Origin of the sequence: Seonamhaeicola maritimus, assembly GCF_008056315.1 — a bacterium.
GTDB classification, from domain to species: domain Bacteria; phylum Bacteroidota; class Bacteroidia; order Flavobacteriales; family Flavobacteriaceae; genus Seonamhaeicola; species Seonamhaeicola maritimus.
The window spans coordinates 302-57,972 of sequence record NZ_VRKQ01000012.1 but is presented as its reverse complement, the minus strand read 5'-3'; the positions used below and the strand labels follow the sequence as shown (position 1 = coordinate 57,972).

At 34.3% G+C, this 57,671-nt stretch carries 33 protein-coding genes (1 of these 33 cut by a window edge); 32 read left to right on the top strand and 1 reads right to left on the bottom strand.

The genetic code is table 11. The features are described from left to right. Positions 1-826: the 3' portion of a glycoside hydrolase family 28 protein gene (locus FUA22_RS13455; RefSeq protein WP_241664828.1), read on the top strand. The gene continues 599 nt to the left of window position 1, outside the view; only the last 826 of its 1,425 coding nucleotides appear in the window; its start codon lies beyond the left edge, outside the window; its stop codon occupies positions 824-826. Between the two features lies 1 nt (position 827). Here FUA22_RS13455 and FUA22_RS13450 read toward each other — a convergent pair whose 3' ends face one another. Then, a complete protein-coding gene (locus FUA22_RS13450) occupies positions 828-1,982 on the bottom strand; it encodes a hypothetical protein (protein WP_147769120.1) in 1,155 nt (384 codons plus the stop codon). A gap of 135 nt (positions 1,983-2,117) precedes the next feature. Here FUA22_RS13450 and uxaC point away from each other — a divergent pair, with 135 nt between their 5' ends. The 31 genes from uxaC to FUA22_RS13295 all read left to right on the top strand — a co-directional run bounded on the left by uxaC (position 2,118) and on the right by FUA22_RS13295 (position 56,792). Next, the gene (uxaC, locus tag FUA22_RS13445) at positions 2,118-3,521 is read left to right on the top strand and encodes a glucuronate isomerase (RefSeq protein ID WP_147769119.1); all 1,404 of its coding nucleotides are present in this window, start codon (positions 2,118-2,120) and stop codon (positions 3,519-3,521) included. 9 nt (positions 3,522-3,530) lie between these two features. Then, the gene (locus tag FUA22_RS13440) at positions 3,531-6,362 is read left to right on the top strand and encodes a glycoside hydrolase family 2 protein (RefSeq protein WP_147769118.1); all 2,832 of its coding nucleotides are present in this window, start codon (positions 3,531-3,533) and stop codon (positions 6,360-6,362) included. Between the two features lie 20 nt (positions 6,363-6,382). Next, positions 6,383-9,205: a glycoside hydrolase family 2 protein gene (locus FUA22_RS13435; RefSeq protein WP_147769117.1), complete on the top strand. Its 2,823-nt coding sequence runs from the start codon at positions 6,383-6,385 to the stop codon at positions 9,203-9,205. Between the two features lie 23 nt (positions 9,206-9,228). After that, the gene (locus FUA22_RS13430; protein WP_147769116.1) at positions 9,229-10,524 is read left to right on the top strand and encodes a glycoside hydrolase family 117 protein; all 1,296 of its coding nucleotides are present in this window, start codon (positions 9,229-9,231) and stop codon (positions 10,522-10,524) included. A 3-nt stretch (positions 10,525-10,527) separates the two neighbouring features. Then, complete coding sequence (locus tag FUA22_RS13425; protein ID WP_147769115.1) at positions 10,528-13,044, top strand: glycoside hydrolase family 2 protein; 2,517 nt, start codon at positions 10,528-10,530, stop codon at positions 13,042-13,044. Between the two features lie 65 nt (positions 13,045-13,109). Then, a complete protein-coding gene (locus FUA22_RS13420; protein ID WP_206667109.1) occupies positions 13,110-15,041 on the top strand; it encodes a hypothetical protein in 1,932 nt (643 codons plus the stop codon). A 29-nt stretch (positions 15,042-15,070) separates the two neighbouring features. Beyond that, positions 15,071-16,594: an alpha-L-fucosidase gene (locus tag FUA22_RS13415; protein WP_147769113.1), complete on the top strand. Its 1,524-nt coding sequence runs from the start codon at positions 15,071-15,073 to the stop codon at positions 16,592-16,594. Positions 16,595-16,703: 109 nt separating this feature from the next. Continuing rightward, complete coding sequence (locus FUA22_RS13410) at positions 16,704-17,615, top strand: nucleotidyltransferase family protein (RefSeq protein ID WP_147769112.1); 912 nt, start codon at positions 16,704-16,706, stop codon at positions 17,613-17,615. Then, positions 17,615-18,682: a phosphotransferase enzyme family protein gene (locus tag FUA22_RS13405; protein WP_147769111.1), complete on the top strand. Its 1,068-nt coding sequence runs from the start codon at positions 17,615-17,617 to the stop codon at positions 18,680-18,682. The genes FUA22_RS13410 and FUA22_RS13405 overlap by 1 nt, the downstream gene beginning before the upstream one ends. A 180-nt stretch (positions 18,683-18,862) precedes the next feature. Next, positions 18,863-19,564, top strand: a complete 702-nt coding sequence (locus FUA22_RS13400) for a hypothetical protein (RefSeq protein ID WP_147769110.1) — start codon at positions 18,863-18,865, stop codon at positions 19,562-19,564. A 27-nt stretch (positions 19,565-19,591) separates the two neighbouring features. Beyond that, entirely contained in the window at positions 19,592-20,464 is an 873-nt protein-coding gene (locus FUA22_RS13395) for a family 16 glycosylhydrolase (protein WP_147769109.1), read from the top strand. 463 nt (positions 20,465-20,927) lie between these two features. Continuing rightward, the gene (locus FUA22_RS13390) at positions 20,928-24,839 is read left to right on the top strand and encodes a two-component regulator propeller domain-containing protein (protein WP_147769108.1); all 3,912 of its coding nucleotides are present in this window, start codon (positions 20,928-20,930) and stop codon (positions 24,837-24,839) included. A gap of 156 nt (positions 24,840-24,995) precedes the next feature. Beyond that, on the top strand, positions 24,996-28,163 hold the full coding sequence (locus FUA22_RS13385; RefSeq protein ID WP_147769107.1) for a SusC/RagA family TonB-linked outer membrane protein: 3,168 nt from the start codon (positions 24,996-24,998) through the stop codon (positions 28,161-28,163). A gap of 11 nt (positions 28,164-28,174) precedes the next feature. Continuing rightward, positions 28,175-29,851, top strand: a complete 1,677-nt coding sequence (locus tag FUA22_RS13380; RefSeq protein WP_147769106.1) for a RagB/SusD family nutrient uptake outer membrane protein — start codon at positions 28,175-28,177, stop codon at positions 29,849-29,851. Between the two features lie 13 nt (positions 29,852-29,864). Beyond that, entirely contained in the window at positions 29,865-32,231 is a 2,367-nt protein-coding gene (locus FUA22_RS13375) for a glycoside hydrolase family 3 N-terminal domain-containing protein (RefSeq protein WP_147769105.1), read from the top strand. A gap of 1 nt (position 32,232) precedes the next feature. Beyond that, the gene (locus FUA22_RS13370) at positions 32,233-33,864 is read left to right on the top strand and encodes a sulfatase family protein (RefSeq protein ID WP_147769104.1); all 1,632 of its coding nucleotides are present in this window, start codon (positions 32,233-32,235) and stop codon (positions 33,862-33,864) included. Positions 33,865-33,872: 8 nt separating this feature from the next. After that, the gene (locus FUA22_RS13365) at positions 33,873-35,450 is read left to right on the top strand and encodes a sulfatase (RefSeq protein ID WP_170309920.1); all 1,578 of its coding nucleotides are present in this window, start codon (positions 33,873-33,875) and stop codon (positions 35,448-35,450) included. Next, the gene (locus FUA22_RS13360) at positions 35,451-36,884 is read left to right on the top strand and encodes a sulfatase (protein WP_147769102.1); all 1,434 of its coding nucleotides are present in this window, start codon (positions 35,451-35,453) and stop codon (positions 36,882-36,884) included. Between the two features lie 50 nt (positions 36,885-36,934). Beyond that, on the top strand, positions 36,935-38,002 hold the full coding sequence (locus FUA22_RS13355) for an endo-1,4-beta-xylanase (protein ID WP_147769101.1): 1,068 nt from the start codon (positions 36,935-36,937) through the stop codon (positions 38,000-38,002). 10 nt (positions 38,003-38,012) lie between these two features. Next, positions 38,013-39,416, top strand: coding sequence for a sulfatase (locus tag FUA22_RS13350; protein ID WP_170309919.1), 1,404 nt, complete (start codon positions 38,013-38,015; stop codon positions 39,414-39,416). A 10-nt stretch (positions 39,417-39,426) separates the two neighbouring features. Continuing rightward, positions 39,427-40,269 carry an alpha/beta hydrolase gene (locus FUA22_RS13345; RefSeq protein WP_147769099.1) on the top strand — a complete coding sequence of 281 codons (843 nt, stop codon included), beginning with the start codon at positions 39,427-39,429 and terminating at the stop codon, positions 40,267-40,269. A 3-nt stretch (positions 40,270-40,272) separates the two neighbouring features. After that, positions 40,273-41,931 (top strand): sulfatase family protein, encoded by a 1,659-nt coding sequence (locus FUA22_RS13340; RefSeq protein ID WP_147769098.1) that lies wholly within the window; start codon positions 40,273-40,275, stop codon positions 41,929-41,931. Continuing rightward, positions 41,931-43,199, top strand: coding sequence for a metallophosphoesterase family protein (locus FUA22_RS13335; RefSeq protein ID WP_147769097.1), 1,269 nt, complete (start codon positions 41,931-41,933; stop codon positions 43,197-43,199). The genes FUA22_RS13340 and FUA22_RS13335 overlap by 1 nt, the downstream gene beginning before the upstream one ends. Before the next feature lie 150 nt (positions 43,200-43,349). Next, complete coding sequence (locus FUA22_RS13330) at positions 43,350-44,813, top strand: sulfatase (RefSeq protein WP_147769096.1); 1,464 nt, start codon at positions 43,350-43,352, stop codon at positions 44,811-44,813. 96 nt (positions 44,814-44,909) lie between these two features. Then, positions 44,910-48,290 (top strand): T9SS type A sorting domain-containing protein, encoded by a 3,381-nt coding sequence (locus tag FUA22_RS13325; RefSeq protein ID WP_147769095.1) that lies wholly within the window; start codon positions 44,910-44,912, stop codon positions 48,288-48,290. Next, complete coding sequence (locus FUA22_RS13320; RefSeq protein ID WP_147769094.1) at positions 48,287-49,159, top strand: sugar phosphate isomerase/epimerase family protein; 873 nt, start codon at positions 48,287-48,289, stop codon at positions 49,157-49,159. Before FUA22_RS13325 ends, FUA22_RS13320 begins: the two co-directional genes overlap by 4 nt. Before the next feature lie 202 nt (positions 49,160-49,361). Beyond that, positions 49,362-49,706, top strand: coding sequence for a hypothetical protein (locus FUA22_RS13315; protein ID WP_147769093.1), 345 nt, complete (start codon positions 49,362-49,364; stop codon positions 49,704-49,706). Positions 49,707-49,725: 19 nt separating this feature from the next. Next, positions 49,726-51,156: a cellulase family glycosylhydrolase gene (locus tag FUA22_RS13310; protein ID WP_147769092.1), complete on the top strand. Its 1,431-nt coding sequence runs from the start codon at positions 49,726-49,728 to the stop codon at positions 51,154-51,156. Positions 51,157-51,167: 11 nt separating this feature from the next. Beyond that, entirely contained in the window at positions 51,168-52,616 is a 1,449-nt protein-coding gene (locus FUA22_RS13305) for a T9SS type A sorting domain-containing protein (RefSeq protein WP_147769091.1), read from the top strand. 598 nt (positions 52,617-53,214) lie between these two features. Further along, positions 53,215-54,456 (top strand): T9SS type A sorting domain-containing protein, encoded by a 1,242-nt coding sequence (locus tag FUA22_RS13300; RefSeq protein ID WP_147769090.1) that lies wholly within the window; start codon positions 53,215-53,217, stop codon positions 54,454-54,456. Positions 54,457-54,956: 500 nt separating this feature from the next. Beyond that, on the top strand, positions 54,957-56,792 hold the full coding sequence (locus FUA22_RS13295; protein WP_147769089.1) for a T9SS type B sorting domain-containing protein: 1,836 nt from the start codon (positions 54,957-54,959) through the stop codon (positions 56,790-56,792). The last annotated feature ends 879 nt before the right edge of the window (positions 56,793-57,671 follow it).

Genomic DNA, 57,671 nt, shown 5'->3' with positions numbered 1-57,671 from the left:
TCAACCTGCAGCTTGGACATTGCATTTTTTTCAATGTAATAACTTTGAAGTAGATGGTGTAGATATTCACAGTCATGCAAACAGAAATAACGATGCTATAGATATTGACTCAAGTACCAATGGAGTTATTAAAAATGTAACCATTGACTCTGGCGATGATGCCATTTGTTTCAAATCCACCAGCCCAAAACCTTCTTCCGATGTTGAGGTTTATGATTGTAAATTAAAAAGCCATTGGGGAGCTATTAAATTTGGAACCGAATCAATGGGTGATTTTAAAAATATAACCATTAGAGATTGTTTTATTCATGACACCAGAGGTGGTGGCATTAAAATTTTAAGTGTTGATGGTGCTAATATTGACAATGTATTGATAGAAAACATAACTATGGAAAACGTAGAAATGCCCATTTTTATAAGGCTAGGGGAGCGTGGTTTGACTTATAGAGGTGTGCCTAAAAAACCAGTAGGCTCTATTAACAATGTGACCATTAAAAATATTAAAGCTACAGTTTCTAGTCTTGATAAATTAAGGTTAAAACCAACAACAGGGTTTTTCTTTACAGGTACCCCTAATCATAAAATTGGTCGCATTACTTTTGAAAATATTGATGTAACACTACCAGGTGGAGGAACAGACGATGATGGAAAAATAGAAGTGCCTGAGAATGAAACGCAATATCCAGAATTCATTCATTTGGGTGCAACTCCGGCTTATGGGGTTTATGCAAGACATGTTGAGCAGCTAGAAACCAATAATGTTGTATTCCATTTAAATACTGAAGATAAGCGTCAAGAGACTGTGTTAATTGATGTAAATAAATAGACTAAAACCCTATAGCCTCTATCAGTTTTAAGCTAGTATTGGTTCTATCTTGTCCTTTTACTTCAAAAATAGCGGTAAAGTGATTATTGTTTTTTAGGTACGTATCCTGAAACTTTTGGATGCTGTCTATATTTGTGAAGTACTCAACTGTAGCACTTACACCAATATCATGTTGCGAAAAAAACACAAAGTGTTCCGTGTCTCCACTTTTATATTTGGAAACCACGGCGTATTCATGAGAAACATCTCCTGAGTTTAAGTTAAAGATTGTATCCTTTTGTATGGGGTGATTAAACAAGCTAATTTGAGTGTCAGATATTTCAAAATACGGGTTGGATTCATTAAAAAAATATAAAAACTGGTTGTTGTTTTTACTTGGTCCAGCATATAAAGCGTGTCCTTCTTTTATTTCTGATGTGGAGGTTTGCGTTGAGAATCTAATTGAAAATTTTTTGTCAAAATTTTGAAAAAATGATTGAAATTTTTGTGTTGACAATGCAGCCATTCTTGTGGAGTAGGAGTAATTAGATGGTTTAATGCTATCTTTTAAGTTTGGGTTACTATCAATAAAATTATAGAATTCATCTGCACTGTTAATTGAAAAATCTCTAGTCCAGCCATTATTTCTAGTAATCGTTTTTCCTGTAATTCCAAAATGATCACCAATATAAAGGTTTGTTGAGGTGTCTTTAGATAGAATTGTTTTCCATAAACTGGGTTTAGGTTGTGGGATACTAATTTTAACTATGATTAAAACAGCGGCAAGAAAAAACATATAAGGCAACAATGAGGACCATTTAAGTTTTTTAAGGATGTAATGAGCTTGTTCATTTTTGTGAAAACTAACTTGATATTGACCTTTATAAATGTTTAATCGCCAGACATCATCTTTACCTTCGGTTTCATAAAACTGTACAATTTTCTTTCTGAGATTATGAACATTTACTCGTACTCTTGGGTTGTTTCTATCTCCAGCATTTTGATTTTTAAAGAATTCAATATCAATGATACTTTCTTTAAGATGCGTTCCTTTTTTCGTTTTATTATATAAATACTGCAAAAGGGCAATACTTGTTGGTGCATTTTTGAAAGTATTACTGTCGATAAGCTTTGATGCTATCTTATCTCTTTGTTTTTCAGTTAGTTTAGCTTGCATTGTTTTCTGGAATCAGAATAAGCTTTAACCGTTATAGCTACCGTTAAAGCTGCGTTAAAGTTATGAAAACAAAGTATTGTAATTACATTTGAAAGAGTATTTTTTATTTAAATAATTTAGTAGCATAATATATAAATGAAATCTTTTTTAGATCACGACTTTATTTTAGAAACAAAAACGGCTAGTGAGCTATTTCATGGTTCGGCAAGTAGAATGCCAATTTTAGATTACCATTGTCATTTAAGTCCAAAGGAAATAGTTGAAAACAAAAATTTCGAAAATCTAACCACCCTCTGGCTCTATGGAGATCATTATAAATGGCGAGCAATGAGAACCAATGGTGTAGATGAAAGATATTGCACAGGTGATGCATCAGATTGGGAAAAATTTGAAAAGTGGGCGGAAACGGTACCTTTTACTATTAGAAATCCATTATATCATTGGACGCATATGGAGTTGAAATTGTTCTTTGGATTTGATGGTATATTAAATATAAATACAGCCAAAGAAGTTTGGGACTTGGCCAATGAAAAGCTTAAAACAGATGAGTATAAGCCCCAGGGATTAATGGAAATGATGAATGTAAAAGTAGTCTGTACAACCGATGACCCAACAGATTCTTTGGATTATCATATGCAAGCGGCTCAAAGCGATTGCCAAATTAAAGTGTATCCTACTTGGAGACCAGACAAAGCTATGGCAGTAGAGGATGTCGAAGCTTTTAATGATTATATAGTAAAACTATCTGAGGTTTCAGGCATATATGTGAATTCATTCGATGATTTAATAAAGGCTTTAAGAAATCGTCATGATTTTTTTGCTGAAATTGGTTGTAGACTTTCAGATCATGGTATTGAAGAGTTTTATGCTGCGGATTATACGTCTGAAGAGGTTAGAACTATTTTCTTTAAAGTACGCTCTGGAATTGAATTAAACTCGGAAGAAATTTTGAAATTCAAATCTGCTATGATGTATGAATTTGGCGTTATGGACCATGAAAAAGGTTGGGTACAACAGTTTCACTACGGAGCAATAAGAAATAACAATACCAGATTGTTATCCAGGTTGGGACCAGATACAGGGTTTGATTCAATTCATGATGTAACCTGTGCTTCGGCAATGTCAAAATTTCTAAATGGTTTGGATACCCAAGATAAGTTAGCCAAAACTATTATTTATAATTTGAATCCCTCACATAATGATGTTGTTGCAACCATGATAGGGAATTTCCAGGATGGTAGTGTGCCAGGGAAAATGCAATTTGGATCGGGATGGTGGTTTTTAGATCAGAAAACCGGAATGGAAAGCCAAATGAATACTTTATCCAATATGGGATTGTTAAGCAGGTTTATTGGAATGTTAACAGATTCGCGTTGTTTCCTGTCTTATTCGCGTCATGAATATTTTAGACGCATTTTATGTAACTTACTCGGTAATGACGTAGAAAGCGGTCTCATAAATAAAGACATGGACCTATTGGGTAAAATGGTCGAAGACATTTGTTATAACAACGCCAAAAATTATTTCAACTTTAATTAAAGCATATTTATGAAGATTTTAAAATTTGTGCTCTTTGCTCTTTTAATTTTATCAAATCAACTAATTGATGCCCAAGAGAAAACGGAGGTTGTATACCTATCAGGAACGGATAAGGATAATTTGGTTGACTGGGATTTCTACTGTTCAGACGGCAGGCAAAGTGGAGAATGGACTAAAATAGGGGTCCCATCATGTTGGGAACAAAAAGGATTTGGAACTTATAATTATGGTTCAGGTATGGGCGTAGTAGATATGGCTTCTGAACACGGGTTGTATAAGTATAAATTTAAGGTGCCAAAAAATTGGAAAGACAAAGACATTAAAATAGTATTTGAAGGCGTGATGACCGATGCTGAAGTGAAAATAAATGGCAAATTAGCAGGTCCTATTCATCAAGGGGCATTTTATGAATTTAAATACGGAATTACCAAGTTACTAAAATATGGTGTAGAGAATTTACTGGAGGTTAAAGTAAATAAAATGTCTTCTAATGAATCCATCAATCATGCAGAAAGAGGCGCAGATTTCTGGGTTTTTGGTGGTATATATCGCCCCGTTTATTTGAGTGTTTCTCCAAAAGAGAATATTAGCAGAGTAGCTATTGATGCTCAGGCTAATGGTCAAATTATAGTAGACCTATTTATAGATTCCAAAAAAGCTAATGATGTTTCCATAGGCCTTTTGGACTTACAAGGAAATATAGTTCAAAACATTAAAAATGATAACATTACTAAGGAAAATGGTAAATGGCGCGTAAAAGGGAAAGCCAATGATGTAAAGACTTGGAATCAAGAGTTTCCAAATTTGTATAAACTTCAAATTTCCTTATTAGATAAAAACAGAAAAACACTGCATCAAATAGAAGAACGTATTGGTTTTAGGACAATAGAGGTTTTAGAAGGAGATGGTATTTACGTTAATGGTGAGCGTATTAAGTTTAAAGGTGTGAATAGGCACGCATTTCACCCTACATCTGGTAGAACTACTTCTAAAGCTATTAGTATTGAACATGTGAAACTGATGAAGGATATGAACATGAACGCAGTACGTATGTCTCATTATCCGCCGGATGTTCATTTTTTAGATGTTTGTGATTCCTTGGGTTTATTTGTTCTTGATGAAATTTGTACCTGGCATAACCCTATGTTAGATACCAAAGTAGCTAGAAAAATTGTTAAGGAGACCGTGGTACGCGATGTCAATCACCCATCCATTCTCATGTGGGGTAACGGTAATGAACAAGGATGGAATCCTGAAGTAGATGACGATTATGCAAAATGGGATATTCAAAACCGCGAGGTGATTCACCCATGGAGTATCTATAAAAAGACAAATACAATTCATTATAGTCACTATCATTCTTTGGTTAACGATTCCTATTCTAAAGAGAAAATTTTATTCCCTACGGAATTTTTACACGGTGTTTATGATGGCGGGCATGGAGCTGGGTTGGATGATTACTGGTTAAGAATGTGGAATTTACCATTGAGTGCAGGCGGTTTTCTATGGGATTTTGCTGATGAGGGTATTGAAAGAACCGACAGGAATAATGCCATCGATTTACAAGGAAACAAAGCAAATGACGGTATAGTTGGGCCAAATATGGAAAAAGAAGCGAGTTACTTCACCATTAAAGAAATATGGTCGCCAATTTATATAGAGGATAGATTTATTAAGGATGATTTTAACGGCATTTTTAGATTAGAAAATCGCTATCACTACACCAATTTGAATCAATGTTCCATGACGGCAAAGTGGATAAAGTTTGATGGTCCAGAGGGAAGTAAAAAACACAAATTACTTTCTAAAAGTAAAGTAGATTTACCGAATCTTTCTCCTGGCGGAAAAGGAAAATTTAATGTTGAAAAACCATCAAATTGGAAATCGGCAGATGCCTTGCACCTTACTGCAATAGATGTGTATGGAAATGAAATTTTCACATGGTCTTATCCTGTTTCTGCTCCAAGTAAGTTGAGTGTCCCCTTAGTGGTATATACTGGTGAGGGTGCAATTAAGACAGAAACCAAAGACCAAAAAATTAGGGTTGAAGCAAATGGTATTACCTACCAGATTTCTAAAGAATCCGGTATGCTTTTAGAGGTGAAAAAAGGCAATCAAATTATTCCGCTTAAAAATGGACCAATAATTCTAAATCAGAAAGCAAAAATTGAGAGTATTACTGTAACTTCTAAAGAAGATAAGGTTGAAATACTAGCCGTATTTGAAAAAACAGATAAATCACCTGGGTGGTCTACCGTAAAGGAATATGCTTCAGATATTATCAAGTGGACTATTCATCTAAATGGCTTGTTAGATTTGAGAGTAGAATTTAAAGGCTATAGAAACTTAAAAGGTTATAGGGGTATCACATTTTCATTCCCTGAAGAGGAAGTGGCAGGCATGAAATGGTTAGGAGATGGCCCTTATCGCGTATGGAGAAATAGATTGAAAGGTACACGTTTTCAAGTTTGGGAAAACGACTATAACAATACGGTAACAGGTGAAGCTGGAGAAGATGAATTTGTTTATCCAGAGTTTAAAGGTTTCTTTTCAAGCTTATATTGGTCTAAAGTAAAAGGAAATAACAATAACGGATTTACGGTGTATTGTAGAACGCCACATACGTATTTAAGAATGTTGACGCCTCAAGAGCCTAAGGAAAATAAAGTAGGGAAAACACATCCTAAATTTCCTGAAGGAGACATTTCTTTTGTGATGAATGTCCCGGGGATTGGTACAAAATTTCAAAAATCAGAAAGTATGGGGCCTCAAGGAAACCAAGAACATTATTTTGGAAATGATGATGAACCAATAGTGTTGGATTTAACTTTTGAATTTTAATTAAAGTATTACAAATTATTATGAAACGACTTTTTTCATTGGCACTAATAATATTCTTCATTTTTAGTTCGGGTTTAATAGCCCAGAATCAAACCGAAATAAAATATCTGTCCGGAACAGATAAAGATAATACTGCCGAATGGGATTTCTACTGTTCTGATGGCATGCAAAGCGGAAAGTGGGCTAAAATTGGTGTCCCTTCCTGTTGGGAATTACAGGGCTTTGGTTATTATAACTACGGACGAGATTTTAAAATTTCTAAACCCTATCATAAGGAATATGGGCTTTACAAGCATACATTTCAGGTGCCTAAAGATTGGAAAAATAGAGAAGTAAAGATTGTTTTTGAAGGCGTGATGACGGATGCCGAAGTGAAAATAAATGGAAAGTTGGCAGGTGCAATACATCAAGGTGCCTTTTACGAATTTAAATATGCCATTTCGAAGCTTCTAAAATATGGTACTGAAAATCTTCTTGAAGTAAAAGTTAATAAGTGGTCAGCAAACGAATCCATAAATTTTGCCGAACGTAATACCGACTTTTGGATTTTTGGTGGCATTTATCGCCCTGTATATTTAGAAGTGATGCCTAAAGAACATATAGAGCGTGTTGCTATTGATGCCCAAGCTGATGGAAAGATTACCGCAGAGGTTTATACTGATTCAAAAAAAGCTGCTTCTGCAAACGTTGAGCTTCAAGATTTAAAAGGCAATAAGGTGCAAGATTTGGATGCTACTGTAAATAAACAAGAGGATAAATTGACTCTTATAGCTAAAGCTTCTAACATAAAAACATGGAATGCAGAAAAACCCAATCTATATCAATTGCAAATTGATCTGCTGGATAAAAAAGGAAATAAACTGCACTCAATTTCAAAGCGTATCGGTTTTAGAACGGTTGAAATCAGGGAAAGTGACGGTATTTATGTTAACGGCAAACAAATAAAGTTTAAAGGGGTTAATAGACATAGTTTTTACCCAGAATCTGGACGTACTACTTCCAAAGCATTGAGTATTGAACATGTGAAAATGATAAAGGACATGAATATGAATGCTGTGAGAATGTCTCATTATCCGCCAGATGTTCACTTTTTAGACGTTTGTGATTCCCTCGGATTATTTGTTTTAGATGAACTTTGTACATGGCATACACCATATCTTGATACTAAGGTAGGGAAGAAACTAATAAAAGAACTTGTTGTACGTGATGTAAATCACCCATCAATCCTCATTTGGGATAATGGAAATGAAACAGGATGGAATCTTGAGCTGGATGACGAGTTTGCTAAATGGGATATCCAAAAACGTGAAGTTATTCACCCATGGAACTCATTTAACAAGATAAATACCATGCATTATCCGGATTATTATATGTTCGCTTTTGATGCTCCGGTAAAAGATAAAATCTATTTCCCAACAGAATTTTTACATGGTTTATATGACGGTGGACATGGGGCAGGTCTTGACGACTATTGGAAGCAAATATGGAACATGCCTTTAGCAACTGGAGGATTTTTATGGGGTTTTGCAGATGAAGGCGTTGTCCGTACAGACAAGGGAGGTATCATTGATGTTGATGGGAACCATGCACCAGATGGTATTGTGGGGCCTTACGGTGAAAAAGAAGGAAGTTATTTTACCATTAAAGAAGTTTGGTCGCCTATTTATATTGCAGACCGCTATATAAGGGAAGATTTTTCGGGGATATTTAATGTTGAAAATAGGTATCACTTTACCAATTTGAATGAATGCACAATGACTGCCCAGTGGGTTAATTTCAATGGGCCTGAAGGTAATACTGATGTTAAAATATTATCAGAAAGTCAAGTGGAATTGCCAGCACTGTCACCGGGAGCTCAGGGGAATTTTAGTGTAAACAAACCTACTAACTGGAAATCGGCCGATGCCCTGTTTTTAAAGGCAATAGATATGCATGGTATGGAAATATTTACTTGGACATACCCAGTTAAAACACCAAAGCAAATTAATAGTGATAAGGTAAGCTATAGTAAAGATGGGACTATTGAAACGGTTTCATCTGAAGAACTGATAACTGTAAGCACTGGCGACAGCGAATTTAAGTTCTCGGCGAAAACTGGATTATTAAAGGAAGTGAAAAAAAATGGTAGGCTTATTCCTTTAAAAGATGGCCCTATTATGTTAGGCAGCAAGTCGAAATTTGAAACGGTTAAAGTAAATACTTTAGACGATATGGTTGAAATCATCGGGTTATTCAACAAAAGAAAGAAGTATTACGATTGGAAAGATAACAATGAAATGACTCAGGATTTCTTTATTTGGACGGTCTATCCTAATGGCATATTAGATTTGAAGGTAGAACTTAGAAATCAGAAAATTGTAGAAGACTATATGGGCATTACGTTTTCATTTCCTGAAGAAGAAGTTAAAGGTATGAAGTGGTTGGGAGATGGCCCATATCGCGTGTGGCGTAATCGTATGAAGGGTAACCAGTTTAAAGTTTGGGAAAACGATTATAACAACACCATTACGGGAGAATCTGGTTGGGTTTACCCTGAATTTAAGGGCTTCTTTTCAAGCATTAATTGGGTGAAATTACTTGGTAAAAAGAAAAATGGCTTTACGGTGTATTGTCATTCAGATTTAACTTTTTTGCGTATGTTAACACCAGAACAGCCAGCAGAACCAATGAGAGGCGCTACCGTAGCAGAATTTCCTAAAGGAGATATTTCCTTTGTAAAAAACATACCAGCCATGGGAACCAAGTTCATGCCGGCTACAGCATCGGGCCCTCAAGGAAGTGCTAAAAACTATTTTGGAAACGTGGATGAACCATTAGTTTTTGAGTTAACATTTGAATTTTAAAAATATCAACTAAACATATAAACATGAAACATATTGTATATCTACTGGTAATTGGCATATTAGGAATTTCCTGCCTACAAAAAGTAAAAGATGAACAAAAAGAAAGTACAGAAGAAACTTCAAGTGAAGATTTTCCATTTTTTATACCTGCTGAAAAACCAGACCGAGCCTTAAGTGCTGCGGTAGAGCGTAATTACGATGCCTATGATAATATTCGCCTAGAGCAAACTGAGTTATACACACAATTTAAATACACTAAACTAAAAGGGTTTGATTATAATGGGGGAGATGGGACTATTACTCGCCGAGACCCTTCAAAAGTAATTTTTGAAAACGGAAAATATTACGTTTACTATACAGGAAGAAAGAGTTCGGTTAAGCCCGTTGGAATGTCCCGTGCTAAAGAGTCAACTGATGTTATTCCTTCGGCAGATTGGGATTTAGCAGATATTTGGTATGCCACTTCTGAAGATGGTTTTACTTGGGAGGAACAAGGTATTGCACTGCCACGTCCGCCCAAGCCACAACCTGGGTGGCGCTCGGTAACTACAACAGATATTTTAAAGTTTAAGGGAAAATACTATTTATACTTCCAGGCATTTATGGAAGCTAGCGGATTACGTGGTGATTTCTGTCCAGTATCCGTAGCTTATGCAGATTCTCCTGACGGTCCTTGGACACACTCAGGTGAAATTGTAATTCCGAATGGACCAGAAGGTTCTTGGGACCAATACTCCATCCATGACCCATATCCGTTGGTACACGATGGTAAAATCTATTTGTATTATAAAGGGGACTTTGACAAGCGTCCTGAGCTAAAACCATCAAAAATTAGAATGCAAGGATTAGCTATTGCTGAAGACCCATTGGGGCCATTTGTAAAACATCCTTTAAATCCAGTGATAAATTCAGGGCATGAAACTACCTTGTTTCCATTTAAAGAAGGAGTTGCCGCTATTATTCAGCGTGATGGACAGGAGCACAATACCATTCAATATGCTAAAGATTGGGTGAATTTTGAAATTGCCGCAATCACCGAATTACTTCCTGTAGCAGCTGGCCCTTATGTGCCCGATGCATTTACAGATACTAAAGACGGACGCGGTATTACATGGGGAATATCACATTTTATTAATGCCGGAGGAAATTGGAATCATACCATCCTTACCAGATTTGATTGTGATTTGAGTTTAGATGTAGATGATCAAGGTATGAAAGGGCATTATTATCAACATAGCCCGGAGTTTCATTATTCGCATGGTTTAAGTGCGAAACAAAAGGAGCGTATTAAAAAACAAACTGAAGAATTAAAGAAATAAACAATGAAACATCTCCTGTCTAATTATCTTTTTACATTAATAGCATTCCTGACTCTAGGAAGTATTTCTAATGCACAACAGTCAAAACGTTTAGTTCATGATTTAAGTGGATATCATTGGAAAGTTCAAGGTACTTTACCGGGAAGAGGTTTAGAAGAAAAATTCCCAGAAATAAGTTATGACCATATGGGAGACGCCCTAAACTGGGCGCCTGCTCAAGTACCTGGAGATGTGTTTACAGACTTATGGCGTGTTGGGAGAATAGAAGACCCGCATTATGGACGTAATAGCGTAAAAGCTAAATGGGTAAATGAATATGAATGGTGGTACCTAAATATTTTTAATGTACCAGAAGAAATGAAAGGTAAAACTATCGAATTAACTTTTGATGGTGTAGATTATGCTTGTGATGTTTTTGTTAACGGAAAAATGTTAGGCACGCATGAGGGTATGTTTACTTCTTTTTCTTTTGATATCACTGATTTAGTGAGTTTTGAACAAAAACGTAGAGGCAGAAATACATTAGCGGTTCGTTTGCATCCTGCTCCCCGCCGATATAGCCAGGTGGCAGGAAGGAAACCTGCGTGGCATGGTGATTATTGGGTAGATTTAGTTCCTACTGGTATATGGAAGCCGGTGCGTTTAGAGGCATTCGAAACTACAAAAATCAAAGACATTTATGTTCAGTCAGATATCAATCTAAAAAAGAAATCGGCAGACTTAACGGTACAAGTTGAAGTAGAAAACTACGAATCAACAAATAAAAGTGTTGAGATTGAAATTGAGGTGCAAGGAGAAAACTTTAAATCAAAATCATATAAATCAACTATTACAAAAAGTTTATCTCCGGGTAGAAATGAATTTACAATTCCTGTTAAGGTTCCAGATGCAAAACTATGGTATCCTTGGGATTTAGGTGACCAAAACCTTTACATAGCCAACGTGACTATAAAAAGCAATAAAAAGGTATTAGATGTAGATGATAAACTGTTTGGTGTTCGTGAACTAAAAATGGAGATGAACCCTGGTTACACTAAGGATGAGGTTGAAAATCCTTGGACCGTCATGATTAATGGGAAACGTCATTTTATTCGTTCTGGTACTTGGGGAGGACCTCCTGATATTTTCTTTGGGCGTGCATCCAATGAAAAATATGAAGAATTCGTTCGTCTAGCCAAGGAAGGAAATATGAACAATCTTCGCATTTTTGGTTGGCATCCTACAGAAATTCCATATTTCTATGAATTATGTAACCGTGAAGGAATTACTGTTTGGCAAGACATACTTCCAATTGCAAGTTTATCATTACCAAAAACTGAAGAATTTAAACAAGCCATTTTCTCTGAAGCAATTTCAGTTGTTAAAGACTTAAGGAATCACCCTTGTATGGTTATTATTGAAGGAGGTGAAGAAATTCTAATGACTGCTTCTGATCCTGAATATAACTTAAATTTAATGAAAGAATTGGGAGATGTTGTTGAACCATATACTAATTTACATTATGTTCCAGTATCACCCCTGAGCGACCATGTAGGTATAGAATTAGGTTTTAAACCTAAAGAAAGTGTTCATGCAAATGGATTGTTTTATAGTGAAGGAAGAATCAATACCGAAAAATTCTTTCAAAGTAAAGATTTTGCCGCGGTGCCTGAATTAGCTATTTCTTCATGTCCAAATGTTGAGAGTATTAAAAAGTTTATCCCGGAAGATGAACTATGGCCGCCAGGACCAAGTTGGGGGCATCATTGGACTGATTTTGATGTGTTCAGAACTCTGAATTTTGACGTTTTAGACAATCAGTCTACTGGAAGTTTACAGGAGTTTGTTGATGCAACACAAATTTCCCAAGGTGTAATCTTTCAATACGGTTTAGAATATTTCCGCAGAAGAAAACCAAAGTCAAGTGCTATTTGTATTTGTCACTACATAACTTTTGCACCAGATATGAAATGGGGTATAGTAGATTATTATCAACAGCCAAAAATTTCATATGACTATGTGAAAATGGCTTATCAGCCTGTTTTAATCAGTTTAGAGCATAAACGAAGAAGATGGCTCCCAGATGAACAATTTGAGGGCAAAATATGGGTAGTAAATGATTTATATAAAGATTTTAAAGATTGTAAAGCTGAAATTACATTTTTAGATCATAACAAAAAAGAAGTAAAACAAGACGTTATCAAAATTCCAAACATTAAAGGAGATAGCTCCAAAGAGTTTGCCGCTATATCTTGTAAAGTTCCAGGGGAACTAGGAAATCAATTCCATGTAAAGTTAAAACTCACGGATAAATCTGGGGAAGTAATTTCAGAAAACAAATACTTACTTTTAGTTGGTGATGAAAGGGTTGATTTACCACGTTTACGTGAAATTGGTCAGGAGGCCAGAGATAAAAAAGAGAAGTATGGCTCACATAATTATTTACGCTATTTTGAAGGCCTAAGCGGAGAAAGAGGTGTTAAACAGGCTGATGAGGAGATACCCACGGTTAAAGAGTTTAATTTGAAGAAAACTAAGTAAAAAGGGTGGTTGTTATCAGCAAAATACAACTTAAACTATCGCTATTATTTGTGTTTGCCCAATTAATGGGGTTTGCGCAAGACATAGAAGTTGAAGTAAACCTAAATACGAAACACAGTGTTAATGGTATTGATGCCTTTGACCGTGAGAAATATATAACCATTCATGCAAATTTAACGAACGACTGGTCTGGAAACCATTTACATTCTGATATAAGAAGTGATTTTTTGGATGGCTATGATGTGTATCTAGGCAGGGAAACCGGTGGGCTAACAGGGGTTTTAAGAACAGTTAAAGAGGACCCAAAAAGACCGGGGTTTGCAGATGTGTCACATATTAAAAGTTTGGGAGAAAGAGCAACTCAGTCTTACCAGAGACATACCGAATTGCATGGATATGAGCGTAGAATGAATAATATGGTTATAGGTGGGCAATTCCATCCTTTCTGGCCAGATGGCAATACCAATAGGAAAGGTTGGGCCTTATCACAAACCAGTAATGATAAAGAACCATTTGGGACTGCAACCGGACAATTTATGGCTCATTATATCAAGTCGTTTTTTCCTAAAGGTGTTAGAAAGAAGCCAAAATATATAGAAGTCATCAATGAACCCATGTGGGATTTGGTGCCGAGGGAAAACAGAGGGGTTGCCTTAAAAGAAAAAGCGGCCGTTCAAAAAATGGCTGAATTTCATTCTACTGTCGCTAAAGAAATAAAAAAGTTAAACCCCGATGTTTTGGTGGGTGGGTACACCTGTGCTTTTCCGGATTTTGAGTTGTATGATTTTAAAAGATGGGAATATCGCTGGAAACAGTTTATTGATTTAACGGGAGATGATATGGATTTTTGGTCTTTACATTTTTATGATTTTCCGTGTAAACAGAACTATAACAGCGGGAAGTTAAGTTATATTAAAAAATATCGAAAAGGCAGTAATCTAAAGGCGTCTTTAGATATGCTGGAGCAATATAGCATGATGACTTTTGGGAAAATAAAACCTATGGTTATTTCAGAATATTCGGTTCAAGCCCATAGATATAGGGATATAGCGTGGACCCCTTGGCGTGATTATCTGTATGTAAAAAGTGCCAATGCCATGTTGATGACCTTTATGGACCATCCGCAGTCTATTGCTATGGCCATACCATTTTTTATGCTTAAAAGCGAATGGGGGAGAACAAAGGAAGGGCATCCCTACAGGAGCCGATTATTTAGGCAACAATTTGAAAAAGAAGGGGAAACCGGAGATCAATGGGTGTATTCGGATTTAGTGAAGTTTTATCAATTATGGTCTGATGTCAAAGGGAAGCGCGTGGATATTAAATCCAATACTGTGGATATTCAAACAGAAGCTTATATAAATCGAAAAAAAGCCTACGTTATTCTGAACAATTTAACCGAGAAAAAAGTGCCCATGCATTTAAATGTACTGAACCCGACGGGCAACCCTTTAAAGCAAATAAAAATTAAACATCACTATGCGCCCTATAAACCTATTGAGATTGAAAGGGAAGGTATCATTGATGAAAAAGTACTGAAAGCCAATTTAGAGCTTATAGAGTTGGAAGCTGAAGGCACTATGATCTTGGAATACACTTTTAAAAAGCCTATAGATATTCTAGCTACAAAGGAAGAAGTAAAATACTATGCAGATTCATATTACCAGCCCATAGAAGCTGGGAAAGAAATAGTTTTCAAAATTAATAAGGTTGTAATTGGAAAAAAAGTGGAGGCTGTGCTTAGAATTGGTATAGGTAGAGATCATGGTAAATCCTTGAGACCAGAAGTTCGGTTTAATGGTACAAAAATTACGGTACCCGATAATTATTCGGGAGAACCACAAACCGATAGAGAACGCTTTTATGGTGTCATTGAAATACCAATTGATGCTGACTTTCTAAAACCCAATAATGAGATAAGTATAAAGTTCCCGGATTCAGGTGGTCATGTGGCCACGGGGACCATGCGGGTTTTTAATTTAATTGATAAAAACTAATAGATAAAATTGATAAAAAAATATTCAATATGAACCTGAGTAAATTGCTTGTAATTATACTGTTGTTAGTTTTTTCTGCTTGTAAAGAGGAAAAGAAAAAAAACACAGAAGAGGTTGTTAAATATGAACCAAATTTTGAATCCCTTTCAAAAAAAGAAGCCGCACCAGAATGGTTTGCCGATGCTAAATTGGGCATGTATTTCCATTGGGGACCCTATAGTGTGCCAGCTTATGGCAGCGCCTGGTACCCTTGTAATATGTACATGAAAGGAAGCGATGTCAACAAGTTTCATGAAAAGAACTTCGGACCCATTGAAGAATTTGGATACGAAGATTTTATTCCCATGTTTAGCGCAGAACATTTTAATGCCGAAGATTGGGCGGATCTCTTTGAAATGACCGGCGCTAAATTTGCTGGACCTGTAGCCCAACATCACGACGGATTTGCTATGTGGGACAGTGAAGTAAACCCATGGAATGCGGCCGATATGGGACCAAAAAAAGATATTGTAGGGGAGTTATTTGAATCCCTTAAAAAAAGAAACATCAAAACATTAGCAACCTTTCATCATGCACGTAACGGGCAGCGTAATGCCAATGCCCCCGAACGCTGGGGTAGAAATGGTTTCAATAGCCATTACCCATATCATCCCGAATTACCCACAGCAACTAAAGACCCTAAACTTAGAAAGTTATTTGGTAACTGGGAGAAAATAGAAGATTTCAATCAATATTGGTACGATCAGGTTGTTGAGGTTGTTGATAAATACAATCCAGATATCTTGTGGTATGACTCCTGGCTAAACATGATTCCGGAAGAAAAGATAAACGAAATGATTGCCTACCATTTTAATAATGGAATTAAGAATGATAAAGAGGTGGTTGTCTGTAGTAAGCACCAAGATATCCCGCTAGAATACGGTATTGATGATTTGGAGCAAGGTGGACGTAGGGACATTTACCCATTACCTTGGATGACCGATATCACTCTAAGTGATAAGCGTTGGATGTACGTGGAAGGTGAAAAATACAAGAATGCGGCTCTAGTAGTGAGAAATATGATTGATGTTTGGAGCAAAAATGGCACTGTTTTGTTAAATATATCACCACGAGCCGATGGGGTAATAAATAAAGAACAAAGAGATATTTTAAAAGATATTGGTGCTTGGATGAAAGTGCACGGTGAAGCCGTTTACGGCACACGCCCGTTTAAAATATTTGGATACGGTACAGCCAATGCTTCTGATGCCTCTCATGATGGGCAATCGGCTAAAGTTAAATATAGTGCGTCAGATGTTCGTTATACCGTTGCCAAAGACAAGAAAACTATGTATGTTTTCTTTTTAGGAGTTCCTGAAGCTGGAAAACAAATAAAAATGAGAGCCATTGGTGGTTTACACAGAAATTTGCCACCATCACCTATAAAAGACATTAAGTTAATGGGCTCTAGCGCTAAGATAGACTGGAAGCTTACCACCCAAACATTGCTTATTAAATTTCCAGAAGTAGAGTATAATCCTATAGCAACTGTTTTAAAACTGGAATTAGAATAATTTCATAAATACTTTATGAGCTGATATTATATCAATTTACAAACTTTGATGTAATGAATACATTTAGGTGACTTTGACTTAAATAATTATTGTAATTTGAACTTTCATTATGGAACTTACAAAACCTACATTAGTAATTATGGCCGCTGGAATGGGCAACAGATATGGTTCACTAAAGCAGCTTGACACATTTAATAAAGAAGGAGATACTTTAATAGACTTTTCTGTTTATGATGCCTTACGTGCTGGATTTGGTAAAATTGTTTTTATTATTAGAAAAAGTTTTGAAAAGGACTTTGAGCAAAGATTTGATAACAAACTATTTGGCAAAATAAAAGTGAACTATGTTTATCAAGAATTAAACACAGTTCCTACTGAATTCTATAATCAGGAAAGGGTTAAGCCATGGGGAACTGGTCACGCACTTTTGATGGCAAAAGATGTGGTAAAGGAGAATTTTGCCATTATTAATTCTGATGATTTTTATGGTTTCGAATCATTTAAGATTATGGCTGAAGCGTTACAAAAGAATGATCTTAACTCTTTTGATGCTATTTTGATAGCATACCCCTTAAAAAATACGATATCTGAACATGGATATGTTTCTAGGGGACAATGTGAACTAGATTCAAAAGGATTCTTAAGGAGCATTATAGAGCGTACTCATATTTTGAAGGATGGTGGAGTTTTAAATTATAAGAATGAAGACGGAAGTCTTACGCAAATAGATGGAGATACCCTGGTTTCAATGAATTTTTGGGGTTTTACACCCAAATTATTTGAATTTGCAGAAACACTATTTTTAAATTTCATGAAATTGCATCAACTTAATCTGAATGCAGAATTCTATATTCCATTTATTGTAAATGAAATAATCAAAACTAATTTGGGCAAGATTGATGTTTTAAAAACAAATTCAAAATGGTTTGGAGTGACCTATAAAAAAGATAAAGAAGTTGTTGAATTAGAAATTTCAAAGTTAAAAAATAAAAATGTTTATCCTGTAAATCTGTGGAGTTGATGAATCATAATCAGTTAGAATATATTTTTAATCAATTCAAACATGACTCCGTTTTTGAGAGTGTTCAAGAGTTGGTTTCAGGACATATTAATGATACCTATTTAATACAAACAACAAAAAAACCTTATTATATTCTTCAAAAGATAAATCATACGGTATTTAAAGATGTTCCTGGGTTAGTTAGTAATAAAGTGTTAATAAGTCAACATCTTCAACACAAGCTGAAACACTTACCGAAAAGAGAGTTACATAGGAATGTGTTAAGTTTTGTCCCATTAAAATCTGGAAAGTTTTATTTCAAGAGTGAAACAAATGACTATTGGAACCTAATGATATACATTGAGGACAGTATAACTTTTGAAACTGTAGATAACTCTGAAATAGCCTATGAAGCCGGAAAGCTTTTTGGTAAATTCTTGACATTGACCAACGATTTTGATTCTTTAAAATTGGTTGCGGTAATACCTAAATTTCATGATATGTCTTTTAGGTATGAGCAGTTTGAAGACTCATTAAGAGAGGCTGCTCCAGAAAGATTGGTGGCAGCAAAAAAGAATATTTTAAAAGTTAAGGAACTTAAAGAAGAGATGCATATTCTTCAAAAGTTAAAAGAAACGGGGCAATTGCCTCTAAGAGTTACCCATAATGACACCAAGGTTTCAAATGCATTGTTTTCACAAGATAATAAAGGGCTCTGTGTTATTGATACAGATACGGTTATGCCCGGTATAATCCATTATGATTTTGGTGATGCTATTAGAACTATCTGTAATACAGCCAAAGAAGATGAAACCAATTTAGACCTTGTTGGTTTTAACGTTTCTTATTATAAATCATATACTAAAGGATTTTTAGAGGAGATAGGTGATTCACTTTCGGAAAATGAGGCTAAACATTTACTGCTTGGGGCTAAATCCATGATTTTTATTATGGCCATCAGGTTTTTAACAGATTATTTGAATAATGATATTTATTATAAGACCAAATACCCCGAACACAATTTGAACAGATCTAAAAATCAATTAAAGTTATTGCAAAGTTTGGTTGATCAAGAAAAGGTGCTTTGAACTAGAATGTCCCAAGAATTTTAACATTTAACCTAAATCTACCAAATCTTGAGACGGTCTTTTAATAAAAAATACATTTCTTCTTTCAAGAAAAACATATGTCGCATTGTTTGTTTTGACTAAGGCCTAAATTTGGCTACTAGTAATCGCAATTCAATTGCCGACAAACAAAATATGTTTATGTTTTCAAAACTAAATTTTATTTGTGTTTTTTTCATGATTGGTCTTTGTTATGGACAATCACCTATTAAACCTCTTAATGTAGAAAAAGGTGCATTGATTTTTTTTGATGATTTTGAAAGAGAGGAAATGGTTTCTAAATGGACCGTAAAAGAAAAGTTTAGCGGTGCCTTTCAAATTAAAGACGGCGTATTGGTTGGGAAAGAACTGGAAGGTGCAGGACATGGATCTGTTGCTCGGGCACATTTTGCATTTTCGGATGTTGTAATTGAGTTCGATTTAAAATTTAAAAGCGGTAAACGGTTGAATATTGTTATGGATGACAGCCTTTGTAAAACGGTTTGGGCCGGCCATATTTCAAGAGTTGCGTTTTCACGTAACGATTTTAGGGTTCAAGATGATAAAACGGGGAGTATGGATCTTAATATTAGAAATCGGCGCCTAAAGCATCCTGAGAAGGCGGATGATATTAAATCGTTTTTAAAATCGAAAATGGACAATGCTAAATTTAAATTTGAGGATGGTAAATGGTATCACGTTGTTATTACTAAAATTGGTGATGTTTTAGAGTGTAAAATTGGCCATACCATTGTTCAGATTAAATCTGATGGTATAGCACATCCCAATTTGAATAAGTTTGGGCCAACTATTACGGGAGGAGAAATACACTTTGATAATTTTAAAATTTGGTCAATCAATTAACTTTAATAAACAACATAAACTAGTACAATGAAAATATTAAAACAACTTTCAATTTTAACATTGATTTTAATGGTCAGCGTTTCATTCGGACAGGATGCACCGTATTTTACTAAAGGCCAAGATCCAAAACCAGAGGGAGCAACTTGGAAGAAGATAAAAAAAATGTCCGATGAATTTAACGGGAAAAAAGTAGACGAAGGAAAATGGCAGATTTCGGGTCAAGGTTGGATAGGTAGAGCACCGGGTTTATTTTTGGCGGACAATATTAAAGTGGGTGATGGCAACTTGCAAGTAACCTCCACCAAATTACCAAAACCAGTTGTGAAACAAGGTAAAACCTTTACGCATGGGGGCGGTTATGTAGGCTCATGGAAAGGTATGACCTACGGTTATTATGAATGTAGGATGAAAGCCAATAAAACCTTTATGTCGTCTACCTTTTGGTTAATTAATGACAGAAATGAAACAACGGGTTGTGATAAGAGAACTACAGAATTGGATATTCAAGAATGTGTAGGACAGATGACAGGTGATCAGGAGTTTATAAAAAAAATGCTAAATCATATGAATTCAAATACACATAGTCGTGGTATAAAAGAAGGTTGTGATATTCCTTCAGGGTCAATAGGAGCCAAAGCACCATTAAATGAATTAGCTTCTGATGACTACCATGTTTATGGTGTATGGTGGAAAAATAAAAATGAGGTATTATTCTTTTTAGATGGCAAGTTTCAATCTAAAGTGAAACCAGAAGCAGATTTTAGCATCCCCATGCATTTAAGAATGGTTGTTGAAACATATAATTGGAATCCTGTCCCAGCTGATGGCGGAATGACCGGTTCTAAAGAAGATAGAACAACACTTTATGATTGGGTACGTTCTTGGAAGCTAGTGGATTAAATGCTCTAATGTTTATGGTATAAAAAAACGGTTTAGATTTATCTAAACCGTTTTTTCTTTGTAGCGAGATCGAGATTTGAACTCGAGACCTCCGGGTTATGAACTCACTGTGCTGTACTTTTACAACACATTTACTGGGATCACAGCCTATAATTTTATAAAATCGTATGCAAAAACGTATGCAGTTTTAACCTTTAGAATTAAATTAATTTAGCTGCAATTTAAGAATATATAAGTTGTATAACCAAATTATGGGGATTTTTAAATGTTGTTTTAGGTTTTGTTGATACATTTCATATAACTCGAATATAGGAATCTCAAGTTTCAGTTTATGATAAGGCATTATTAAATAGTATAATAACCATCAAAATTGGTTTTATAACCGTCACTCCCGATATTCTTTTCTAAAATAATGGTAACTTTATTAAATTGATGATTCTTTTTACAATAATGATTGCCTTATATGAGATCTATATTTAGTACCTTTTTTATCATCTTATTATTTCCCCCATTTGCCTATTCTCAAAGTCAAATAGAATTTGAAAAGCTAGTAGGTGAAAATGTGGCTACTCAAAGTATTACCTATGCTATAAAGCAAGACAGCATTGGTAATATTTGGATTGGATCCGAAGAGGGGGTTTTAAAGCATAACTCTAAATTTTATCAAATATATAATACGTATAATGGACTACCCGAATCTGTTAGTAATAGGGTTACTGAAGTATTTATAGATTCCAAACAGCGTATTTGGATTGGTTTGGAAAAGGGGGTATGTCTATATAATGAAGCACTGGACAGGTTTGAATTGGTTGGAGATAAAGCAGAGATTAATCCCACCCTGGTCGAAGCTATTTTTGAGGATTCAGAAGGCAATATTTGGATTGGAGGATTCAATGGCCTTTGGAAATATAATGTTGATAATCCGGACCGCACACTATCCAGGTTGGTTACCAATCAATCCATACAGGCTATTAATATTTTTGAAGGTAACTTAATTCTTGGAGCTAAAAAGGGGTTGTTTGTTTATGATATGTCCATAGACAAGCTTAGAAAAGTTAAACTGCCCCAAAATAAAAGAAATATAAGTTCTATCAATTTTTTTGATGATTTTGCGCTTATTGGTACAAAAACTGGCGATATTTTTAGAACCTCCTATAAGTTTAAAAACCTTCAATTGGTTAGTTTTGAGCGCGCATTGTCAATCCCTATTAACGACATCGTATTAGATAAAGAGGGGCACTATTACATTGCCACAGATGGGGATGGACTGTATTATGCCCAAAATGATTTTTCGATCATTAATCATTTTAAAGAAGATTCCAATAATCAGAAATCTATTTCAAGTAATGGGATCTATGATCTTGAACTCGGTAAAGAGAACATTCTTTGGGTGGCCACCTACGGAGGTGGTGTGAACTATTTCGATTCCAATCATTTGCCCTTTCAAAAAATACAGCATGAAATAAATGAAAGCAATAGTCTTGCCGTAAACTTTACCAGGGCAATAGCAAAAGATAAAAATGGAAACCTATGGTTTGGAACTAAATCAGGTATAAGTATTTGCGATAAACATTATACCAAATGGAAGCATTTTGAGAATCTCTCAAAAAATAAAAATGGAACCAAAGACATTGTATTGGCCTTGGAGCAAGATGACGATTTTATATGGGCGGGTACCTATAATAATGGCCTGTTTAAAATAGATATTAATAGCCTTAAAATAACCCATTATAATGAGGTGTATCCAGAAAAGAATATACTTCAAAAGGTTTATGCCATTCATAAAGACTCCAAGGAAAATTTATGGGTGGGTGGTATTCAAAGTGACCTGAAAGTAATAAGGCCAAATAATAAAGTGGACTCCTATCCCATACGGGATGTTAAATCGATTTCAGAATCAAAATCTGGTGATATTTTTATTACGGGGAGACGCGGTTTTTATAGAATTGATGATGCCACCAAAGCATTTGAGCTTGTAGAAAACTTAAAACCAAATAAAACAACTTTGGCCTATTCTACCCTTAATGCGGTTTTTGAAACCTCCGAAGGGAACTTGATTTTGGCAACTAATGGTGAAGGCCTGATTTTTTACAATGCTGAAACTAATAAAATCAGTAAACTAAGAGTAAGTTCCGGTATTCCTTCTGATATCGTTCAAAGTGTATTGGGTGAGAATGACAACAATATTTGGATAAGCACAACAAAAGGATTGGCTAATATTAAGTTGAGTAAGAAAGATACAGTTATAAATGTATTTGATAAAAGAGATGGACTGGCAAGTACAGAGTATAACTACGGAAGTTATGCCAAGCTTAATAATAATTTATTCGCTTTCGGTGGGCCGGATGGTGTGACTGTTTTTAACCCTAACCAAATAAAAGGACATGATGATAAACCCATAATCGCCTTTAATGAATTTAAATTATTTAATAAAGCTATTGAGCCGGGAGAGCAACCTCTGGAAAAGCATATCAATGAAACCAAGGACATTGTTTTAAAAAGTAATGAAAATTCGGTTGAAATAAGATACACCGGAGTGCTTCACAGTTCCGCTTCAAAAATTAAATATACCTGGAAATTGGATGGCTATAATGAGGAATGGTCTACGCCCAGTTATACAAGTTTTGTAACATTTACCAATTTAAAATCAGGTGATTATATATTTAGGGTTAAGGCATCTAATAAATATGGCGATTTTGGTGATGAGCGTAAAATAAAAATAAGTGTTTTAGCGCCTTGGTGGGCTACTAAAAAAGCATATGCCCTTTACTTTTTGGCGACCCTTATCATGATTTATTTGATCATTCATTTTACGAGTGCAATTATTAAAAAGAAGCATGCCGATGAACAAATTGACTTCTTAAATAATATCACCCATGAGATTAAGACGCCCTTAACCATATTATTGTCATCACTGGATGGTATTACCGAAGATAAAGAGGCCAACCCAGATTCTAAAAAAAGAATTAAAACCACAGTAAAAAGGATTAATTCATTGTTTGAGCAAATGCTTAATTTTCACAAGGTTACTTCTCAAGATGATGTTGTTCAGCATATTTCTGAAATAGAATTAGGAAGTCATTTTCAGAAAAAAATCAACAATTTTGAGCCGCTAACAAAAGAGAGGAATATTGAAATTGTTTTTAATAATAATTGGAACAATTCCTTATTTCATTTTGATGTAGACCTACTGGATAAGATTATACTGAACCTATTTTCCAATGCCATTAAATACTCTCAGGAAAATGGAAGTATTGTAATCGATCTTAAAAAAACTAAAAATGGGGATTTACGAGTCGATTTTAAAGATGATGGCTTGGGCATACCTAAGGATCAGCAAAAGTTTATACTGAAACGGTATTACAGAGCAAGAAACGCTATTAACAGTCAGAGACCTGGAACCGGATTGGGTTTGATAATGGTTAAAAAGCTAATTGAAAGAACCGGAGGTGATATTCATTTTGTTAGTGAGGAAAACAAGGGAACTACTTTTACCATTATATTAAAAGATAAAAAAACAGAATATAGGCAACACCTAATTTCAAAGAATATGCTTATTAGCCAGCAAGCCAATGAAACCGATAATCAATTGGAACTCGAGGAATTTAGCGATAGTAAAATTTTGGTAGTTGAAGATAATAATGAATTACGAGCCATACTGGTAAATACCTTAGGAGTCTATTTTCAGGTTTATGAAGCAGAAAATGGGGTAGAAGGCCTTGAAATTGCACATCAAATTTTTCCGGATATTATCCTAACAGATTTGATCATGCCCGAAATGGATGGTATGCAGATGGCAAGGGCGCTAAAGGAGGATATAAACTTAAACCATATTCCTGTGTTTATGCTCACCGTTTTACAGAGCTCTAAACAAAAGCTGGATAGTATAGAAAGTGGTATTTCAGAATATCTTGAAAAGCCAGTAAACATTAAGCTTTTATTGGCAAAAATTGCAAATACCCTTAAATGGCAACAAAAATTAAGAAAAATATACATTCATGAAAATGAATTGGATAGTGCCTCTTTATATAGAAATAAGCATGATAAAACCTTTATAGAGGATCTTGAAAATACCATTTTAAACAATCTTGACAATAACTCCTTTTCCGTACATGATCTGTCAAAAAGTGTTGGTATGAGCAGAACCTCATTGTACATGAAGCTTAAAACACTTGTAGATCTTTCCCCCCAAGATTTTATTATTCATGCCAAATTAAAGCACGCAAAGAACCTTTTGATTAAAGGGGAATTTAGTATTAAAGAAATTGCCTATAGTTCCGGGTTTTCCAACCCCAAATATTTTAGTACCTCTTTTAAGAAATTTTATGGTATGACTCCAAGTGGGTTTTTGGAAAGTCTGCAAAAAAACAACTAATTACCTGAGGCTTTTCTCTATTAAAAACGTTCGCTGTAGCTTGTTTTAGCCCTTGTTATTACTGAGATTGACAATTATTAAACCTTTTGTGATGACTTTTAGGGCATCTTAAAAAATCTAAAAACATAATTTCGTTCAAACTAAATTAATCTAAATATGAGAAAATATTTTTGTCTGATTATTTTTATTCTGCCATTTACCGTATTGGCACAACAGACAGTTAAGGGAACTATTAAAGACAACAATGCGCTACCGCTTCCAGGGGCCTCCATTTTAATTAAGGGAACAAATACAGGAGCGGTTTCAGATTTTGACGGTAATTTTGCTATTGATTTAAATACCGTGCCAATCACATTGGTTATAAGTTATTTGGGTTATGTTACCCAAGAAGTCCTTATAACCTCTCAAACAAATATAGCCATCGTACTTGAAAACGATCAAGAAAGCTTGGATGAAGTTGTTGTGATTGGGTATGGATCCGTGAATAAAAAAGACCTTACGGGTTCGGTGGTTTCAATTAAACCCACAGAAGACATTGTGGAACAATCAAGAGGCGTTGAGGACGTGCTTAGAGGTCGTTCTGCAGGGGTTCAAGTGAGTGCCAATAGCCCAGAGCCAGGAGGTTCGGTTTCTGTGAAAATTAGAGGTTTAAGTAGTCTTTCCGGAAATTCAGAACCCCTTTATGTTATTGATGGGATTATTATGGATTCAGCAACAGAAGATGTACAAAACCCTATTTCGGGATATACACCACCACAAGGTGGGGGTATTTCCGGTTTAAATCCAGCCGATATACAAAGTATTGAAGTTTTGAAAGATGCCTCGGCAACTGCAATTTATGGGTCAAGAGCTGCTAATGGAGTGATTATTATTACTACCAAAAAGGGTAAAGTTGGTAAGGCAAAATATAATTTGATTACCTCTTTGAGCACGGGAAGTGTTGTTAGAAATATTGATGTTTTAGATACCCAAAGCTATGCTAGATACCAAAATGAAATGCGTGAAGTTTTAGGACAGGAAATTCCGTATACCATAAACCCAGATGGTAACATTTTTACCACGGCCTCAGAGCCAGAGCAAATAGAAGGTATTAATTGGGCCGACGATACCTACCGTAATTCTTTAGTTAAAAGGTCTAGACTGTCCATTTCAGGTGGTGGTGAAGAAGGAGATTATTATTTTTCCGGAGGTTTTATAAGTAACCAAGGCACATTTCCAAATGCATTGGCCAAATCAACGGATTTTAACTTAAAGCTAAATCAAAATTTATCAGATAAAGTTAAAATATCAGCCAAAATTGCGGCTACTTACACTGAATTGAACGCTTCAAAAGGACCCGATGAAAATGGTGGGGCCAATAATAGTATGGTGAGACAAGTCATTTTGGCAGCGCCAATTTTAAACTTTTCAGAAAATAGTGACTTAGATGATCCAGATGAAAACTTGGACGGCCCAAGGGCATGGGCTACGGATTTTGACGATAATGCAGAGGAAATTCGGTTGCTGGGTTCTTTAAATTTAGATTATAAATTGTCGGATGTCTTCACTTATAGAATTCGTTTGGGTGCAGATTATAGAAAAAAAGACAGAAGTTTTTGGTATGGAGTTGGTTTAAGAAAAGGTAATGACCCAAATGGATTGGCAGGCGTATCTTCATTGAGTAGATTTAGATACAATTTGGATAATACACTTATGTTTAGAAAACGATTTAATAGAAATCATAGAATTAATGGTACTGTTGGGGTTCTGTTAGATAAGAGATCCATTGAAACATCTCGTTATTCAGCCTCAGACTTTGCAGATAAATCATTACGAGCAGATGGTATTTCTTTTGGAGGGGCCTTTACACCTTTGGTTTTAGGTAGTGAAGATGGAACAATTCTGTCATTTATTGGAAGGTTAAATTATACACTTGCTAATAAATATTTGTTTACCGGAACCTTAAGAGCAGATGGTAGTAGTAATTTTCCAAGTGGTAATCAATGGGGGTATTTCCCTGCGGCTTCTTTTGCATGGAAGGTTAATGAAGAAGCTTTTTTGAAGGATAGTAAAACCATATCAGATTTAAAAATAAGATTAGGATATGGAGAAGTTGGAAATCAAAATATACCAGCTTATAGGTATTTAAGTATTTTTGATAAAACCGAAGCGCTTCTATCGGACGCCACGGGTGGTAATTTAATTCCAGTGGTTCCACAATTTTTAAGCAATCCAGATTTAATATGGGAAACATCAAGCCAATATAATGCCGGTTTAGACTTTGGCTTTTTTGATAATAGGTTTAGAGGAACAGTAGAAGCCTATCATAAATCAAGTTCAGATTTACTGCTTAATGTAAGTATTCCGCCAAGTACCGGATTTGCAACATTAATAGCAAATCAAGGGGATATTGAAAATAGGGGGATTGAGATTTCTTTAAGCGGAGATATTATAAGTAACGACAAAGTAAATTGGAATGTTTTTGGGAATGTTTCTATTAATAAAAATGAAATAACAGATTTAGGAGGCATAGACCCTAGTAATCAGTTTGGAAATATAGGAGAAGTGGTGGGTTATTTAGGAACCCAAATAGCCGGAGGTCTTTATTTTAAACAGCCAGCAAATATTTTTATAGTAGGAAGAGAGGCCGGATTATTCTTTGGTCTAGAAACTGATGGCATTATAAGAACGGATGAACAATTAAACAATACTGAAACAGGAGATCCCTTAAAGTATAAAGGTACAGATATGCGCGTGGGTGATGTTTTATTTGTTGACCAAAATGGTGATGGTGATATTACAGATGCAGATAAAACAATTATAGGGAATCCTAATCCAGATTTTTCTTTCGGTTTTGGAACCTCTTTTGAGTATAAGAATTTCTCAATAAGTGCACTTTTTAATGGAGTTTATGGTAATGACATAGCCAATGGAAACTTATTAGAAACAGCTTATGCAAATAATACCACTCGAAATGTTCGTACAGCTGCTTATTTAGATGCGTTTGACGCCGTAAATAATCCAAATGGGGCATATCCCAGTGTAGGTGTTGGAGGTATTGGTACAGATTACACAAGAGAATTTAACGATAGAGCGGTAGAAGATGGAAGTTTTTTGAGGTTAAGTAACGTTACTCTTGGATACAATGTGCCAGTAGATCAAATAGATTTTATTGATAGTATGAAATTATCCTTAACAGGTCAAAATTTATGGCTTTTAACAGATTATACAGGTTTTGATCCAGAGGTTGATAGCTTTGCTTATGACCCTACCCGTATGGGAATAGACTGGGGAACATTTCCTAATCAACGCACATTTACTTTTAGTGTTAACGTCACATTTTAAAAAAAACAAAAATGAAAAACATATATAAAATTATAGGGTTATTCACTGTCATTAGTTTCGGTTCAATAAGTTGCAGTGATGTTTTAGAAGTAGATATACCCAAAAATCAATTTTCGGAAGTTCAAGTATTTTCTTCAGAAGAAGGTTTAGAAACTGCAGTAAACGGTATTTATATCAATTTACAAGGTTATGACTATTACGGATCAAGAATGCGTCTACTATTATGGCCTCATTCAGGTAAATATCAGTCTAAGCAAGGGGCTAATCTTGATGCTAATAAATTAGATATAACAAACACCAATATCAATTTAGACAAATTATGGCTTGGTATGTACCAAACCATTAATCAAATAAATGTAGTAATTAAGAATACAGAGGGTAGTGGGCTAAGTAATGAAGAAAGTACACTAGGACAAGCGCACTTTTTACGTGCTGTAGTTTATTTTGATTTGGTTAGAATGTTTGGAGAAGTGCCTTTAAGGACTCAACCTGCTACAAAAGATGATTTGCATATTGCTAAAAGTTCTAGAGAACTTTTATATAATCAAATTATACAGGATCTTAAGGAAGCAGCTCAAATACTTCCAGATAGAGGTGAGTATATTGATGGTAGACCTTTGAAATTTGCAGCCAATGCCCTTTTGGCAAAAGTATATATAACATTGGCAGGAGAAAATGATGCTACAGTTCAACCATCAGGGTTTAATGCTGTTACAGAATCTGAAATTACGGTTACCACTATAACTGATTTTTGGGAAGCGGCCAAAACAGAATTGGATTTTGTTATTAATAACGGAGGTTATAGTTTAACTAATACGTTTGCTGACTTATGGACAGAAGAAAGTAGAAATACTTCAGAGTCTATTTTTGAATTGCAATACGGTAGAACGGGAGCTGTAAGAACAAATGATGTAATAAGAGATGTGGTTCTAAAAAACAGTTCTATCGTACCAATAGGAGCTAATACTTTTGGGAGAATAAGGCCTAATAAAGAAATGTTAAGTGATCATATTATTCAATACTCAGGGATAGATTATACAGGTGTTGATTTTATATCGGCCGGAAAAGCATCTGATATGGTACAATTGGATGAAAATGTAGCGGATCCTCGCATAAATGAAACTTATATGTTCAACTTAATTGTTAGAACAGATAATGGAAAAAATTTCAATTTATTTCCTAGGTTAAATAAAGGGAATAATGCTTATCCACAACTTAACAAATATAAGGATACCGGTTATGATGGGGTAACAACTATCAAAAACCATATTGTATTAAGATACGCAGATATTTTATTGTTAAGAGCCGAAGTAGAAAATGAGCTGAATGGACCGGGGTCGGCTTATGGTTATGTTAATCAGGTTTTAGCCAGAGCACGTAATACAAGTTCAGGAGCAACGTTGCAGCCTGCTAATTGGGATGCTTCTAACGTGCCTGATAAAGACACCTTCAGAGAGCGCATTATGAAAGAAAGAGAGTATGAGTTAAACGGTGAAGGGCATGAATGGTTTGATTTGAGACGACGTGGGTTAGGTCGTTTTCAAGAGCAGATAGACCACCATAATGCTGGGGTTGTATTCTATAAATCAGATGGCAATAGAGACTTTATTTTTGAAAATATAGAAACAGAAATGACCATACCTATTCCTCTTTCTGAAGTTTCCACTAATAATTTAATAACTGAATAATAGAGTGAATAACATGAGGTGTATTTTATATTCATTACTAATTCTTACAATAGTTCTTTCATGTAAGGAAAATAAAGAGGTGGTTACAGAAACAGATGTCGCGGTATATTTAAATGCTTCAGCTTCTGTAAATGATAGGGTAGATGATTTAATGACACGAATGACATTAGAAGAAAAGGTCTATCAAATGTGTCAGTATGTTGGTTTAGAACATATGAAACATGCAGAGAACAATATAACAGCCGCCGATTTAGAGAAGAACGACGCATTAGGTTTCTATCCAGGAATGTTAAGTAAAGATGTGGCTAAATTAGCTGCCGAAGGAAAGATAGGTTCATTTCTACATGTGGTAACACCAGAAGAAGCTAATGCATTACAGGAATTGGCTCAAAAATCTCGTTTAAAAATCCCATTATTAATTGGAATAGATGCTATTCATGGAAATGGATTGGTTAGTGGATCGACTATTTATCCTTCACCTATAAGTCAAGCGGCAACATTTGCGGATGATTTAATAGAAGAAAGCAGTAGGCAAACGGCTTTAGAAATGAGAGCCAATGGTATGCATTGGTCCTTCACTCCAAACATTGATGTGCTAAGGGACCCTCGCTGGGGTCGGACCGGTGAGACCTTTGGAGAAGATCCTTATTTAGTTGGTAATATGGGCGTAGCTACAATTAAAGGAATGCAGTCTGATGATTTTTTAGGCGAAGACCATGTTATAGCATGTGCAAAACATTTAATTGCGGGTAGCCAGTCAGTAAATGGTTTAAATGCATCCCCAACTGATGTGTCTAAACGTACCTTATTTGAGGTGTTTCTTCCTCCTTATAGAAGAGCAGTTCAGGAAGCTGATTTATATTCAATCATGGCAGCTCATAATGAAGTGGCAGGTATGCCTGGGCATATGGATAAATTTATGATGAATGATTTAATGAGAGATCGTTGGGGATTTGATGGGTTTTATGTGAGTGATTGGAACGATATATCTAGAATAGCTCTATGGCATCATGTGGCAGAAGACTTTAAACAATCAATTGAATTTTCGGTAAATGCAGGAATGGATATGAATATGCATGGTCCAGTTTTCGATACCCATTTAATAGAATTGGTTAACGAAGGAAAAGTAGATGTGTCACGCGTGAATTATGCATGTAGTAAAATACTAGAAGCTAAATTCAAATTGGGTCTATTTGAAAATCCATTTGTTGATTTAGAAAAAGCTAAAGCCGTTAATTTTTCAGAGGCTCATAAAAAAAATGCTTTAGAGCAAGCAAGAAGGTCAATAGTTTTGCAAAAGAACAAGAATAACTATTTACCATTATCTGCAAAAGGTAACGAAAAAACCATCTTCATAACAGGTCCAAATGCCAATAACCAAACAACTCTTGGTGATTGGGTGTCACCGCAACCAGAGGAAAACATTGTTACTATGGTTGAAGGCATCAAATCTATTGGTGAAACCAATGGATACAGAATAAATTACTACGATTCTGGTGATCGATCTAAAGAAATCACTGAAGAGAATATCAACAAAGCAGCATACCTTGCTAGTCATTCAGATATTGTTGTTTTGGTTTTAGGTGAAAATTCTTTTCGTCATGACTGGAAACGCAAGACTACAGGAGAAAATATAGATAGAGCTACCTTGAAATTATCTGGTAATCAAATGAAGTTGGCTGATAAGATGTTCGCTATAGGAAAGCCAGTAATTGTAGTTTATGTTAGCGGAAGCCCAATTGCGGAACCTTGGTTAGAGCAACGTGCGTCGGCAGTTTTAAACACTTGGGAAAGTGGTGCATTTGCGGGTCAAGCAACTGCCGAAATTTTATTTGGTCAAGTAAATCCTTCTGGTAAATTACCTTTAACATTACCAAGAAGCGTAGGGCAACTACAAATGATTTATAATCATAAACCTACCGCTTTCATTCATAAGTACAATACCGAAAAGAAAGTACCATTACATCCATTTGGTTTTGGTTTGAGTTATTCAAAATTTCAGTTGAGTGAACCAAAAGTTTCTAAAACAATTTTTTCCGGATTGGAAGATGAAATTAGTGTAACTATAGAAGTGAGTAATGAAAGTAATGTAGATGGTGAAGAGGTCGTTCAACTCTACATTAGAGACAATATAAGTTCTTATACTAGACCCGTAAAAGAATTAAAAGGATATAAACGTGTGCTCGTAAAAGCCGGAGAAACCCAAACGGTTACAATTTCCATTGATGCAGAAAGTTTAGCTATGTATGATGCAGACTTCAACTTTGTAGTTGAGCCAGGGGATTTCACCATTATGACTGGAAATTCTTCAGCAGATAGGGCACTTAAAAAGACTACTATTTCGGTTAACGAAAAACTAGTTTTAGATAAAAACAATTAATATGTTTAAAATACTAAAATACAGTTTTGCCTTGGCATTACTTGCCTTATCTTGTAAGGAAGCGAATAAAAAACAAGCTTTAAATACTACAAATACTGTTGCAAATCAAAGACCTAATATCATCTATATTATGGCTGATGATTTAACTACACAGGCCATTAGTGCTTATGGAGGTATTTATAAAGATATTGCACCTACACCAAATATTGATAAGATTGCCAAAGAGGGGATGCTATTTCAGGATGTATTATGTACCAATGCTATTTGTGGTCCTTCACGAGCTGCCATATTAACAGGTAATTATAGTAATAGAAATGGTTATTATAAAAATGAAAGTGGCGGTAAATTTGATGATTCCCAATGGACGTTTCCACAAGAGTTTCAAAAAAATGGATATCAAACCAGTTTATTTGGAAAATGGCACTTAGGAACAGAACCTAAAGGATTTGATGTGTTTAAATACCATAATTCTGCTGGACAACAAGGTCATTATTGGAATCCAACCTTCAATGAAAATGGTAAAGATGTAAAAGAAGAAGGATACGCCACTAACTTAAGTACTGATTTTGCAATAAACTGGTTAGAGGCAGAGCGTGATAAAGAGAACCCCTTCTTAATGGTGTTACAATATAAAGCACCTCACAGGCCATGGCAGCCCGATACTAAATACGAAAAACTATGGGAGGACATTGAAATGCCTTATCCATCTACCTTTAATGATGACTATAAAGGTCGTGAATTGACTGCAGGAGATACAGAAATGACCATGGAATATTTCTCTCGTAGAGATATGAAATATGAAGAGCCTGCAAATTTAAAAGGCAAAGAAAAAATCCAATGGGCTTTTTATGGAGCCAAAAGAGGTGAAATTGTGCAGCCAGAAGGAATGACAGCAGAAGAAGGACGCAAATGGCGATATCAAACATATATTAAAGATTATTTGGCTTGCGTAAAGTCTGTTGACGATAACGTTGGTAGGGTGTTAGATTATCTAGATGAGAACGGATTAACAGATAATACCATTATTGTTTTAACATCAGATCAAGGGTTTTATCTTGGTGATCATGGCTTTTTTGACAAGCGTTTTATTTACGAAGAATCCCTTAGAATGCCATTTATGGTAAAATATCCAAAATTGGTAAAAGCGGGAACCGTAAATGAAGATATTATTACCAATATTGATTTTGCACCTACTTTTTTAGATTTAGCTAATATATCCACTAAGCAGAAAATGCATGGAAAGAGTTTTAAATCTATTTTGGATGGTCAAGCGCCTTCAGATTGGCAAAAAGGTATGTATTATCATTATTATGAATTTCCATATTGGCATCATGTACAACCGCATTACGGAATAAGAACTCAAAAATACACTTTGGCTCATTTCTATTACAACATTGATGTTTGGGAATTGTATGATTTAGAGAAAGATCCCGAGCAGTTGAAGAATGTTATTGAAGACCTAGAATATTCAAATATTGTAGCAGGTCTTAAAGAGGAATTAAAAGATTTAATGCGCAAGTATGAAAATGATAAGTCATTAGCTGATTTTAGAAATATAACAGATAAGGACTTTGGCTCGATTGTAGATGTTAAGGATGATGAGACATCTGTTAAAGATGTAATAACAAATTAATGATAAGTATGAAAAAAATATTGCTTTTGATTGTTAGTTTATTCACCTTATGTGGGTGTAATGCACAAAAATCAACTAAAGAAATAGAGAACAATAAAGTTGGAGTTTCAGTAAAACAAAAAAATATTTTATTCATTGCTGTTGATGATTTAAAACCATTACTCTCCAATTATGGTGAAACACAAATGCATACCCCAAATTTTGACCGTTTAGCAGAAATGGGAATGACATTTACAAATGCACATGTGCAATTTGCAGTTTGTGGACCTTCTAGAGCAAGTGTTATGACAGGTACAAAACCAGACAGAACTAAGGTTTGGGACTTGCATACTAATTTCAGAGAGTCTGCTCCAGACTTAATCTCTATGCCAGAGTATCTAATAACTCAAGGATATGAAACAACTGGTGTAGGCAAAATATATCATAAAGGGTCTTCTTCTCCTGGGCATGATGGGAAAAGTTGGAGTCAACCACATCAATTGCCTAAGAATTTTGATGGAATATACGGCGAACCGATTTTTGCGCATTATCAAAACCCAAAAACAAAAAAGCAAATGTTGACCTTAAAAGAAGAAGCCTTGTCCAAAGGAAAGAAAAAGTATGGGGCTCAAAGTAAGTATGTATTTAGTAAAATTAAACCAAGTACAGAATGTGTTGACCTTCCAGATGAAGCTTACCAAGATGGGTTGTATACTCATACTGCTTTGAATCAATTGTCTGAATTAGAAAGTTCAGATAAACCTTGGTTTCTAGCGGTAGGTTACCAAAAACCACATTTACCATTTGTAGCTCCTAAAAAGTATTGGGATTTATATGATAGAGATAAAATTGAGTTAGCTGAATTTCAGGAATTAGCAAAAGGTACACCTCAATATGCCTACCATTCTTTTGGGGAAATAAGGTCTTATAGTGATATAGATAGCAATTTAGGTGTTGGAGATAGATTTCCAGAATCTAAACAACGTGAATTGATACATGGATACATGGCTTGTATTTCCTATATCGATGCTCAAATAGGCAAGCTTTTGGATGATTTAAAAGAAAGAAATATTCTTGATGAAACGGTTATTGTGCTGTGGGGAGATCATGGCTGGCATTTGGGTGATCATACAGAATGGTGTAAACATTCAAATTTTGAACAAGCAACACGTATCCCTTTTATGTTTGCTGGTCCTGGTGTTACCAAGAATCAAAAAAGTAATCACCCCGTAAATTTGGTCGACTTGTTTCCAACAGTATTTGAATTAGCAGGTGTAGAGCAATCCAATCAAACAGATGGTAAATCGTTGGTGCCACTTCTAGATAACAATGATGCCACAACCGTTAATATAGATTATGCTTATCATCAATACCGAAGACAAAAGAAAATGGGTTACGCTATTCGTACAGAAAGATATCGATATACTGAATGGCATGATAATGATTACAGGAGTTTTAGAACCTACAATGATGATAATATAGCTGGATATGAATTATATGATTACCAAAGTGATCCTTTGGAGACTGTTAATTTAATAAATGAACCAGGTTATGCTTCTGTTGTTAAACAATTAAAAGCAAAGTTAAAATCACATCTTACAAAATAAATGAAAGTTAAATGTTTTTTAGTCATTTTTTGTTTGTCATTAATGTCATTAATGTCATTTGGGCAAACTAAACCAAATATTCTCATAATTCATGTAGATGATTTAGGGTATTATGATTTAGGTTTTAATGGCTCAGTCTTACATAATACTCTGGCTATTGATAAGCTAGCGAGTGAGTCCGTTGCCTTTAAGAATGCATATGCCAATTATCCAAGATGTACACCATCTAGATATGGCATGATGACCGCAACATATCCTGTAAATGAAAACAAAGGCTACTTAGGAGGTATACCAGATTCTAAAAATTTTATTAAACAATTTAATAAGGAAGGGTATGATACATCCTATATTGGAAAATGGCATTTAGGAGAAGGAGATAGTTCACCAAAGTCTTTTGGGTTTAAGCATTCGTATGCAGCAGGAAGAGCAGGAGGGATTGGGTCTAGGTTCTATCCTTTTAATTTTAATAAGAGAAATGGGAAGCGACATAAAGAACAGGTTGAAGATCTTGAAAAAGACGGAGAAGAGGGCGATTATGCATCTGATATGTTAACCGATGCAATTATAAGTTTTATAAAAAACAATCCTAAGGACCAACCCTTTTTAGCTGTATTAGCCTATTATTCCGTGCATACGCCCATTGAAGCAAAACCAGAAGATGAGGAAAGAAATAAAAAGCAATTAGAGACCATATCTTTCAATGAAGGGCCAGAATATATTAAAGAAGGAGCTGGAAGACGAAAAATGCGTCAAGACCACCCAGGTTATGCCGGAATGGTTGAAAACATTGACGAAAACATTGACAGACTATTAAAAACTTTAGAAGATTTAGAAATCGATGAAAATACCATAGTCGTTTTATCTTCAGATCATGGTGCGTTATCAAATGACGGTCATAAAGGATACAGAGAACTTGCCTCTACCAACTTGCCTTTAAGGGCAGGTAAAGGTTGGATGTATGAAGGTGGAATAAGAGTGCCTCTTTTTGTTAAATGGGCTAAAGAATTAAAACCACGTATAGATTCAAAGTCCATAGTCATGGGAATGGATGTCTTTCCTACCTTGTTAGAACTAACTACAGGTAAACAGCTTAATGGTTTGGATGGAAAAAGTTATGCGAATGTTTTAAAAGGAAAAGAAACATGGCAAGACAGAATTGTTTATTGGCATAAAAGAAAGGCGAGACCTCATAGTACAGGCGATTATAATTCTTCTGCTATACGTTCAGGAGATTTTAAGCTTGTGCATTTTTATGAGAATGATAAGATTGAACTCTATAACCTAAAAGAAGATGTAGGTGAGACAAAAGACCTTTCAGAAGTCAATTTCAATAAAACAAAGGAGCTACTAGATCAGTTAAATAAGTGGAAGTCGGAATATTTAATTCCAGAAAAGATGAATCTATTTCCTCCAAAGAGGAAAGGAAAGAAGTGAAGATTAATAATATATTATAAGGCTACAATAGCCTAAAGAAGAATTAATTTATGAGAATCTTAAAAGTGATAGCCTTCGTTGTAATAACCTCATGTAGTTCAAGTAAAGATATTACAAACAAGCCAATAATTAAAGATGGTGAATTATTGGTTGGAGCCACATTAAACTATCACGAATTAGACACTAAAAAAGAAGAACTTTATTTAAAGGATTTTAAATATTTAACCCCAGCAAATGCTGCTAAACAAAGTGCAATTCATCCTAAACCCAATGTTTGGAATTGGGATAAAATAAATGATTTCATTGATTTTGCAAATAAAAACAATTTAGTAGTTAGATTGCACGGACCAATTAGCCCGCAAGCTTCAAGATGGGCAAAGGCAGACCAGAGAACACCTAAGGAATTAGAAACTAATATGACGGAGTTTGCCACAGCGTTTGCAAAAAGGTTTAACAATGAGCCTTCAGTAAAATGGATGGATGTTGTTAACGAAACCATATTATATAATGGAGATTGGTTTGGTCCAAAATCAGGGACTGATAAATGGGAGAATCCGTGGTTGCAAATTGGACTTGATGAAAACGGATACCCTTTATATATTTTAAAAGCATTTGAGATTGCAACAAAATATGCTACAAACTTAAAGCTAGTTTATAATCAAAATGCTGGAATGGATGATGTCTTATGGGATAAACTTAAAAAAACCATATTGTACTTGAGGTCTAAAGGTTATCGTGTAGATGGAATTGGTTGGCAAGGGCATTTACTATTAGGAGCTAAACGAAAGGATTTTGTTGATAATATTGATGAGTCTATGGAAAAATTATCAGCATTAATAGATTGGGCCCACCAAAATAATCTGGAATTTCATGTAACAGAGTTGGATTATTTGGTTAAAGATGGTAGTAAGTTGGAATCGGAAAGACAAATACAAAAGGAAGTATATCAAAAAATAGTTCACGTTCTTAAATCTAAGGTAAATAATGGTGTTGTCACACTCAACCTATGGGATTTAGGAGTAAGGTTTAAAAAAGGGACTGGAGAGTTTCAATCTATTTATGATAAAGATTTAAATGCAACACCGGCACATGAAGTTATAAGTAATGCACTTAAATAGCTTGTTTGTTATGAAACGTCTTCTTTTTTTAATTATTATTTCTTTAGTTTTAGGTTGTAAGTCTTTAATATCTTCAAAGCCAAGTATTAAAAAGCCAAATATTCTTATTATCCATGTGGATGATTTGGGGTATCATGATTTAAGTAGTAATGGCTCTAAAATATACCAAACCCCTAATATAGATAAGTTGGCTGGAGAGTCAGTGTCATTTACCAATGCTTATGCTAATTACCCGCGTTGCGTACCCTCAAGGTTTGCTATGATGACCGGTAATTACCCTGTTCAAAATGGTGATGTACCGGACGATGGTTTTGAAATGAAGAATATTCCTTACGAAAAGAATTTTATAAAGCAATTGAAGGCAGAGGGCTATCAAACCGCATATTTTGGAAAATGGCATTTAGGTAGTGAAGAAAGCTTAAGTGAATTTGGTTATGATTATAGTTTTGGTGCAGGCCATTCAGGTTCGCCCATTAGTTTTATTCATCCGTTTAATAAACAAAAATGGGGAAATGGAAAATCGAAGAAAGTTCCAATTCCTGATGTTGATGAGGTAAGTAAAGAAGGTGATTATCTTATGGATGTTATGACGGATAATGTGATTAAATACATTAAAAACACTGACAAGGATAAGCCTTTTATGGCTATGTTTTCTTTTTACGCGGTACACCAACCTCTAGAAGCCAAAGAAGAAGATATAAGAAGAAATAAAGAGGAAATTAAAAATTTTGATTTTGGTGACCAGCCCGAGTTTATTATTGAAGGCACAGGGCGTACAAAAATGCGTCAAAACCATCCAAAATATGCTGCTATGGTTGAGACTATGGATGATAATGTGGGGAGGTTATTGCAGCTTTTAAAGCAGTTGGAAATTGATGATAATACATTGGTTATTTTTTCGTCAGATCATGGTGGGTTATCAAATGATGGAACTAAAAAGCGAGATTTGGCTACTTCAAATTTCCCGCTAAGAGCAGGTAAGGGATGGTTATATGATGGCGGTATAAAGGTGCCTTTATTTGTTAGGTGGAATAATCATTTTAAACCTAAAAGAGAGAATCAATCAATAGTTATGCTTATGGATGTGTTTCCTACATTGCTGGATATCGCAAGTGACACATCTTTAAAAGTTGATGGGAAAAGTTTTCTCCCCATTTTATATAACAAGGAAACTTGGGATGATAGAACAGTTTATTGGCATTCATCAAAGGCAAGACCTGTTAATACAGGAGATACTAAATCATCGGCGATAAGAATGGGCCATTATAAATTAATACATTGGTATGAAACCAATAAAGTGGAACTATACAATATAATCGAAGATCCTTACGAGAAAATTAATATAGCTACCATGCAAAAACAGTTGACTAATACTTTATTGAAAAAATTAAAAACTTGGAAATCTGATTTTTAAAACCATCATCATGAAGATTATATTAACATTAGGTTTATTACTTGGAAGTTATACTCTGTTGGGGCAAACTGGTATTCCAAAAATAGAAGCTGAAACGATTCAGTATAAAACAATAGATACCATTAATTTAAAATTACATGTTTATCGGCCTGAGAATTTCGATAAGAATAAAATCTATAATTGTATTATTTTCTTTCATGGAGGTGGTTGGAATGGAGGAAGTCATAAAGCGTTTAGGAGGCAATCGGCGTATTTTGCTTCAAGAGGAATGATTGCCATTTCCGCAGATTATAGATTATTTAATACTCATGGAACATCTCCGTTTGATGCGGTTGAAGATGCAAAATCTGCAATTAGGTATGTTAGGAAATACGCTAAAGAATTGTGTGTTAATCCAAATATGATAGCTTCTGGAGGCGGTTCAGCAGGAGGACACTTAGCAGCCGTGTGTGGAAATATTATTGGGTTAGAGCCTAGTGGCGAAGACCTTTCAATAAGTTCTAAACCAAATGTACTTGTTTTGTTTAATCCGGTATATGACAATAGTAAGGATGGTTTTGGCTATCGTAGAATGGAAGGTAGACATTTAGAAATTTCGCCCTTACACAATATATCAAAAGGAGCGCCGCCAACAATTGTGTTTTTTGGGACAAAAGATAAAACAACACCGGTAGTTTCATCTAAAACCTATGAAAAAAAGATGAATGAAGTTGAAAGCAGATGCGATTTGTTTTTATATGAAGGTGCTGAACATAGCTTTTTTAATAGAAATCCATACTTTACGGAAACGCTTCGAGAAGCGGATAGATTCTTAGTTTCTCTTGGGTATATATCGGGAAAACCAACTATTTAAACTATGAAACAACTTATACTAATTTTTGTGCTTATTCAGTTTTTTTCTTGTAATTCACAAAGAGGAAAAGTAGAAAATACTCGAAAACCAAATATAGTTTGGATTGTTACCGAAGATATAAGCCCTACACTTTCTTTTTATGGAGATATTACTGCCCAAACACCAAACTTGGATGAATTATCAAAGGAAAGTATGATTTATGATAACGCTTTTGCACCTGTTGGAGTTTGTGCTCCTACAAGATCTTCAATAATTACAGGTATGTATCCTACTAGCATTGGTACAATGCATATGCGTACGGGACTGGATGTTATGTCTTGGGGTAAACGTAGTTATAAGAACGTTGGAAGATTGGATAGTCAAGGAGATTCTATAACCCAATATTCTGCTGTTATTCCAAGTGAAGTAAAATGTTTTACAGAATATTTGAGAGCAAATGGATATTTCTGTACGAATAATCAAAAAACCGATTATCAATTTGCAGCCCCAATCACAGCTTGGGATCAAAATAGCAATAAAGCACATTGGAGAAACAGACCGGAAAACTCACCATTCTTTTCTGTGTTTAATATCAATACAACTCATGAAAGTCAACTTTGGAAAAAAGAGGATTTACCTTTAACCGTTTCTCCAAATGATGTTAAAGTACCACCCTATTTGCCAGATAATAATGAGACCAGGGAAACCATCGCCCGTCATTATAGTAATGTAGAGCTAATGGATGTCCAGGTTGGCTCTTTTATTAAGCAACTAAAAGATGATGGTCTTTATGATAATACTATAATTTTCTTTTACAGTGATCATGGAGGACCTTTGCCTAGGCAGAAAAGAGAAATATATGATTCGGGTTTAAAAGTTCCTTTTATGATTAAAGGGATTAATAGTGAAGGCGGAAGAACAAATCGTATGATTTCATTTGTTGATTTGGCTCCGACTATGTTAAGTTTGGTAGGAATTGAACCTCCAAAATATTTGGAAGGAAAAGCCTTTTTAGGAAAGTTCAATGACACCGAAAGAGAATACATATTTGGTTCATCTGATAGGTTTGATGAATTTACAGATAGAATTAGAGCAGTTAGAAATAGGCAGTATCTATACTTAAGGAATGATTTTCCAAATCTTTTAAAATATAAGGATGTAGGTTACAGAAAAAGTGTTCCCATGATGACCAAGTTTTTGCAATTAAAAGAAGAAGGTAAACTGAGTGAAACACAACAAATCTGGTTTAACACTAAAACATATGAAGAGCTATATGACTGTAACTTAGATCCACATAACATTAATAATTTGGCTGATGACCCTAATTACGAATCTGTATTAGACGAAATGAGATCTACATTGAAGAAACATTTAAAGGAAAGAAGAGATTTAGGCCTTCAGCCCGAGTCTTGTTTAGTCAATTCTATGTGGCCAAATTTCGAACAACCAATTACAGCAAATGCCAATATTGAAATGAGGAATGGCATGGTTTTACTTTCGTCGTCTACCAAAGGGGCATCTATAGCTTATTTTGTTTCAGACAATCCAAATGAAAATTTAGATTACAATAGTGGTTGGCTTCTTTATACAGAGCCGATTCCAGCAAAGTCCGGTAAATATATCTATACTATAGCAGAACGTATTGGGTTTAAGGAAAGCAAAATAGAAAGGTATAAAATATAATGAAAAAGTATCTCATATTATTAATAGTAGTAGTTAGTTTTTTCAATTGTAAATCAGTAAAAGCTGGACACAATGATGAAACTCAAATAGTTTCTTTTGGAAAAAAACCAATTTTATTACGTCAACCTTATTTACAAATGGTTAGACCTACAACTACTACCATTACTTGGAAAACAGATGCTAAGGCAGAAAGTTGTCAAGTAGTTTATTATGAGAAAAACAAAACGGAAAAAACGAGTATTAAAGGTGATTTGGTTAGTCATGAAGGCAATAAGTTCAACGAAGTACTAATGAAAAATCTAAAACCCAACACTACTTATATGTATTCGATATACTCAAATGGGCATCTTTTAGCAACAGGTAAAGATTATTATTTTATAACAGCACCAGCCAATAAAAAAATGGCATTTAGTTTTTATGCTTTAGGCGATATTGGTGCCAAAGAAGAATGGAGTTTTGCCAAAGAGCCAGCAACAAGAATAATAGAATTAAAAAATAGACCAGATTTTGGATTAGGACTAGGCGATATTGTATATCCAAAAGGCGAAAGTAAAAATTACGATAATCATTTATTTAAGCCTTTTCAAGAAGTTTTTAAAAACATTCCTTTTTATCCAGTAGTAGGAAATCATGATTGGTTATCAGATCCAGAAAAGAATTTTGAAAAAGAATGGTCATTACCGGGGAATGAACATTATTATAGTTTTACCTATGCCAACACACTATTTATAGGGTTAGACTCTTATGATGGTGGGTTTTATAAGTTAGATGAACAAATTGCATGGATACAACAAACCTTAAAGCGGTATAAGGATAAATATGATTGGATTATTGTCTATTTACATCATAATGGTAAAACGTGCACTTACAAGCCGAATTATGAGCATGTTCAAGCGTTGTATGAAACTTTTGTAGACAATAGTGTAGATTTGGTTTTGAATGGACATGCACATACATATGAACGCTTAAAACCCTACGATGAATTAGGCAATGTAGATGGTAGTTTAACCAACCAAAACAATTATGGAGATTTAAAAAACAGGTTTATTTCGGTAACCATAGGAGCTGGAGGAAAAATTAATAAGAAATGGCAAGCAGATCCTTTAAATAAAGAAAATTGTAACGATGGAAGCATAGTTGCTCATGCAGAACATGTACCAAGTTTTGGGCTAATTAATATCGATGGACTAATGTTATCATTTCAAGGAATTAATTCCTACACAGGGGAGACATTTGATTCTTTTTCTATTAAAAAAAACAAAGAATAGATTTAATGTAAATTACTGGTTATAGTGAATGCTCTTTATATTAGAACAAATTACAGTTGAAATAGGAAAATATTTTATATACCATGACTGATAGATTAGAGTTTAGTTCAAGTAAAATTATTTCCTAATAATTTTAAATTCAGAATAACAATGAGAGTGTCCATTTATATTATTTTTTTAGTTTTAGTCCATTTGCTTTATTCTTGTGATTTCATAAATCGAACTCAACCAAAACACCCTAATATTCTTTTATTGTACATGGACGATTTACGTCCAGAACTTAATACGTATGGAGCTAGTCAAATAGTTTCTCCTAACATAGATAAGTTAGCCAAAAATGGGATGCAATTTAATAATGCGTATTGTAATGTACCGGTCTGTGGTGCTTCAAGAGCTAGTATGTTAACAGGCATGCTACCAACTAAAAGCAGATTTTTAAACTATAATACATTTGTTGAAAAGGAAACTCCTGAAGCAGTAACATTCCCTCAATTATTTAAACAAAATGGATATACAACAATTAGTAATGGAAAGATTTATCATCATTTAGATGATAGGGAAACTGACTGGGATGAAGTTTGGAGACCATATGCTTTTGATAGAAACGACCAAGGATTAGCGCCTACAGATTATTGGCAATCTTTATGGAAAGATTATCAAAATGAGGATAATATTATAGAATATAAAAACACAGATACAGGACCAGCATATGAAAAGGCAATGGTTAATGATTCTGTTTATATTGACGGCTTAATGACTGAAAAGGTTATACGTGATATTAAAAAACTAAAAAAATCATCTAAACCTTTCTTTTTAACAGCTGGTTTTATTGCACCTCACTTACCATTTAATGCGCCAAAAAAGTATTGGGATTTATATGACAGAAACGGCATAAAACAACCAGATAATAATTATGTCCCTAAGAATGCACCAGCAATTTCTATAAGTACTTGGGGAGAAATGAGAGCTTATTCTAATATTCCGAAAAAAGGACAAGTGTCAGACAGTTTAGCCATAAATTTAATTCATGGTTATTATGCTACGGTGAGTTATGTTGATGCTCTAATTGGCAAAATTTTAAATGAATTAAGAGAAGAAGGATTAGACAAAAACACGATAGTTGTTCTGGTATCAGATCACGGATATAATTTACAAGAACATACGCAATGGGCAAAGTTTACCAATTATAATACGTCAACTCAAGTCCCATTAATTATTAGTTCTCCATTTCATCAAAAAGGAAAATCTACAAATGCCTTGGTAGAATTGGTAGATATTTATCCAACTTTAGCAGAACTCTGTAATTTAGAGTTTCCTGAGCACCAAATAGATGGAGAAAGTATGATTCCCATACTTAATAATGAAAAACATTCTGGTAAGAAACATGTCTTAATAAAAAAAGGTAATGCCTTTACATTAAAAACGCCAAGATTTAGTTATACTGAATATTTGAATCCTAAAGACAATACTTTAATTACGTCTATGTTATACGACCACAAAACAGATGCTCAAGAGAATATTAATGTGGTTAATGAACCAGATTATAAGGATGATGTGATTAGATTAAAAAAAATACTTCATACTACATGTCAAAACAATATTATTGGTGAGTAAATACTCATATGACAATTATTAAACTTTATTTGATAACCCTTAAACCTTCACGTAGAAGTATTGCTCTAGTTTAGTGCTTGATTTAAAGGCATATAAATGAAACACTTTTTACTAGTTCTAATTTTTCTATTCTCATTATTGGTTAATGGGCAAATGCTTACAACATTAATTCCAAGTAACACAGCTACACATACAGCAGTACAAAATGGCTCTTGGTTTAGTTCCTCAACTTGGAATACTAATACAGTACCTAGTGATGCCTCAATTGTAGTTATTCCAGATGGCATTACCGTGTCTTATCAAGGGCAGTCAAACGCACAAATTTTCGCCATTCGTGTTGATGGTGAATTTGTTTGTACTCAAACCAATACCAATCTAACAACAACTTTAACTTTCGACACGTTTATAGGAACAAGTACATCATACGTTAAGTTTCTTGCAAATAATGCTGCAGATGGTAAAATTGATATTACAATTACCCCTTTTGACATTGAAGCTCATAAGGGAGGAACAAGCGGCTTCTCTCAAGTATGGAATAGTAATGCAACAAGTCATTTTTCAGATGGTGCGACTACATATAAGATTACACAAGCGGTAGGTCCAGATAATCGTTTTAATTCATACACGGAGGCCTTATCAGGAAATACGTCGGTAACTGAAACTTCAAGAACTGTTTATGATGATGGACCAGGAGTAACTGGAAGGCATCAATGGGATTCTACGCAATTATCACTTGGCATTGTTACCATGGGACAAATTGAAATTATAGGGCAAGAGAAGTTAAATATGATGAAACTTGCTGAGGATGCCCTAAAGAACCAAGCTATATTAGAATTAGAATCAGTAGCACAAGGTTGGAAAAATGGAGATGACTTAATTGTTACTAGAGGAGGAAATATGAATACTAGTAGTAATGGCGAAGATGAAGTAACCATTCAATCTATTTCAGAAACAACAGTTACATTAACGAGTAACTTACTAAAAAATCATGAAGGACGGTCATCTCAAGACCTACATTGTTATGTTGGTAATTTAACGCGTAATATTACTTTTAAATCCTCATCCATATCTAATGTTCATCATAGAGGACATTTAATGGCAATGCACAATGATACAAATGTGCAAATAAGAAATGCATCATTTATTGATATGGGAAGAACGGATAAATCCAGATTAGTTGATGATTTTATTTGGAATAATTGGTTAAGGCCCAAAGTATTTAATTCAAAAATTTCTGCCCTAGGTCAAGAATGTGCAGAAATGATTAAAAATGATGATGCAGATATAACAAATCCAAGAGGTCGGTATTCTATTCATTTACATAAAACAGGTGCTAGTTATGGCGATAATATGACGCATGTTACAGGGAATGTGGTATGGGGTAACCCAGGCTGGGGTATAACACAACATGATTCTCATGCATTAGTTGCGGACAATGTAGTATATGATGTTATAGGTGCAGGTATTGTTTCTGAAACAGGTAGCGAAACTGGTTTTTGGGATGATAATTTAGTGGTTAATATTGCCAAAGGCCATAATACAGATGTTTATGAGGCTGCCTTGTTTCATGATGATTATCTATTTTCAGGTCAAGGGTTAGCCATGAAAGGTAGAACGGTTGTTTGCAGAGGCAATGTAATTGCAAACGCCAATCAAGGAGTTGGTGTTATTAACATGAATCCTGCAATAAATAATCTAGATAGAGTTGACGCATTGGCATTAGCTAACAGACCAGGTTATGAGGTTGATAATTTTCCGTTGAGCGTTAATGGTTATAGTGCAGAAGGTGATGGTGTTATGCCAGTTGAAGCAGCTTTAATTATGGAAAATACAACCACCATATGGTGCTATCAAGGCTTGCGCTCTATTGAGCGAGATATGGGTGTAAATCATGAATCACGTTCCGTATTTGATGGTTTTAAGGCTTGGGGAGTTAACCAAGGTTTGTCTATCGTTTATCAAGCAGATTATTCATTTAAGGATGTTTATATATCCGGTAAGAATATGAATGCTATTGGTGTTTTTCTTTGGAAACATTCTCATAACCAAACTTTTGATAATATTAAGATGCAAGACTTAGGCTATGGTGTTACTGTTTCCAGACTTGTAGAAAGTGGTAATGGTGAGCTGAAAACAAGAAATAATGGTTTTACACCTTGGTACTTTATTGATCTTGAAACTACAAACGTTACAGAGTTTTATCAAATTGAGAAGGAAGATCCAGGTACTACAACCATATATACAGAACATGGTGATAACACTATACATTTAAGCTCATCAGATTTTGTTAATCGTCCAACAACATTCACAGTACTGGATTCAACGGGTTTAGTAGTTGATTATGCCACAAATGATTTTAGATTTGAAATTGATGGCATTATTACAGACGATTTTGGAAGTTATGACATGGGCATTAAACAAGCTCCAGCTCAAGGAACTCTAAGATTAGATTACCCTAAACGTATTTATGAGTTTGCTTCCCAAGCTAAATTTGAAGAGTATTTAAGCAATAATGAGGTTTATAAAGACGAAAATGATGCTTTTTATTTTATTTTAAATGAAAGCCTTCCAAATCGTCGTACATATCAGTACACAAAATTTCCAGTTAGAGTGAATATTCTGAATGCACCAGCTTCAGGTGTCTATTCATCAGTGAAACTTGAAACGCCATCTGCCTTGGCGCCCAAGCACCAAATAATTAGTCGATTTGCTACAGTAACTCAAAGTAGTACTGATACTAGCATTACCCATGAAAGCGAAGATATTGATGCTTCTCCAGAAAAGGCTATTGACGGAAACACCAATGGAAGAATTAATGTGCAACTATATCAACGTGGGCTTGTTCCTGTTGGTAGTTTTTCATCTACAAATATTGAAAATGAACCTTGGTTTGATCTCGATTTAGGCGAATTGAAAGTGATCGATTTTATTGATATTTGGAATACTGTTGAATTAAATGGATCAGATATTGAACCTGTATCTTCACACTTTAAAGATTTTTACGTTTTAATTTCAGATGTGCCATTTATAGATTCTAGTTTGGCCTCGTCAAGAGCTTTGGCAGATTATGAGTATTTAAAAAATAGTACCCCGGTAAGGAAGTTTTCTTTAAACAATTTGGGAGCTTTGGGAAGGTATGTGCGTATCCAGGCCATTGGATACAATAAATTAAAGTTTGCCGAAGTAGAAATCATCGGTAAAAAATATGTGGAGCCGACTTTGTATATTGAGAAAAAGGATATAAATATCAATGTGTATCCAAACCCAACAGAAGATAAATTGAATATAAAATTAGGAAAAGTTTTTAATTCGGTTTCTGTTCAGGTCGTTAATGTTTTAGGGCAAGTAGTCCTGTCTTCAGAATATAAATCAATTTCTGATATTCAGATGAATTTAAACGTTCAAATAGGATTGTATATTATTAAGATCAAGGCGGATGATGATATAAATATTTCAAAGAAAATAATTGTAAAGTGAAAAATAAGTCCCTCTTAATAATTACTATTGTTTTTCTTTTTTCTTGTAGAGCAAATCATTCTACAAAAGAGGCTTACCCTTTTAGTAAATCTAATCTTATTCCGTGGTCTATCGTTGGTTTTGATGTTAAGGAACGTTCACCTAAAGAGCGTTTAGAAATGTTGGAACGGTTAGGTTATAAGCAATATGCCTATGGAAATAGACCAAAGCATATTCCAACTATGAAGCAAGAATGGCAATTGGCTAAAGAAAAAGGTATTACTATAAAAGCTGTTTGGTTATATATAAACCTTCAAAAAGATAGTCCTTACAACTTAAAGCCTGAAAGTGAAGCTGTCTTTAAAAATTTAGAATCCGTTGGTATTAAAACTCAAATTTGGATTGGTTTTGAACCTACCTATTTTGAAGATCTCACTGAAGAAGAATCTTTAAAACAAGCTGTAGAAATGGTTTCGTATATATCAAAAAGAGCAACCTCATTAGGATGTAAAATTGCCTTATATAATCATGGTGGATGGTTTGGAAAACCAGACAATCAACTAAAAATAATTAAAGCACTACCACAACAAAATATAGGAGTGGTCTTTAATTTTCATCATTCTCATGATGCTCTAGATGATTATTCAGAAAATATAAAAAAGCTATTCCCTTATTTATGGTCTGTTAGTTTAAATGGGATGAAAACTGGAGGACCAAAAATCATTACCTTGGGAAAAGGCAATCTCGAAAAAAAGATGATTCAGCAATTATTAGACTTAAACTATACAGGTCCTTTTAATATTTTGGGACATGTAAAAGGTGGTGATCCTGAAGTTATTTTAAAGCAAAATTTTGAAGGTCTTCAGCAATTATTTCCTTTAATAAAATAGTCTTTTCTATTCGTTTGTATGTTGTCATTTTTAATGAGTTAAGTTTATGAAATTATCTATTTTCTCTTTAACGGCTTCATATTTGCGATAATTAAACTCTATCGGACAATTATCAAACCTTCTTTTAGATTAAATTATAGAATTTTACACTTCAGAAACACATAAATGTTTCGCTCTATTAATTAAATTAAACTAATTTATAATGAAAAAAACAATATTAGCAATCACTCTTTTTGTTGGAGTTTCAATTTCTGGATTTGCCCAAACGGATAAAATGAAAGAAACGGCAAATGAAAAAGTAGAAGCATTAAATACTGAAATAATTGCAGGAGATATATCTCAAGCATTATCAGATGAACAAAAAACACAAATCTATACTATTCACATAGAACGCTTAATAGAGTTAAGGCAGGCAAAAAAAGATGGTGCAGACAAAGAAGCAAATAAAGTGATAAATAAAAAATACTTCAAAAAGATATTTCAAGAAGTTTTAACAAAAGAGCAAATGAAAGCTCGTAAAGCAGCCAAAGAAAAAAGTAAGCAATAGAATTGATTAATAGCATATCATGAAACATTTAAAACTTCCTTTATTAATACTCTTTTTAATAATGTCATTTTATGGTGTGTCACAAATTACACCACAACAAATGATTACTAACATGAATAGGGGCATTAATTTAGGAAATGTTTTAAGTGCTCCAGCAGAAGGTAATTGGGCACCAGCATTTACTGAGACTTATTTTGAAGATGTTTCAAACGCTGGTTTTAAAACAGCGCGTATTCCAATAGATTTTTTTGGAACACGAACTACAGGTGACACATCGGGATATTCAAAAAGCGCAGGAACTGTGGCTAATTATACAGGAAATCCTTCAAATTACATTGTAAGTTCATCATATTTAGATCGTATTGAACAAGTTGTTACCTGGTCTCTAAACCATAATTTAATAACCATTCTTGATTTTCATGGTTCAACTGTAAAAAGTGAATTTCTATATACGTTTAGCCCAAAAGACAAATGGGCTACTTATTATACGCATCCAACATCAGCTAAACGTGCTGCGGATAATGATAAATTTAGAGCCATCTGGACAGCTATTGCAAACCGTTTTAAAAATTATTCATACAATTTGATTTTTGAAGTTATTAACGAACCCTATTTTTGGTTAACTGATGATGAGATGGATACTTTAAATTCTGATATCATTTCAATCATCCGAAATTCTGCAAGCAATAATACAGATAGAAACATCATAATCACTGGAGGGGGTAAAAATTCCTATGAAGCACCATTACAAATTGGGAACTCTGTTTTAAGTAGTGACGATAATTTAATAGCAACATTTCATTATTACTGGCCTAGAGCATTCACAGCATCATCTGGAGAAAACGACAATGATTTTGACTGGGGAACTAATGCTGATAAAGTGGAGATTGACACCAATTTTGGAGCCGTAAAAACGTGGTCTCAAAACAATAATAATATTCCAGTTTTTTTAGGTGAGTTTGGAGCAGATAACGAGGGTGGTTATAATTATGTAACTCAAACTTATGGTTCTTTTGGTGGTCCAGAAAATACCTCACGGGTTGAGTTTCACAGATACTTAGCAGAAAAAGCAATCGATTTGGGTTTTGCCTTTACAGCTTGGGATGCTGGAGATAAGGCTAATAAAACTATTTATAAAGTTAGTGATAGAAGTTGGGTTGAAGATGTTAAAAACGCCCTCCTAGGGACTACACTAAACACTACTGATTTTAAAAAAAAAGAAACTATTAATGTATCTCCTAACCCTGCATCAAAATATATTGTACTTGAAACTCAACTCATAATTGACCATCTTCAACTTTATGATATTAACGGCAGATTAATCCCACTTAATTATACTAAAAACAGTTCAAAAATAACACTTCCTAATATTAACAATGGAATGTATATACTTAATGCTATTTATAAAAATGGCAGTTATTCAAATCATAAAATATTAATTAACAACTAAATACATAAATCATGAAAAAAATTACACTAATCTTTTTATTTGCAATCTTACCATTACTAGGTGTTGGGCAAACAACTGTGTCAACTCATACTTTTGATAGTGATGAGAATGGTTTTACTGCTGGCTCCGGTGCTACAGTGGGGTATGATGCAACAAATTATTTTACTGCAACAGGATCTTTATCGTTAACTGGAGCTATTAATAAAATAGGAAAAGTTACTTTTGCTCTTGACGGTGCTGGTGATTATACAGTAACGTATAAAATTAGAGGAGCTGCACCTGGACAGCAAATTAGAACACAATATAACTATGGAGGTGTTAATGATTTTCAAGATGATGATGTTAATGGTACTGAAACTGGGGCGGACGGAAACAATGATTGGACTAGTATTTCATACACTTATTTTTTAGATGGAAGTCTTGCAAATGCTTCATTTCAGCCTAAAATAAAAACGGATGGAGCAATATACTATATTGATGATGTGACCATTGTTAAAGAAGCTTGTGTAGGTTATGCTGTTGTAGTATCTGATGATGGTGGCGGAACTGCGGCAATTGCCACAGTGCTGCCTTGTTATCCAATGGGAACAGACGTTGAAGTAACTGCGACTCCTAATACTGCTTGTGGTTTCACTTTTGATCAATGGGAAATTGATGGTAATACATTTGGAATTTCTACAAACCCATATACATATACAGTTGGTACAGCCGATACTGAAATTAAAGCTTTATTTACAGCTCCAAGTCCAGGAGATACAAATTACGATACTGATGCTGAATTAACTCTTTGGACTCCTTCTAATGGTGATTCAACTGTTAGTGTGGGAACTGATGATCTAACTTGGACATGGACTACAGTTGTAACACCTAAAATTATTTATGGAGGTTGTACAATAGCTCCAGATTCTTGGACATTAAACGCTGCAAAAATTGGTTACACAAATAATTCAGTAAATGATGTTATTAGAGTAAGAGTTCTTGGTTCTAATGGAGATCAAAATTATGTACCAGCTACAGAGTTTATGCTAACAGGAGGTGCTTCTGGAACGGCAATAGTAGATTTATCATCTGCAAGTGGTTTTTTGGATTATCCTGCCGAACTTGAGTTACAGGTTAAGAAAGATGATGGTACAGGTACTGCAACTAATTTAAATGCACAGCCAGGGAATATAATAATAGACTTTATTGAATTTTATTATGATGCATCCTTAAGCGCAAAAGACTTCAACAAAGTAGATTTTGTTATGTACCCTAACCCTGCTAGCAAGACGGTGTATTTAGAAAGTGCACAAAGGATATCTAAAGTATCTGTTTTTGATATTACAGGTAAACAAGTGTTAACTTCTAGCAAGTTATCTAATAACGCATTAAATGTAAGCGCATTAAAAAGCGGTTTATATTTATTGCAAGTTGAAGATGCCAACCAAAGTAAAGGTATTAAAAAACTCATTATAAAATAGTAGTCTACTTTATAAAGGGACTTATTCTATTAAGGTCAGATTCTTTTAACAAGAATCTGACCTTTTTTTGTTTTAAAAACCTATTTACTTTTTAACCTAAGTTCGATTAATAAAAAGAATTCGTTCTTTTTTTAGAAAGTGAAGTATGAGCTACGAGTAATTTCTTGAGAATTAGATACTTTAATCGTAATGCCGTCAGACTAACTGGAGTATCGCTAAATAAACTTTGGGAAATGAGATAGAACACAATTTAAATTCAGGCTCACTAGTAATATGTTTTGTATAACCTCTTTTATATTTAATATAAGAAATAAAAACATTAAAAAAATAACACAGTAATCAACTAAAATAAATCCTAACACATTGTTTTTTAGTTCATTGTGTGCTTTGTCGACATATCCATGCATTTCACCTAATAGAGCAAGAATGTTTGACGATTTTTGAACCCATTTACCCTCTTTTCAAACCTTAAATAAAGTGGGTTAAACTAGTTTTGGAATGTACAATTAAGCTATTGTTATAACTCTCCCAAATCTCACCTTAATTATTGCTACTAGTGCTTTTGCTAAATAACTAATACTAATTAAATCACAAAATCATGAAAAGAATTACATTATTGTTACTATTTGTTCCTTTTATTGGAGTAACACAAGTCATTACTAACGGAACATTTGATACTGATATAAGTGAATGGAAAGGACAAATTGGCAATACTTCCGACAATTCAATAATTACTTATGACGCAGTAGAAGGGTCTGCAGCAGCAGGAGCTCTAGTACTAACTACAGGAGCTGGTACTACCTACAGAGCACAAACTAATAATGAAGCGCCAACTGTAGCGGGTAATTATGTGTTAAAATTTATGGTTAAAGGTGCTATTGGAACTCAAATTCAAGGGGCTAGATTTCAAAGTGGAAATGCAGGTGGTAATACGGCTTCTGGTTCTACATATACCTTAACTACTACTGATTGGGAAGAATACACAACAATTTTAACTGGTATTGAGACCACTAATATGAATATTAGAATAATAGGTAAAACAGCAAATTCTACTTATAAAATTGATGATGTAGAATTTTTACAAACATTTACAGAAAACTCATTCGTAACTAACCCAGATTTTGAAACGGGTGATTTAACTAATTGGCTGGTTGAAGGTCCAGATATTACCGCTGGTGTAATTTTAGACGCAACAACAAACTTTACAAATGTGGCGCAAATTGATTATACACAGAATCAATCAAGTAATAATAACTACCTTGAAAATGATATTTATGATTTTGGAAAAACAATATCTGCAGCTACAAATGTAGATGTGACTTTAGATGCTTTTGCAACTAACGCTAACATAGATTTCCAAATGGTAGTAAGAACTTATGATGCTTCAGGAGTTTTGGTGGAAAGCCTTTTTTCTGGTAAGGAGAAAGTTTCATCTGCTAGCACATGGGAAAACATTACTCTTACTAAAGCATTAACACAACCATTCAATAAAATTCAAATTAGAATAAGAACATTATTGGGAGAATCTGGAAATAAGGTGGCTATAGATAACGTTTCTGGAACTTTAGACTATACATTAGGTTCTAAAAATAGGCTTGTTAAAAATAATTTATTCAAGCTATATCCAAATCCTGCTCAAAATGTTGTTAGCTTTAAAGGCTCTAACGTAGCAGTTACAAGAATTAGTGTTTTCGACATTACAGGAAAGCAAGTATTTCAGTCCAACAAAATTATTGATAGTAAAGTAAATATTTCTAATTTAAACACAGGTGTTTATGTTGTTAAATTAGAAGATGAAAATAAAAATATAGGTACTAAGAAATTAGTTATTTCTAGATAAGGCTAACATTTGAAATCTTATAAATACTGAAAAGAATTAGTGATGGAGATAATATCCTGCTTGTTACTCTCAGGCAGGATATTACATTTAATAATTTATAGCAATTCAGTCTTTTATAGGTAGATCTTTGATATTTAGCTTATTTCTGATTAGTACAAGTAAGCTTAGTGGTCTCACGTTATCGATTTTAACTAACTTAAAATAATAATTTTTAATTCGCTTCTTGAATATTAAAAGAGAATTTTCATAATCGTTCTCAATTCAAAAAGGAAATTTCTCCAATTAAAAGCAATTCCAATGTTCCTTATTATTATCGTTTCTACTTTAATTCTAATTAATCTATTATTATTAAAATTCAGTTGTAATAAGTCTGCAAACTATTCAAAGTCAAATAAAAAGCAAAGAACAGAACAGAACAAAGTCAAATCTTTTAAAGTTAAAAGCGACTTTAAACTGAAAACTCCTTTTACTGATCTTAAAAAATCATCTTAAAGAGCTTTATGACTATATTAAGACATATCATATTACTTTTAATTCTGTTAATAAGTTATAATACTGTTTTACAAGGTCAAAATGGAAACAAAAAATTTTGTATTAATGCAGAACCCTTATGTGGCTCTACATTATTTTCATACCCCAATACGTCTGGGAGGAATTTTGCTGAAATTGGTCCTGAATATGGATGTCTTAGAGCTCAAAAAAACCCAGCTTGGTTTTATCTGCAAATTGCCAATGATGGGGATATAGAGCTCAAATTAGCCCAAAGTAAAGTCTTGGGGGAGAGTCCTAATTTAGATGTCGATTTTATCGTTTATGGACCTTTTAGTGATTCCGTATTACCTTGTACTTCAGATTTAATAAAAGCCAATATAATAGATTGTAGTTATAGTCTTAATTTCACAGAGTTGGTTAATATCCCTAACACACTTGCAGGTGAATTCTACTTACTCATGATTACCAATCATTCAGAACTACCAGGTTTCATCACTGTAACCCAAACGGCAGGATCAGCAACGACTAATTGTGTTTTGGTAGAAGATCCTGTAGATATAGACCAACAAGGCTGTCAAGGCACTGCAGAAATTTTAGATGCCACTACTACTGGAGCTACCCATTACCAATGGTATGGAGATGACGGCTCTGGAAATTTTACGCTCATGATGGGGCAAACCTCTGCCTTTTTAAACGTTAATACTGCTGGAACTTATAAAGCAGAGGCTATTTCTGCATCGGGCGTTATTATAGAAATCTATGAGTTTAATATAATATTTGTAGAAACTGCGGATTTATCTAACCCTATTGTTTCATATACCATCTGCGATTACTATAATGCCAATGATGGTATCGCACAGTTTAATCTGGATGCAAAAACGACCCAACTATTAAGCGGATATGATGCTTCTAATTTTGAAGTGACCTATTATAAGAGTGAGGAAGATGCCATGTCTGGAACCGCAACTTCACTGCCATCATTATACACCAACGAACGACAAACAGAAACGCTTTTTGTTCGCATTGAGAATATTTCGGTTTCTTCACCTCACTGCTTTACAGTAGGAAATTTTGATATTGAAGTAGACTTATTACCCGAAACAACATTAAATGACTCCTACATTCTATGCATAAATACTAATGGTACAGAAGAAATACAAACACCTCTAGTAATTGATACTCATTTATCTGAAACTGAATACACTTTCTTGTGGCGTTTAAACGGGTTAGTTTTGTCTTCTGACACTAAGAGCTTTATTCTCCCAGTGGATGAAGGTAATTATGAAGTTGAATTCACTAACAGAAATACAGGTTGTACAAACTTCGCTTTCACTTATGTAGAAGTTAGTGAACCACCTAATGTTACTGCAGAAGTTGTTACTTATGCCTTTATTGAAGAAAACAATATTGAAGTAACTGCAACTGGCGTTGGTATACAGGATCATGAATTTAGTCTCGATGGTGGGGTTTGGCAAAACGATTCTATTTTTAAAAATGTGACTATTGGTGAACATGCCATTACAGTTAGAAATACTTCGAGATGTGGGCAAACAACAATTACCATTACAGTCATGGATTATCCACTTTACTTTACACCAAATAATGATGGGATACATGACACTTGGAATATTCCAGGTTTAAAAAATCAACCACAAGTTAAAGTCTATATCTACAACCGTTATGGTAAATTACTAAAACAATTAAACCCTAATTCTATAGGTTGGGATGGAACTTTCAATGGACTGCCTATGCCTACAGATGACTATTGGTTTACTCTAGAATATATTGAGCCAAGAGATGGAAATTTAAAAAAATTCAAGGCTCATTTTACTCTTAAAAGATGATTTTTATTTTTGCTCAGAGGGTATATCTCTAAGAACTAAGGTTTCCCATTCAGTTTTCACTTCTAAACGAAACGCAAGTATGTTTTGTATTTGAGTCCTTTCTTTTTTTTAGGTAAATGGTCTTCATAAAATTTTTGCCTGTAATTGCTAAAGCTGTTATTAAGCCAGAGAATAGTGCCCTCTAAAATTTGCAGTTACAATATCTTGTCCAGTATGATACAATCCCAATTTTTGGAGGAACTTTAGTATGCCTCCAGACACCAAATTTTTCAAAAACATAAAAAAAGAACTTAAAGATAATTTCGGAGTTCCTTTAGAAACACAATTTCAGTTTGCTAGTAAAACATTGAAGTAAATAATTTCAGTTAAACTTGGTAGTGTTAAATACTAGAGAGGCAGGGTTATTACTAGTTTTATTTGAAAAAGTATTTTCAATATAAATAAAGAAAAATGAAATGTGATGTTTTACTTTTTTACAAACTTATTTTTATTATTTTACTGCTACAGTTGTCACGAGTTTTAAGGCAAAATACGTTACAGAAGTAACGTGTTCTACGTGAAATCAACAGTTCAACTTGAAGTAATCAACAGTTCAACTTGAAGTGATCAACAGTTCAAATTTTAAAATCAACAGTTCAAATCAGTTCAATTTGAAGTAATCAACAGTTCAGTTGAAACTAGCAACGGTTCATTTTGAAACTTGCAACACTTCATTTTGAAGCTTGCAATAGTTCAATCCTTTAGATAACCTCTTCTCTTTGGTAGGTAATCAGCACCACATTTTGTGCATATTTCTGTCTTCTTAATCTTTATACGTTAATCAAACGTTTAATTTACGTATAAAACTAATTTAAATTATCAATATTGAAAAATGTGTGA

Excerpts from the sequence above, each read along its gene's own strand:
- FUA22_RS13375 (WP_147769105.1), top strand. The coding sequence starts at position 29,865 with ATGAGGTGTATTTTATATTCATTACTAATTCTTACAATAGTTCTTTCA.
- FUA22_RS13390 (WP_147769108.1), top strand. The coding sequence starts at position 20,928 with ATGAGATCTATATTTAGTACCTTTTTTATCATCTTATTATTTCCCCCA.
- uxaC (WP_147769119.1), top strand. The coding sequence starts at position 2,118 with ATGAAATCTTTTTTAGATCACGACTTTATTTTAGAAACAAAAACGGCT.
- FUA22_RS13410 (WP_147769112.1), top strand. The coding sequence starts at position 16,704 with ATGGAACTTACAAAACCTACATTAGTAATTATGGCCGCTGGAATGGGC.
- FUA22_RS13405 (WP_147769111.1), top strand. The coding sequence starts at position 17,615 with ATGAATCATAATCAGTTAGAATATATTTTTAATCAATTCAAACATGAC.
- FUA22_RS13330 (WP_147769096.1), top strand. The coding sequence starts at position 43,350 with ATGAGAGTGTCCATTTATATTATTTTTTTAGTTTTAGTCCATTTGCTT.
- FUA22_RS13310 (WP_147769092.1), top strand. The coding sequence starts at position 49,726 with ATGAAACATTTAAAACTTCCTTTATTAATACTCTTTTTAATAATGTCA.
- FUA22_RS13335 (WP_147769097.1), top strand. The coding sequence starts at position 41,931 with ATGAAAAAGTATCTCATATTATTAATAGTAGTAGTTAGTTTTTTCAAT.
- FUA22_RS13440 (WP_147769118.1), top strand. The coding sequence starts at position 3,531 with ATGAAGATTTTAAAATTTGTGCTCTTTGCTCTTTTAATTTTATCAAAT.
- FUA22_RS13340 (WP_147769098.1), top strand. The coding sequence starts at position 40,273 with ATGAAACAACTTATACTAATTTTTGTGCTTATTCAGTTTTTTTCTTGT.
- FUA22_RS13425 (WP_147769115.1), top strand. The coding sequence starts at position 10,528 with ATGAAACATCTCCTGTCTAATTATCTTTTTACATTAATAGCATTCCTG.
- FUA22_RS13365 (WP_170309920.1), top strand. The coding sequence starts at position 33,873 with ATGAAAAAAATATTGCTTTTGATTGTTAGTTTATTCACCTTATGTGGG.
- FUA22_RS13395 (WP_147769109.1), top strand. The coding sequence starts at position 19,592 with ATGAAAATATTAAAACAACTTTCAATTTTAACATTGATTTTAATGGTC.
- FUA22_RS13450 (WP_147769120.1), bottom strand. The coding sequence starts at position 1,982 with ATGCAAGCTAAACTAACTGAAAAACAAAGAGATAAGATAGCATCAAAG.
- FUA22_RS13420 (WP_206667109.1), top strand. The coding sequence starts at position 13,110 with ATGGGGTTTGCGCAAGACATAGAAGTTGAAGTAAACCTAAATACGAAA.
- FUA22_RS13415 (WP_147769113.1), top strand. The coding sequence starts at position 15,071 with ATGAACCTGAGTAAATTGCTTGTAATTATACTGTTGTTAGTTTTTTCT.
- FUA22_RS13305 (WP_147769091.1), top strand. The coding sequence starts at position 51,168 with ATGAAAAAAATTACACTAATCTTTTTATTTGCAATCTTACCATTACTA.
- FUA22_RS13370 (WP_147769104.1), top strand. The coding sequence starts at position 32,233 with ATGTTTAAAATACTAAAATACAGTTTTGCCTTGGCATTACTTGCCTTA.
- FUA22_RS13435 (WP_147769117.1), top strand. The coding sequence starts at position 6,383 with ATGAAACGACTTTTTTCATTGGCACTAATAATATTCTTCATTTTTAGT.
- FUA22_RS13350 (WP_170309919.1), top strand. The coding sequence starts at position 38,013 with ATGAAACGTCTTCTTTTTTTAATTATTATTTCTTTAGTTTTAGGTTGT.
- FUA22_RS13315 (WP_147769093.1), top strand. The coding sequence starts at position 49,362 with ATGAAAAAAACAATATTAGCAATCACTCTTTTTGTTGGAGTTTCAATT.
- FUA22_RS13295 (WP_147769089.1), top strand. The coding sequence starts at position 54,957 with ATGACTATATTAAGACATATCATATTACTTTTAATTCTGTTAATAAGT.
- FUA22_RS13400 (WP_147769110.1), top strand. The coding sequence starts at position 18,863 with ATGTTTTCAAAACTAAATTTTATTTGTGTTTTTTTCATGATTGGTCTT.
- FUA22_RS13385 (WP_147769107.1), top strand. The coding sequence starts at position 24,996 with ATGAGAAAATATTTTTGTCTGATTATTTTTATTCTGCCATTTACCGTA.
- FUA22_RS13355 (WP_147769101.1), top strand. The coding sequence starts at position 36,935 with ATGAGAATCTTAAAAGTGATAGCCTTCGTTGTAATAACCTCATGTAGT.
- FUA22_RS13380 (WP_147769106.1), top strand. The coding sequence starts at position 28,175 with ATGAAAAACATATATAAAATTATAGGGTTATTCACTGTCATTAGTTTC.
- FUA22_RS13345 (WP_147769099.1), top strand. The coding sequence starts at position 39,427 with ATGAAGATTATATTAACATTAGGTTTATTACTTGGAAGTTATACTCTG.
- FUA22_RS13360 (WP_147769102.1), top strand. The coding sequence starts at position 35,451 with ATGAAAGTTAAATGTTTTTTAGTCATTTTTTGTTTGTCATTAATGTCA.
- FUA22_RS13430 (WP_147769116.1), top strand. The coding sequence starts at position 9,229 with ATGAAACATATTGTATATCTACTGGTAATTGGCATATTAGGAATTTCC.
- FUA22_RS13300 (WP_147769090.1), top strand. The coding sequence starts at position 53,215 with ATGAAAAGAATTACATTATTGTTACTATTTGTTCCTTTTATTGGAGTA.
- FUA22_RS13325 (WP_147769095.1), top strand. The coding sequence starts at position 44,910 with ATGAAACACTTTTTACTAGTTCTAATTTTTCTATTCTCATTATTGGTT.